A 43,756-nucleotide genomic window follows, 5' to 3' on the forward strand; every position below is an offset into this window, starting at 1 on the left:
TGAATCTCATTTGTATATGAGATTGTTCTCATTACCCTCGAAGCCGCGGCGGATGTTGCTGCGTCACAACGACCTGGCCCCGCCGGGCCGCCGGCGCCCTGCCCCCGCGCCGTCCCACCCGCCATTTGCATGAGTCCGGCGGGCCGGCGGCGGCCGCGCCGACCTTCGCGGATTTGCGACGGTCCTCATCCAACCCGGCGAGGCGCGCGTCATCCAGGCGGACGACGGCAACGCCATCATCGCAATGTTTTTCAAACAATCACTCCGATGTTTGCACTACGGATAACTCTGGCCGGTCGGACGAGGTTTGCATGAGCGGGACGGGGCGCCGGCTGTATTAGGCTGGCCCCGCAGTACTCCGACTCACCTTGACCGATTGGACGAAAGCAAATGAATCAACTCATTCATCCGGACTGCCATCCCTTTACCGCCGCAGGCAATATGAAGCAAGTCTCCGCGTTCTATGAAGAAGGACGACGTGTCATGTGGATGATGCTGCGCGCCCAGCCGCGCCCCTGCTTCAATCACGAACTGATCGACGAAATCATGACCCTGGCGCGCGCCGCCAAGGACTCCGGCCTGCCCATCGACTTCTGGGTCACGGGCTCGCTGGTGCCGCAGATCTACAACGTCGGCGGCGACCTGAACTTCTTCGCCGAGGCCATCCGCACCGGCCGCCGCGAGGCGCTGCGCGCCTACGCCCGGGCATGCGTCGATTGCGTGCACGCCGCCACCCGCGGCTTCGATACCGGCGCCGTGTCGCTGGCCATGATCGAAGGCACCGCGCTCGGCGGCGGCTTCGAGGCGGCGCTGGCGCACCACTTCGTGCTGGCGCAGAACAACGCCCGCATGGGCTTCCCCGAAATGGCCTTCAACCTGTTCCCCGGCATGGGCGGCTATTCGCTGGTGGCGCGGCGCTCGGGCATGAAACTGGCCGAGGAGCTGATCAGCAGCGGCGAATCCCACACGGCCGAGTGGTTCCAGGCGCGCGGCCTGGTGGACGTGGTGTTCGAGCCGGGCGACGCCTACAAGGCCACCCGCACCTTCATCGACGTGATGCGGCCCAAGCTCAATGGCATGCGCGCCATGCTGCGGGCGCGCCAGCGCGTGCTGCAGCTGACCCGCTCCGAGCTGATGGACATCACCGAGGACTGGGTCGACGCGGCCTTCTCGATCGACCCGAAGGACCGCGCCTACATGGAGCGCCTGGTGATGGCGCAGAACCGGCGCGCGCCGGCCGGCCCCGAGGGCCTGATGGACGCGACCATGCATTGAGCGCGGCGGGCGCCGGCGGTGTCAGGCAATCAGATGCAGCCGGCGCCGCTGCGCCAGCCAGGTGGTCAGTTCGGCCGCGGGCATGGGCTTGGCGTACAGGTAACCCTGCTTGGCGTCCACGCCCAGTGTGTCCAGGAAGGCGGTTTCTTCCTGGGTCTCGACGCCCTCGGCGATCACCTTTAGTTCGAGCGTGCGGGCCACCGCGACGATGGCCCGCGCCAGCGCCTGCGACACCGGGTTCTCGTTGACGCCGCGCACGAAGCTGGCGTCCAGCTTGATCGCGTCCAGCGGGATGCGGGCCAGTTGCGACAGCGATGAATAGCCGGTGCCGAAGTCGTCCAGATGGACGCGCGCGCCCAGCTGGCGGAACTGCTTCATCAGCTCGATCGCGGCGACTTCGTCCTCGATCAGGCAGCTTTCGGTGAGTTCGATGTCGAGCAGGCAGGGATCGAGGCCGGCATCGTTGACCGCGCGCATGAATTCGCTGACCACGCCCTTGTCGTCCAGCTGCCGCGCCGACATGTTGACGGCGACCCGCAGGTCCAGGCCCTCGCGCTTCCAGGCCGCGGCCTGGCGCGCCGCTTCGCGCATCACCCACACGCCCAGCTGCGAGATCAGGCCGGATTCCTCGGCGTACGGAATGAAGACGCTGGGGCAGATCATGCCGCGCTCGGGCGAGCGCCAGCGCAACAGCGCCTCGACGCCGTCGACCTCGCCGCCGCGGCCGGCCAGCTTGGGCTGGTAGTACAGCATCAGGTGGCCTTCGGCCAGCGCCTTGCGCAGGTTGGTGTCGAGCCAGACGTAGTCGGCGTTGCGCCGGTCCATCTCGGGCTGGAACACGCGGTAGGTATGGCGCCCCGCCTCCTTGGCCACGTACATGGCGATGTCGGCGCTGCGCACCACGCTGTCGAGGTCGTCGCCATGCTCGGGGTACATGGCGATGCCGATGGAGCAGCTGGTGTAGACCTCGATCAGTTCCTGGCGGAACGGCTCGCGCAGGCGCTCGATGATGCGCGCCGCGGTGGCTTCCAGCTGCCAGGCCTCGGCGCCTTCCTGCAGCACCAGGAATTCGTCGCCGCCCAGCCGCGCCAGCGTCTGGCCGGGCGACAGGCAGCTGGAGATCGCCACCGCCACCGACTTGAGCAGGCGGTCGCCGAAGCCGTGGCCGTAGTGATCGTTGATGCGCTTGAAGTTGTCCAGGTCCAGGAACAGCACGCCGCCGCTGGCGCCCTCGCCTTCGGCCAGCGCCGCCTTCAGGCGGGTGGTGATGGCGTGGCGGTTGGGCAGGTTGGTCAGCACGTCGGTGTTGGCCAGCACCCGCAGGCGTTCCTGCGCCTGGCGTTCCTCGGTGATGTCGGTGCCCGAGCAGATCAGGTAGACGCGCTTCTCGCCGCTGCCGCTGGTGACGAACTTGTTGCGGAACAGGAACAGCCGCGGACCCTTGACCGTGTTGATCAGGCGCTCGACCTCGTACGACTGCCCGCGCTTGTAGAACTCGGCGATGTTGCGGCGCGAGGCCGCGGCCTCTTCGCGCGTCATGAACATCTCGAACACGCTGCGCCCGACGATGTCCTGCTCGCGCTTGCCGGTGTATTCCTCGCTGACCTTGTTGAAGCGCTGCACGCGGCCGTGCTGGTCGACGATAACGATGACCGAGTTGGCCTCGGACACCACGGTCTCGGCGAACGACAGGCCTTCGACCAGGTCGCGCGCGACCGAGTCGGTGTCGGTGTGGGCCGACGCGGTGCCGGCCCATTCGGTGGGGTTGATCTTGCGGCCGACCAGCCGCAGCTGGATCGGGTCGCCATACAGCACGATGTCGATGCGCAGGCTGGCCGTGATGCCGGTCAGGGCGCGGATGGCCTGCGCCTGGTCAGGCTGCAGCGCCAAGGCAATGTTGGTGGCGCCCTTGACGGCGGCCAGTTCGATCGCGTTGCTGTCGGCTGCCAACCGCCAATAGGGGCTGGACGTACCGAAATGCAGGTACAGGATCGATTTTTCGTCCTGAGTCTCAGTCATTGGTGTCCCCCGCCATCCTAGGAAGGCCTGCGAGAAACATACGGCCTAGTCAGTTCGGGGTCAACCACCCGCGTGAACAGCGTTTCAGCTGTATTGCGGATTATTTCAACAGACTTGGCAACTGTCTCCCGCCACCCGGATCCGGCGCTACGGATCTTTCGCGGGAGGTATGCAGGCTTCGAGATTGTTGCGCATCTGGCGGCGCAGCATGCAAACAATAACGTCGAAAATTTGTGACCATTTCCTGCGTGTGGCGTAAAAGAAGCAACAAGGGGGGACATATGTCCCCCCTTGCCCGCATCGCTTACTCCGGTTTGACCCCGGCCTCGTCGATGACCTTGGTCCAGCGCGCCAGTTCGGCGGACACGCGGGCGCCGGCATCGGCGGGCGTGGTCCACTCGGCGATCGCGCCCTGGTTCAGCAGCGACGCCTTGACCGTCGGCTTGGCCAGGATCTTCTTGAGTTCGCCGTTCAGGCGCTCGACGACCGGGGCCGGCGTACCGGCCGGCGCGACGATGCCGAACATGGAGCTGACCTCGAAGCCCGGCAGGCCGGCCTCGGCCGCGGTCGGCACGTCCGGCAGCGCCTCGACGCGTTGCGCCGAGGTCACCGCCAGCGCGCGCAGCTTGCCCGCCTTGATGCTGGCCTGGGCCGCCGGCACGGTCTCGATCATGCTGAGCACCTGGCCGCCCATCAGGTCGGTCATGGCCGGGCCGCTGCCCTTGTACGGCACGTGCAGGATGTCCACGCCGGCGGCGCGCTTGAACATTTCGCCGGCCAGGTGCTGCGGCGAGCCGTTGCCGGCCGAGGCCATGGTGACGTAGCCCGGGCGCGACTTGGCCAGCGCGATCAGCTGCTTGAGGTCATTGGCCTGCACCGTGGGATTGACCACGAACACCAGCGGCACCGTGCCGACGATGGACACCGGCGCGAAGCTCTTTTCCACGTCATAGGTGACGCGGCCGCGGTACAGCGCCGCGTTGATCGAATGGCTGGTGAGCGCGCCCATCAGCAGCGTGTAGCCGTCGGGCTGGGCCTTGGCGACCTGGTCGGCGCCGATGTTGCCGGCGGCGCCGGCGCGGTTCTCGACGATCACCGACTGGCCCAGCGCGCCGGTCAGCTCCTGCGCCAGCACGCGGCCGATCACGTCGGTGGCGCCCCCGGGCGGATACGGCACGATCAGGCGGATGGGCTTGTCGGGATAGGCGTCGGCGGCCAGGGCGGGCGCGGCGGCGCCGGTACACAAGGCCAACAGGGAAAGCAGCAAGGCGCGGCGGGGCCGCAGACGCAGGTCTGACATGTAGGTCTCCTGCCGGGATGGGTATAGGAATGGAACGGACGCCCGGCTCGTCAACCGCGCCAGTGTAGGAGGCCATTCTTGATTGATGAATCAGAATTTTTCTATCGACTGATCTTTTTTCAAGATCAATAAAACTTTCGACGGAAATCGCTTGCCGGGCATTTCCAAGGGTGGATATGATCACAGCCCTGGATTATCAATAATATTATCGGGAAGAAAAATGGCAGACGAGACCAAGGGCGGCAAGCCCGCCAAGGGCCCCTTCGACAGCGATGGCGACCGCAGCACCGGCGTGGCGCGCGGACTCACCAACTACGGCGACACCGGCTTTTCGCTGTTCCTGCGCAAGGCCTTCATCAAGGGCGCCGGCCTGTCCGACGACGCGCTGGCGCGTCCCATCATCGGCATCGTCAACACCGGCAGCAGCTACAACCCGTGCCACGGCAACGCGCCGCAGCTGATCGAGGCGGTCAAGCGCGGCGTGATGCTGGCCGGCGGCCTGCCGATGGACTTCCCCACCATCTCGGTGCACGAGAGCTTCTCGCAGCCCACCAGCATGTACCTGCGCAACCTCATGTCGATGGACACCGAGGAAATGATCCGCGCCCAGCCGATGGACGCGGTGGTGCTGATCGGCGGCTGCGACAAGACCGTGCCGGCGCAGCTGATGGGCGCCTCGTCCGCCGGCGTGCCCGCGATCCAACTGGTGACCGGCTCGATGCTGACCGGCTCGCACCGCGGCGAACGCGTCGGCGCCTGCACCGACTGCCGCCGCTACTGGGGCCGCTACCGCGCCGAGGAGATCGACGCGCCCGAGATCGCCGACGTCAACAACCAGCTGGTGGCCAGCGTCGGCACCTGTTCGGTGATGGGCACCGCCAGCACCATGGCCTGCCTGACCGAGGCGATGGGCATGATGGTGTCGGGCGGCGCGTCCGCCCCGGCCGTCACCGCCGACCGCGTGCGCGTGGCCGAGCGCACCGGCGCCACCGCCGTCGCCATGGCGGCCGCGCGCCTGACGCCCGACCGCATCATCACCGGCAAATCCATCGAGAACGCCCTGCGCGTGCTGCTGGCGATCGGCGGCTCGACCAACGGCATCGTGCACCTGACCGCCATCGCCGGCCGCCTGGGCATCGGCATCGACCTGGCCGGGCTCGACCGCATGAGCCGCGAGACCCCGGTGCTGGTCGACCTGAAGCCCTCCGGCCAGCACTACATGGAAGACTTCCACCACGCCGGCGGCATGCTGGCGCTGCTGCGCGAGCTGCGGCCGCTGCTGCACCTGGACGCGCTGACCGTCTCGGGCCGCACCCTGGGCGAAGAGCTGGACGACGCCCCCGCCCCGTTCAAGCAGGACGTGATCCGCAGCGTCGCCGCGCCGATCTATCCGGTGGGCGGCCTGGCCGTGCTGCGCGGCAACCTGGCGCCCGGCGGCGCCATCATCAAGCAGTCGGCCGCCAATCCCAAGCTGATGGAGCATGAAGGCCGCGCCGTGGTGTTCGAGGACGCCGAGGACATGGCCCGCCGCATCGACGACGAGGCGCTGGACGTGACCGCCGACGACGTGCTGGTGCTCAAGCGCATCGGCCCCACCGGCGCGCCCGGCATGCCCGAGGCCGGCTACATGCCGATCCCCAAGAAGCTGGCGCGCGCCGGGGTCAAGGACATGGTGCGGATTTCCGACGGCCGCATGAGCGGCACGGCGGCCGGCACCATCGTGCTGCACGTCACCCCCGAGGCCGCGATTGGCGGACCGCTCGCCTACGTGCAAAATGGCGACCGGATCCGCCTGTCGGTGGCGCGGCGCGAAATCGCCCTGCTGGTCGAGGATGCCGAGCTGGCGCGCCGCATGGCGGCCGGCCCGGTCGAGCGTCCGGCCGCCGAGCGCGGCTACCGCAAGCTGTTCCTGCAGACCGTGACGCAGGCCGACCAGGGCGTCGACTTCGACTTCCTGCGCGCCAGCGCCACCCGCGACACCGTGCCCAAGCAATAACGCTTCCCCTTGCCCATGAACGCCATCACCCCCGCCGCCCTCGAACCGCAAGCGCCCGACGCCCTGGCGGCGGCGGTCGCCGCGCTAGAGGAAGACATCGTCTTCGGCCGGCTGCATCCGCGCGAGCGGCTGACCGAGGACGAGCTGATGGCGCGCTTCGACATGAAGCGCCACGCGGTGCGCCAGGTGCTGGTGGAGCTGGAGCTGCTGGGCGTGGTCGAGCGCAAGCGCAACATCGGCGCGGTGGTGCGGGCTTTCTCGGCGCGCGAGGTGATGGAGCTGTACGCGCTGCGCGAAGTGCTGGAGGTGCACGCCGCCAGCCTGATGCCGCTGCCGGTGCCGCCGGCGCGGCTGGCGGCGCTGACCGCGGTGCAGCGCGAGCATGACGCCGCGGTGGCCGATGGCGACGCGCGCCGCGTGTTCCGCAGCAACCAGCGTTTTCACCGCGAGTTCTTCGGCCTGCTCGACAACGCGGTGCTGGGCCAGGCCATCGAGGAATACGCGCGCCGCACCCACCCGATCCGCTTCGGCTCGCTGGCCGCCGCCAATTACCGCGAACGCGCCCGCCAGGAACACTGGGCCATGATCCACGCGCTGCGCGACGGCGATCGCGCTACGCTGATGACGCTGTGCCGCGAGCACCTGCTGCCGTCGCGCGACGCCTACCTGGCGTCGGAACAGGCGCGCCGCGGCGCCTGAACGGCGCACGACCTGGCGGCCGCCTTGCCTTGCCAAGGTCACGGCCTCAGCGGGCCTCTTCGGCCAGGTACTGCCGCAACATCGCCACCAGCGCCGCGGCGGCCGGCGGCAGGCTGCGGTTGCGCGCCGTCACCAGCCCGATCGAGCGTTCGGCCACCGGGCCGATCAGCGGCCGCTGCACGATGCCGTTCTGCGCCACGGCGCCCGCCGCGATCTCGGGCAGCGCCGCCACCCCGAAGCCGCATTCCACCATGGCCACGATGGTGGTCAGGTGCTCGGCCTCGAAGGCCGGCGTGAAGCGGATGCGGTTCTGCAGAAAGGCCCATTCGGTGTACTGGCGCACGCTGCTCGGGTGCACCATCGACACATGCGCTGCGCTGGCCGTGTCGGCCCAGCGCAGCGGCCCCCCTGGCGCGCGCCAGCGAGTGCGCCTCGGGAATCAGCAGCAGGAAACTGTCCGACATCAAGGGCTGGTAATGCAGGTCGGCGTGCTGCGGGTCGGCGGCGGTCAGCGCGAAGTCCACGTCGCCGGCGCGCACCAGGTCGAAGGCCGGTCCCGACAGCGTGTCGCGCACCTTCAGGGCCACCTGCGGGTGCGCCTGGCGATAGGCCATCAACACCCGCGGCAACAGGCGCGCGGCCAGCGACGGCAGCGCCGCCACCGACACCTGGCCATGCTCGGCGCTGGCGATGCCGCTGACCGCGGCGATGGCGTCGCGAAAGGCCACCTGCAGGGCCGCGGCCTGCTGCATGAAGACCTCTCCCGCCGCCGTCAGCCGCACGGTGCGGGTGGTGCGGTCGAACAGCCGCACGCCCAGCGCGTCCTCGATGCGCTGGATCTGCGTCGACAGCGCCGATTGCGACAGGTGCAGCTGCGCCGCCGCCTGGCGGAAGTTGAGGGTGCGGCCCAGCACCAGGGTGGTGTCGATATCGCGCATCGAGAGATTGATCTGCATACCGCCCCGCGCCTTGTCCATTGATCCGATTTGTCGATCATTCTATCCAAAAAATCTGATTCATCAATCAAACAAGCTTCTCTACACTCGGCGCCGAATTGGACACAAGCGCGGACACGAGCGCGGACACACGCGCAGATACAGGCGCAAACACAGACGCAGATGCAACAGCGGTTTCAGAACAAGGAGCAAACCATGCAGACGGACGCGAAGGCCCTGCCCAATCCGGGCGCGGCGCATGCGGTGGTGGTGGGCGGCGGCACCATGGGCGCCGACGTGGCGGTGGTGCTGACGCGCGCCGCCTGCCGCACGACGGCGATCGAGCCGGACGCGGCGCGCGCGGCCGCCCTGCCGGCGCGCGTGGCCGACAATCTCAAGACCATCGGCCGCGAGGCCCAGGTGGCGCAACTGGCCACGGCCGCCAGCCTGGATCAGGTGGACTGGGCCAGCGTCGACCTGGTGATCGAGTGCGTGCCGGAACGGCTCGACATCAAGCAGGCGCTGTTTGCGGAACTGGTGCAACGCGCGCGGCCCGACGCCATCCTGGCGAGCAACAGTTCCAGTTTCCCGATCAGCGCCATTGGCCAGGGGCTGGCCACGCGCGAACGCATGCTGGGCCTGCACTTCTTCATGCCGGCTCACCTGGTGCCGCTGGTCGAGGTGGTGATGGCCGAGACCAGCGACGAGGCCCGCGCCGACGCGCTGATCGCCTTCATGCGCCGCTGCGGCAGCGTGCCGGTGAAGGTGCGCCAGGACCTGCCGGGTTTCCTGGCCAACCGCCTGCAGCACGCGCTGTCGCGCGAGGCCTTCAACCTGATCGACCGCGGCATCGCCTCGCCCGAGGACGTGGACGCGGCGGTGCGCTTCGGTTTCGGTTTCCGCTTCCTGGCGGCCGGGCCGGTGATGCAGCGCGACCACGCCGGCATCGACGTGCACGCGGCGGCGGGCGCGACCATGTACCCGACGTTCTGCAATGACGACCATCCGGCGCGCTGCCTGACCGAGCGCGCCGCCGACGGCCGCTACGGCATGAAGGCGGGCGAAGGCTTCTATGCCTGGACGCCGGAAACCATCGCCGCCGAGCGCGCGCGCTATGACCGCCTGTTGCGCGCGGGCCTGGACCTGATCGCGCCGGAACTGCCGGAGATCCAGCCATGAACGCCGTGAACATTCCCCGTCCGGCCCTGGCCGAGTCGCCCGTCATCGTGACGGTGGCGCCCAACGGCGCCTACAAGAAAGCCGCCGACCACCCGGCCGTGCCGCTGACAGCCGAGGCCCTGGCGCTGGAGGCCCGCGCCTGCCTGGACGCGGGCGCGGCGATGATGCACATGCACGTGCGCAAGCCGGACGGCAGCCATCTGCTGGACGCGCAGGCCTACCGCGACGCGCTGGCGGCGGTGCGGCGCGCGGTGGGCGACGAGCTGCTGGTGCAGGTGACGAGCGAAGCGGCGGGCGTGTACCAGGCGGCCGAGCAGATGGCGCTGGTGCGCGAGCTGCAGCCGGAGGCGGTGTCGATCGGGCTGCGCGAGATCGCGGTGCCGGAGATCGCGGAGGCCGAGCTGGCGGCGTTCCTGGCCTGGGTGGCCGAGCGCCGCATCATGACGCAGATCATCCTGTACGACGAGGGCGATGTGCGGCGCTGGCTGTCACTGCGCGCGCGCGGGCTGGTGCCGCCGGGCGCGTGGTCGGTGCTGTTCGTGCTGGGGCGCTACAGCGTGGGGCAGACGTCGTCGGCCTATGACCTGCTGCCGTTCCTGGCGGCCTATGACCATTCGCTGCCCTGGGCGGTGTGCGCGTTCGGGGCGCAGGAGAATGCCTGCGTGACGACGGCGGCGGCGTTCGGGGGGCATATGCGGGTGGGGTTCGAGAATAATCTGAAGCTGCGGGATGGTTCGGTGGCTTCGGGGAATGGGGAGCTGGTGCGGCAGGCGGTGGAAGGGGCGATTGCTTTGGGGCGGCCGCTGGCGGATGCTGCGCAGGCGCGGCGGATCTATGGGGCGGTTGCCTAACGGCTGGGTTTGCGCTCGATGTGTCGAGGCCTGGTTGCGGGTAGGTGATCCGATCGGCCTAGTCTTTGATTGCACGTCTTTGATTGTCTTTCTTTGATTGCCCGTTTTTGATTGCTCGCTCAGGGCAATTTGCTTGGGCCGCCAGGGGCGTCGGCCCCCCGGCGGGCGCGGCCTCCGGGGGTGGTCCGGCCCGCGGGGGCCGGACTGCCCCGTGCTCATCCTCGTTGGCGCCTGCGGCGCCTGCCTTCGGATTCCGCCGGGCACCCCCTGGACGGCCGCGCCCGCCGGGGGGCCGACGCCCCTGGCTACAGTTCTTGCTGGCCTTGGGGAGCTGGGACGACGGGGGATCCTGGCGTTCTTTTGGCGGGATTTTTTTGTTGGAAGACTTTGTATTGCCCGTCATCGAGGGCCGCCCTGCGCGGCCCTCGATGACTTACACGCTGACTTACACGCTGACTTACACGCTGACTTACACGCTGACTTACGCGGTGACTTGCGCGGTGGCTTGTGCTGGGGTGTTTTTAGGGGGGTGTTTCTTTCTGGGTTGGGTTGCGCAATATATATAAGTACATAGCGGCGGCGCGGGGTTTTGCGCTGTGCTGCAACATTGCGTGTTGAAAAGGCATCTGCTAAAAACTTCGACATCCGCACGTTAAACGCAATACCCCGACTGTCTGGTGAGGTGGTGTGTGTCAAACGAGTCTGATGGCTACACGAAGCCGCAGGAGCTGCGCAGTTTTCTGTTCCTGACGGCGGTCATGGCCCCCGTTCTTACGGTGATCATCGTCGCGGGCTACGGTTTCATTGTCTGGTTCTATCAGTTGTTTGCCGGTCCTCCGGGCAGCTGATGCGTACCGACGGAACCGCCCCCATGTCCGCGCATCCTTTCCCCCCGGCCGCTGCGCCGGTTTCCCCTGAATTGCATATCGCCAGCCTGGTCGTGCATGCGACGCCGCGTCGGCTGGACGAGGTGCGCCGCGCGGTGCTCGCGATCGCGGGCGCCGAGATCCATGGCGCGTCCGAGACCGGCAAGCTGGTGGTGACGCTGGAAGCCCCCTCCACTGACGACATGATGGCGCGGATCTCGCAGATCCAGCGCCTGGATGGCGTGCTGGCATCGGCGCTGGTGTACCAGCACGCCGACACGCTGGCCGCGATGAACGAGGAGATCGACGATGGCAATGGCCCGTAGGGAGTTCATCAAGCAGTCCGCCGCCGCCGCGGCCGCCACGGTGGCGGGGATTCCGGTGGTGGGCTACACGCAGAACATCGTGACGGAGTCGGAGGCGGCCAAGCTCAAGTGGTCGAAGGCGCCCTGTAGGTTCTGCGGGACCGGTTGCGGCGTGAACGTCGCGGTCAAGGACAACCAGGTGGTGGCCACGCATGGCGACTTCAATGCCGAGGTCAACAAGGGGCTGAACTGCGTCAAGGGCTATTTCCTGTCGAAGATCATGTATGGCAACGACCGGCTGACGACGCCGCTGTTGCGCATGAAGGACGGCAAGTACGCCAAGGATGGCGAGTTCGCGCCGGTGTCGTGGGACCAGGCCTTCGACGTGATGGCCGAGCAGTTCAAGCGCGTGCTCAAGGACAAGGGGCCGGAGGCGGTCGGCATGTTCGGCTCGGGCCAGTGGACGGTGTGGGAAGGCTACGCCGCGCTCAAGCTGATGAAGGCGGGGTTCCGCTCCAACAACCTGGACCCGAACGCGCGCCACTGCATGGCGTCGGCGGCGGTGGGGTTCATGCGCACTTTCGGCGCCGATGAGCCGATGGGCTGTTATGACGACATCGAGAGCGCCGACGTGTTCGTGCTGTGGGGCTCGAACATGGCGGAGATGCATCCGATCCTGTGGACCCGCGTCACCGACCGGCGCCTGTCGGCGCCCAAAACGAAGGTGGCGGTGCTGTCGACCTTCGAGCACCGCTCGTACGAGCTGGCCGACCTGACGCTGACCTTCACGCCGCAGACCGACCTGGCGATCCTGAACTACATCGCCAACCACATCATCCAGACCAAGCGCGTGAACCGCGAGTTCGTCGACAAGCACACGGTGTTCCGCGAGGGCAACACCGACATCGGCTATGGCCTGCGGCCCGACCATCCGCTGCAGAAGGCGGCCAAGAACGCCGGCGATGCCGGCGGCTCCAAGCCGATGACGTTCGACGAATTCGCCAGGTTCGTGTCGCGCTACGACCTGGACTACACCGCCAAGCTGACGGGCGTGCCGAAGAAACAGCTGGAAGACCTGGCCGAGCTGTACGCCGACCCCAAGCTGCGGGTGACCTCGTTCTGGACCATGGGCTTCAACCAGCACACGCGCGGGGTGTGGGCCAACAACATGGTCTACAACATCCACCTGCTGACGGGCAAGATCTCGACGCCGGGCAACAGCCCGTTCTCGCTGACCGGGCAGCCCTCGGCCTGTGGCACGGCGCGCGAAGTCGGCACGTTCTCGCACCGGCTGCCGGCCGACCTGGTGGTGACCAATCCCAAGCACCGCGCCCACGCCGAGGACATCTGGCAGTTGCCGGCCGGCACCATCCCCGAGAAGGTCGGCGCGCACGCGGTGCTGCAGAACCGCATGCTGAAAGACGGCAAGATCAACGCCTACTGGGTGATGGTCAACAACAACATGCAGGCGGCCGCCAACCTGATGAACGAGGGGCTGCCGGGCTACCGCAATCCGGACAACTTCATCGTCGTGTCCGACGCCTACCCGACCGTCACCACCATCTCGGCCGACCTGATCCTGCCGGCGGCGATGTGGGTGGAGAAGGAAGGCGCCTACGGTAACGCCGAGCGCCGCACGCAGTTCTGGCACCAGCTGGTCAACGCGCCGGGCCAGGCGCGCTCGGACCTGTGGCAGCTGATGGAGTTCTCCAAGCGCTTCAAGGTCGAGGAAGTGTGGCCGGCCGACCTCCTGGCCAAGAAGCCCGAGTACCGCGGCAAGACGCTGTTCGACGTGCTGTTCGCCAACGGCAAGGTCAACCGCTATCCGAATACCGACCGCGACAAGGACTACGCCAACCAGGAGGCCGAGGCCTTCGGCTTCTATGCGCAGAAGGGCCTGTTCGAGGAATACGCCGAGTTTGGCCGCGGCCACGGCCATGACCTGGCGCCGTTCGACACCTATCACGAAGTGCGCGGCCTGCGCTGGCCGGTGGTCAAGGGCAAGGAAACGCTGTGGCGCTATCGCGAGGGCAGCGACCCGTACGTGAAGCCGGGCGCCGGCTTCGAGTTCTACGGCAACCCGGACGGCCGCGCCATCATCTACGCCCTGCCCTACGAGCCGCCGCCGGAGTCGCCGGACCAGGAGTATCCGTTCTGGCTGTCGACCGGACGGATTCTGGAGCACTGGCATTCCGGCTCCATGACGCGGCGGGTGCCGGAGCTGTACCGGGCCTTTCCCAACGCGGTCTGTTTCATGCACCCCGATGACGCGCAGGCCATGGGCCTGCGGCGCGGGGTCGAGGTCGAGATCATCTCGCGGCGCGGCAGGATGCGCACCCGGCTGGAGACCCGCGGGCGCGACAAGCCGCCGCGCGGGCTGGTGTTCGTGCCGTGGTTCGATGCCGGCCAGCTGATCAACAAGGTCACGCTGGACGCCACCGACCCGATCTCGTTCCAGACCGACTTCAAGAAGTGCGCGGTCAAGATCGTCAAGGTCTGACGCGCGCACCGGAGACAGCCATGAACCGACGCGCTCTCGCTTTCGTATTGTGCGCAGCCTGTAGCATCGCGGCCTGGGCCGCGCCGCCGTTCGAGGTGCAGGACCCGATGCGCGGCCCCACGCCCATCGCCGACGAGACCGACCCGCCGCTGATCAGTCCGATCGAGAACAAGGACATCAAGCGGATGCGCACCTATTCGATGCAGCCGCCCACCATCCCGCACAGCATCGACGGCTACCAGATCGACAAGAACTTCAACCGCTGCCTGGCCTGCCACGCCCGCGTCAACACCGAGGAGACCCAGGCGCCGCCGCTGAGCGTGACCCACTACATGGACCGCGACAGCAACGTGCTGGCCGAGGTCTCGCCACGGCGCTATTTCTGCGTGCAATGCCATGTGCCGCAGGCCGAGGCCAAGCCGCTGGTGTCCAACACCTACCAGGACATCGACGTGATCCTCAAGCGCCTCTCCGCCCCGGCGGCCGACAAGAAGTAAGGCACGGGGAACCGCCATGGTCAAACTCATCAAGCGCTACTGGAACATCATCCGCCGGCCCAGCGTGCACTTCAGCCTGGGTTTCCTGACGGTGGGCGGCTTCATCGGCGGCATCCTGTTCTGGGGCGCCTTCAACACCGCCATGGAGTTCACCAACACCGAGAAGTTCTGCACCGGCTGCCACGAGATGCGCGACAACGTCTACGCCGAACTGAAAGGCACCATCCACTTCACAAACCGTTCCGGCGTGCGCGCGCTGTGCTCGGACTGCCACGTGCCACACAACTGGACCGACAAGATCGCCCGCAAGATGCAGGCCTCCAAGGAGGTCTGGGGCAAGATCTTCGGCACCATCGACACGCGCGAGAAGTTCGTCGACAAGCGGCTGGAACTGGCCAGGCACGAATGGGCCCGCTTCAAGGCCAACGATTCGCTGGAATGCCGCAATTGCCACAACTACGACTACATGGACTTCACGCGCCAGAGCGTGCGCGCGCAGAACATGCACTCGACCTACCTGGCCGACAAGAGCAAGACCTGCATCGACTGCCACAAGGGCATCGCCCACAAGCTGCCCAACATTCCGCCCGGCGAGCTGTCGTCGGTGCCCGGCCTGAACGGCCCGGACGGCCCGCATGCGGCCCGTTGAGCCGCCCTTCGCCGCCCTGGCCGACGCCGCGGCGGACAGCGCCGGCGCCGCGGCAGACAGCGCCAACGCCATGGCGGACGCCGGCCTGCGCGCGGTCGGCCTGGTCGGCCGGCGCGGCGCGGCGGCCCCGATCGACCTGGCGCTGGCCCCGGGCCAGCTGCTGCGGGTGCGCGGCGCCAACGGCAGCGGCAAGACCAGCCTGCTGCGCATGCTAGCCGGCCTGCTGCGGCCGCTGGCCGGCGGCGTGCAATGGCGCGGCCGCGACATCCGCCGCGACCCGGCCTCCTATCACGCGCATATGGCCTTCCTGTCGCACGGCAACGGCCTGTGCGGCGAGCTGAGCGCGGCCGACAACCTGCGCTATGCGCTGGCGATAGCCGGCGCGCCCGCCGTCGACACCGGGCCGGCCCTGCGCGCCTGGCGCCTGGAAGCCTGCGCCGACCAGCCGGCGGCGCGGCTGTCGCAGGGCCAGGGCCGGCGGCTGGCGCTGGCGGCCACGGTGCTGGCGGGCAAGCCGCTGTGGCTGCTGGATGAACCCGACGCGGGGCTCGATGCCGCCAGCCTCGACCTGCTGGACCAGGCGCTGGCCGCGCACCTGGCCGGCGGCGGCCTGGCCGTGGTGGCCTCGCACCGCCCGCCCGGCCTGGCCTTCGCCGATATGCAAACCCTGGACATGGATGACTACGCCGATGCTGGCAACGCTGTGGCAGTTGGCGCGCCGTGAACTGCGGCTGGCCTGGCGACGGCCGGCGGAAACGCTGGGCGCGACGCTGTTCTTCGTGGTGGCGGGCTCGCTGTTCCCGCTGGCCATCGGCCCCGACCCGGCGCTGCTGGCCGCCATCGGCCCCGGCGTGCTGTGGGTCTGCGCCCTGCTCGGCATCCTGCTGACGCTGCAACGCCCCTTCGCCCAGGACTACGACAACGGCGCGCTGGAACAGTTGCTGGTGTCGCCCCATCCCCTGCCCCTGCTGGTGGCCACCAAGCTGGCCGCGCACTGGTTCAGCAGCTGCCTGCCGCTGATCCTGGCCAGCCCGGTGCTGGCGCTGCAGTTCGGCCTGACGCCGGGCGCCATCGGCGTGCTGGCGCTGTCGCTGCTGCTGGGCACGCCGACGCTGGCGCTGGTCGGCGGATTGGGCGCGGCGCTGACCCTGGGCCTGCGCGGCGGCGCGCTGCTGCCGCTGCTGGTGCTGCCGCTGTACGTGCCGGTGCTGATCTTCGGCAGTGGCGCGGTGGCGGCGGTGCATGCCGGCCTGGGCGCCGGCCCGCAATTGTCGCTGCTGGGCGCCGGCCTGTGCCTGGCGCTGCTGCTCTGCCCGTGGAGCGCCTCGGCCGCGCTGCGCGTGGCGCTGGACTGAGGACCGGCCATCATGCACTCGCCCCCGCATCTCACCCTGCTGCCGACCCCGCCCGCGCGCCCGGGCTGGCTGCGCTACGCCGCGCCGCAACGCTTCTATCCGCTGGCCGGCCGGCTGATCCCGTGGCTGGCGCTGGCCGCGGCGCTGTTCGCCGCCGCCGGACTCTATGTGGGCCTGGTCAAGGCCCCGGTCGACAGCCAGCAGGGCGAGGTCTACCGCATCCTCTTCATCCACGTGGCGGCGGCCTGGATGTCGATGTTCCTGTACCTGGTGATGGCGCTGTACGCCGCGCTCGGGCTGATCCTGCAGACGCGGCTGTCGTTCATGATGATGCGGGCGTTGGCGCCCACTGGCGCGCTGTTCACCTTCCTGACGCTGTGGACCGGCGCGCTGTGGGGCAAGCCGACCTGGGGCGCCTGGTGGGTGTGGGACGCGCGCCTGACCTCGGAGCTGATCCTGCTGTTCCTGTACCTGGGCTTCATGGCGCTGCAGGCGGCCAGCGACGATCCGCGCCGCGGCGACCGCGGCGGCGCCATCCTGCTGCTGGCCGGCGTGGTCAACGTGCCCATTATCTATTTCTCGGTGCGCTGGTGGAGCACGCTGCACCAGGGCGCCTCGATCAACCTGACCACCGCGCCCAGCATGGCGCGCGTCATGCTGGCGGCGATGCTGCTGATGGTGATCGCGTTCTGGCTGTACAGCGCGGCCGCGTCGCTGGCGCGGGTGCGCGGCATCATCGCCGAACGCGAACCGGCCGCCACCGAACCCGCCCGGGAGCGCCGATGAGCTGGGACACGCTGTTCTCGCTGCAGGGCCACGGCCCCTATCTGCTGGGCGCCTATGGCGTGACGCTGGCGCTGATCGGCTGGGAGGCCGGCTCGCTGTGGCGCCGGGCGCGGGCCCGCCGCCGCGCCGCCCGGCTGCGCGCCGGGGACGGCCGATGAGCCCGCGCCGGCGCCGCGTCCTGGCGCTGCTGGGCGGCCTGGGCCTGCTGGCCGCGGCCGTCGCGCTGGTGCTCAACGCGCTGCAATCGAACCTGGTGTTCTTCTTCACGCCGACCCAGGTGGCGGCGCGCGAGGCGCCGACCCATGGCAGCTTTCGCGTCGGCGGCCTGGTGCAGGAAGGCTCGGTGCAGCGCGACGGCCTGAAGCTGCGCTTCATCGTCACCGACACCGCGCACGCCGTGCCCGTGACCTACCAGGGCCTGCTGCCCGACCTGTTCCGCGAGGGCAAGGGCGTGGTGGCCGCCGGCAAGCTCGACGCCGACGGCGTGTTCCATGCCTCCGAGGTGCTGGCCAAGCACGACGAGAACTACATGCCGCCCGAAGCCGCCGATGCGCTCAAGCGCGCCGCCGCCGGCGCCACCGCCAACACGGCGCGGGCGGACGCGCGATGATCCCGGAGATCGGCCTCTTCAGCCTGATCCTGGCGCTGCTGGCGGCGCTGGCGCAGGGCACGCTGCCGCTGGTCGGCGCCGCCACCGGCTGGCGGCCGGGCATGGCGGTGGCGCGGCCCGCCGCCGTGGCGCAGTTCGGCCTGGCCACGGTGGCCATCGGCTGCCTGGCCTGGTCATTCCTGCAGAACGACTATTCGGTGCTGTACGTGGCCGCCAATTCGCATGCCGACCTGCCCGCCGCCTACCGCTTCGCCGCCGTCTGGGGCGGCCACGAAGGCTCGCTGCTGCTGTGGCTGTACCTGCTCAGCGCCTGGACCCTGGCGGTGGCGCTGCGCAGCGGGCGCCTGCCGCTGGCCTTCGTCGCCCGGGTGCTGGCGGTGATGGGCTGGATCAGCGCCGGCTTCCTGCTATTCCTGCTGTTCCTGTCCAACCCCTTCGAGCGCCTGATGCCGCCGGCCATGGCCGGCCGCGACCTCAACCCGCTGCTGCAGGACCCGGGCATGATCGTGCATCCGCCCATGCTGTACATGGGCTACGTCGGCTTCTCGGTCGCCTTCGCCTTCGCCATCGCGGCGCTGCTGTCCGGCGAACTGGACGCGCTGTGGGCGCGCTGGGTGCGGCCGTGGACGCTGGCGGCCTGGACCTTCCTGACCCTCGGCATCCTGCTCGGCAGCGCCTGGGCCTACTACGTGCTGGGCTGGGGCGGCTGGTGGTTCTGGGACCCGGTCGAGAACGCGTCCTTCATGCCGTGGCTGGCGGGCACCGCGCTGATCCATTCGCTCATCGTCACCGAACGGCGCGGCGCGTTCCGCAGCTGGACCGTGCTGCTGGCCCTGTGCGCGTTCTCGCTCAGCCTGCTGGGGACTTTCCTGGTGCGCTCGGGCGTGCTGACCTCGGTCCACGCCTTCGCGGTCGATCCGGGACGCGGCCTGTACATCCTGGGCTTCATGACGCTGGTGGTGGGCGGCTCGCTCACGCTGTACGCCTGGCGCGCGCCCAAGGTCGGCCTGGGCGGCGGCTTCGCGCTGCTGTCGCGCGAATCGCTGCTGCTGGCCAACAACGTGGTGCTGACCGTGGCGGCCGCCTCGGTGCTGCTGGGCACGCTGTACCCGGTGGTGCTGGACGTGCTGGACTGGGGCAAGATCTCCATCGGTCCGCCCTACTTCGAGGCCGTCTTCGTGCCGCTGATGACGCCGGCCATTTTCCTGATGGGAGTCGGCCCGGTGGCGCGCTGGAAGCAGGCGCAGGCGCCCGACCTGGGCCGCCGGCTGCGCGTCGCCTTCGGCGTCAGCGTGGCCACGGCGGTGCTGCTGCCGCTGGCCATGCCGGGTCCGGCGCGGCTGGGCTCGCCGCTGGTGATCCTGGGCCTGTGGCTGGCGGCCTGGTCGATCGCCAGCGCGGCCGCCCATGCCTGGCAGCGCCTGACCGACGGCGACGGCCACTGGCTGCGGCGCCTGGGGCGCCAGCCGCGCGCCTGGTACGGCATGCTGCTGGCGCACGCCGGCATCGGCGTCTTCATCGCCGGCGCCACCCTGGCCAACGGCTACGAGGTCAAGCAGGAACTGCGGCTGGACCTGGGCGCGGTGCAGGAGGCCGGCGGCTACCGCTTCACCTTCGCCGCGCTGGCGCCGGCCACCGGCCCCAACTACAGCGCGCAGCGCGCCGAATTCCGCGTCACCCGCGCCGACGGCCGGCCCGTCACCACGCTGTATCCGGAGAAGCGCCTCTACACGGTGCAGGACATGCCGCTGAGCCAGGCCGCGATCGACAGCGGCTTCACCCGCGACCTGTTCGTGGCCCTGGGCGAACCGGCCGGCGGCAGCGCCTGGACGGTGCGCATCCAGGTCAAGCCGTTCATGGCGTGGATCTGGTCCGGCTGCCTGCTGATGGCGCTGGGCGGCCTGCTGGCGGCGGGCGACAGGCGCTACCGCCAGCAAGCGGCGCGGGCCGCCCACCCCCGCGCCGGCGCCGTGCCGGCCACGCCGCGCGAGGGCTACTGATGCTGCGATACCTGGTGCCGCTCGCGGTCTTTCTCGCCATGGCGGTGTTCCTGGCCATGGGGCTGTCGCGCGATCCGCGCGCCGTGCCCTCGGCCATGATCGACAAGCCCGCCCCCGCCATCGGCCTGCCGCTGCTGCACGCGCCCGGCGAGCGGCTGGACGTGCAGGCGATGCGCGGCAAGGTCTGGCTGCTGAACGTGTGGGCCTCGTGGTGCGCGCCCTGCCGCGAGGAACTGCCGGTGCTGCGCGAGGTGGCGCGGCGGCACAACGTGCCGCTGTACGGCCTGAACTACAAGGACAAGCCGGAGGACGCGCTGGCCTGGCTGGGCCGTCATGGCGATCCGTACATTGCGTCCGCCAGCGACGTCGACGGCCGCGTCGGCATCGAATACGGCGTCTACGGCGTGCCCGAGACCTTCGTCATCGACGGCGCCGGCCGCATCCGCTACCGCCAGCTGGGCCTGATCACGCCGGATATCTGGCGCACCCGGCTGCAACCGATGATCGAGGCGCTGCAATGATGACGCGGTCCCGCCATCCCGCGCCCGCCCCGGCCTGGCGCCCGGCGCAATCGCCGGGCATCCAGGAGGGGCGCGGCGGCCAGCCGCCGCGGCGCCGCCCGGGCCATGGCCTGGCCGCGCCGCTGCTGGCATTGCTGCTGGCGCTGGGGTCGCTGGCGCCGGCCCGGGCCCAGGCGCCGTCGCCCCCGCTGCCGCCAGCGCTGGAGCAGCGCGCCGAGCACCTGGCCCATGGCCTGCGCTGCCTGGTGTGCCAGAACCAGTCGCTGGCCGAATCCAACGCGCCGCTGGCGCACGACATGCGCAACTTGATCCGGAGCCAGCTGGCCGAGGGCCGCAGCGACGCGCAGATCATGCGCTTCTTCGAAGACCGCTACGGCGATTTCGTGCGCTATGAGCCGCCCTTCAAGCCCATCACCTGGCTGCTGTGGCTGGGCCCGTTCGCGCTGCTGGCGCTGGGCTTCGCGGTGCTGTGGCGCACCGTGGCGCGGCGGCCCCGCAGCCGGCCGCCGCTGACCGCCGACGAACGCGCCCGCGCGGCGCGCTACCTGGATAGCGGCCCATGACCGCGCTCTGGCTATCCGTACTGGCGCTGTTGCTGGCCACCCTGCTGTGCCTGGTGCCGCCGCTGCTGCGCCGTCCGCCGCCGGCCGAGGACAACGCGGCCGATGCCGGCCTGCGCGCCTTCTACCTGGCGCAGCGCGAGCAGCTGCGGCGCGACCAGCGCGATGGCGCCCTGAGCGCCGACGCGGCCATGCGCGCCGACGAGGAACTGCAACGCGACCTGCTGCAGGACCTGGCCCGGCGCGGCGCGGCGGCGCCGTCGGCCGCGGGCCAGCGCGCCGGCATCGCCGTCGCCTGCCTGTTGAGTCTGGCGGTGCCGCTGGCGGCGGCCCTGCTCTATCAGCACCTGGGCAACCCGCGCGCCGCCGCCACCGTGGCCACGGCCGGCGCCGCCGAACCGCATGCCGGCGACGACGGCGACGCCATGGCGCTGGCCATCAACGCGCTGGCCCAGCGCCTGCGCGCCGCGCCGGATGACGCCGATGGCTGGTACACGCTGGCGCGCTCCTACGAAACCCTGGGCCGCTACACCGACGCGGCCGCCGCCTACCGCGAAGTGCTGCGGCTGGCGCCGGCGCAGCCGCAGGTGCTGGCCGACCTGGCTGACGCGCTGCTGTCCGCCAACCAGGGCGCGCCGGACGCGGCCTCGATCGCGGCGGTGGCGCAGGCGCTGGCGGTCAACCCCGACCAGCCCAAGGCCCTGGCGCTGGCCGGCATGATGGCCCTGCGGCGCGGCGACGCCGCCCAGGCGCTGGAATACTGGCAGCGCCTGCAAAGCTTGCTGCCGCCGGATTCCGAGGCCGCGCGCCAGATCGAATCCAACATCGCCCAGGCCCGCGCGGTCGCATCGGCTGGCGGCGCGCAGCCCGCGACGCCGGCCCAGGCTCCGGTGACCGCCCAATCCTCGCCTTCGCAAGCGTCCGCCGCCACGCCACCGGCGAGCCAGGCCGCCGCCCCGGGCCGCCTCAGCGGCCAGGCGCGGATCGCCCCCGCCCTGATGGCCCAGGTGCAACCGACCGACACCGTCTTCATCCTGGCGCGCCCCGCCTCGGGTTCGCGCATGCCGCTGGCCGTGTTGCGGCTGCGCGCCGCCGACCTGCCGCGCGCCTTCACGCTCGACGACAGCAACGCCATGTCGCCGCAGGCGCTGTTGTCCAGCGCCGGCCGCGTGCGCGTCGAAATCCGCGTCAGCCGCTCGGGCACGGCGATGCCGCAGCCCGGCGACGTGGGCGGCACGCCGGTGGAAACCGACGTGCCGGCCAGCGGGCTGGAACTGGTGGCCGACACCGTGCTGCGCTAGCGCCCCAGCGCCGTCGCCCATCGCGGCGCCGGCGCCACCCGACGCCGCGACGCAGCCTCAGGCCCGCTCGATGCGCGCCGGCAACCCCTGCCGCACCGCCGCGCCCGAGACCCAGTCGATCCAGACGTTGGCATGTTCGCCGCGCGTCGCATCGCCGAACCCCAGGTCGTTCAGGTTCACGCCCGCCGCCAGCGCCGGATCGTGCGGCATCGGCTGACCATCCACCAGATGGGCGCGCGCGCCCAGCTCGGTATGGCCGTAACCGTGCTCGATGCCGACCGCGCCCGGCTGGATGCCGTCGCGCAGCAACGCCAGGCCGGTCACCGCCCCGCCCGGCGTGACGATGCGCACCCGGTCGCCATTGCGCAAGCCCATCCGTTCGCCGTCCTGGCGGTTGATCGACACCGGGTTGTGCGGATGCACCTGGCGCAACCGGTCCACCCCGATCGACATCGAGCTCATCAGGTTGGACTTGAACGAACTCAAGAGGAACGGCCAGTCCGCCCGCGGATACTGCTGGCGCACGTCGCGCCCGTCGGCCAGCCGCGCCGGATACCAGGTCGGGCAGCCGCTATAGCGCTCGCCCGTCATCGCGTGGCGAAAGCCCGCCAGTTCCTCGCTCCAGACCTGCAGCGGCTTGGCCCAGGCCTGACGCGTCTGGCCGGCATCGTTCCAGGCATCCGGCATGCGGTCGAAGCGTCCGCCCCGGCTCATCACCATGGCCACGCGCCGCCATTCCTCGGGCTTGAGCTTGCCTTGCAGCGTATCGCGATAGCGCGCCACGCCGGTCAGTTCCAGGTCGTCATCGCTGGCCTCGGGCACCGGCCGCCCCGCGCCGAAGGCGATGTTGGCGATGCCGCGCAGGAAGAAGTCCTCGGCCGTGTCCAGCGGATAGCGGTTGCCATCCTGGTCGGCGATGGCGTTGGCGCCGAAGCCCGGCATGCCGATGCGCTTGGCGCAGGCGATCAGGAACGACTCCAGGCACACCGGCGCGCCGTCGGCGCTGCGCGCCACGCGCGGCTCGACCGCCGGCCAGCGCACCGTCGACGCCTTGGCCACCACGTCGGCCCACGGCGCCGACACGCCCCAGCTTTCATAGGTGACGGTGTCGGGCACGATGTAGTCGGCCAGCGCGTTGGTCTCGTTGATGAACGGATTGATCGACACCGACAGCGGCAGGAGCTTCGGATCCTTCAGCTTGTCCAGCAGCACGCTCTTCAGCCCGGCGATGCCGTAGACCGGGTTGCTCATGTGGTTGAACCAGACCTTGGCGCGGTACGGATAGCCCGCCAGCGCCGACGCCAGCATCTCGGAACTCAGCCCGCCGGTGGCCGGATACCAGGGCGCGGCGGCCGGATAGACCGGCTGGCCGGCGGCCTGCTTGCGCTTGAACTCGCTCGATTTCTCGTACGGGAAACGGTTGCGCGACAGGCCCACGCCCTTGGGCGTGGCGCGGTTGGCGAAGCCCGCGATGTTGTAGCGCGGCCCCGCGCCATACGGCGGGAACGGGCCGGCGTCCAGCACCAGGCCGCCCTCGACGTTGAGGTTGCCCACCAGCGTGTTGAGCATGGCGATGGCGTACGCGGTGTAGAAGCCCGCCCCGCTCATGGTGCCGCCGTGCGCATCCGCCACGGCGCGCTTGCCGTGGCTGGTGAAACGTTCGGCCAGCTCGGCGATCTTGGCCGCCGGCACGCCGCACAGCGCGGCGTATTCCGCCGGCGACTTGCGCCGCGCTTCATCGCGCAGCAGCGCCAGCGCGCTGCATACCCGCAGCGCGGCCGGCGCGCCCGCCAGGCCCGGCGCCGCCACCGCCTCGTCCACGAACAGCGTGGCCGGCAGCGCGCCGGTATGCGGCGCCAGCTTGCCGTCCTCCCGCCGCACCACGTACACGTCTTCCCATTTCTCGCCGGCATCGGCCGGCCTGGCCCAGCCCAGGTCGGCGCCGCGCAGGAAGCTGCCCAGGCGCGGATGGCCGGGTTCGGCGATCACCAGGTGCGTGGCATTGGTCCACGCCGCCTCGCCCGCCGCCTTCATGGCCGCGGGACCCGGCTGCGCCAGCGCCCGCGCATCGAAGCGCTCGTTGTCCAGGATCCAGCGGATCAAGCCCATCGCCAGCGCCAGGTCGCTGGCGGGATTGACCGGCACCCACTCATTGCCCGAGCCCGCCGACAGACTGGACGAGGCCGGCAGCATCGGCGACACCACCACGTAGGTGAAGCCGGTTTCCTGCGGCCGGGTGCGGGCCTCGGCCAGCTGGCGCGCCTGGCGCTGGAACGGGTTGCCGGCCTGCGCCGGCGCCGCGCCGATGAACAGGCCGAAGCGGGCGTTGTCCCAATCCGGCTTGCCGTGCGGCATGCCCTTCAGGTCGCCCAGCGCCGCGCCCGCGCCGACGCGGAAGCTCTGGCCGCAGTACGAGCCATGGTTGCTGAAGTTGACGGCGCCGAACGACTGGCCGGCAAAGCGCTGGATCAGCGGCGTGCGGCCTTCGTTGGACGCATCGGTGAACAGGAACTGGTTGACCTTGGCGCCGTACTCCGGGTTGGCCGGGTCCAGCGGCGTGTCGCGGTCGAAGATCGCGCGCAGGCCGTCCACGTGGCCCTCGCCGAACAGGTCGCCGCCCTCGCACACCTCCTGCACCAGCTGCTCGAACGAAATCGTCTGCCACTTGCCTTCGCCCCGGCCGCCGACGCGCTTGAGCGGCTGCAGCACGCGGTACGGACTGTGCATCTGCTCCAGCATGGCCGAGCCGCGCGCACAGGACGTGGCGCGCCCTTCCAGGCCATTGTCGCCGCCCAGTTGCGCGTAGGTCTCGCGCACCGGCGTCTCCATCGCCGCCGGCCGCGTGGTGGCCAGCGGGTGGTACGGGTTGCCGGCCACCCGCAGGATGCGGTTGGCCGCGGTATCGACGCGCAGGCGCACACCGCACTGCGTCCAGCAGCCCAGGCAGCTGGAAGGGCTGACGGTCTGGCCCGGCTGGGCCGACAGCAGCCCGCTGACCGGATCGATGCGGAATTCCGGCGTCAGCGAATTGCCGCGCACGGCGTGCGCGGTGGGCACGCCGGCCGTGCCCTGCGCCAGGCCTTTCACGGCCTTGGCGACGGTCTCGCCATAGCCGGCCGCGAACGCGGCCATGCCGCCGGCGACCACACCGCCGCGCGCGATCAGCTTGCGGCGCGCGGCGTTGTCGGGTTGATCGGGTCCGTCCGCGTGGGCGTCGGGCTTGTCGTCTTGGTGTCGCTTGTCCATGGTCATCTCGATGCGAATTCGTGTCGGGCCGGCGCCCTCAGGCGGCCAGGCCGCGGGTGCGGGCCGGGAACAGTTCCAGCGCGTAGGTCACGGCGGCGACCAGCGCGGCGCACAGGCCCAGCACGCCGATCATGCCGAGCAGGCCGTCGCTGCCCCAGGGCATGTCGTACAGGTACAGGCCGGCGCCATACTTGGGCACGCCCTGCACGCTCATGAACACCACCCAGCGGAAGATCCAGGCGGCGGCCAGCATGGTCAGCGCCAGCGCCGCCGACGGCAGCGGCGCCGCCAGCGCGCGCGGCGCGCGTTGCAGCAGCGCGATCATGCAGAACCCGGTGGCCACGGCGCCGGCCAGGCTGGCGCGCCATACCGGGAATTCGCCGAACAGGCGCAACGCGGCATCGAACGAAGGGTCCTGGCCGAGCAGGCCCAGCAGCACCCAGGCGCCCGCGCCGATCAGCATCATCACCACCGCCGTCACGCTCAGGCGGCGCAGCAGCTCGGCCGGCAGCGCCTTCAGGCCGCCCGGCAGCCAGCGCGCCACCAGGAACATCGCCCCCAGCGCCCCCAGCCACGCGGTCAGCGCGAAATTCAGCGGCAGGAACGGCGTGTGCCACAGCGGCCGCGCCCGCAGCACCATCACCTCGGCGCCGGTGTAGACCAGGATCGACACCGCCGACAGCGCCAGCGCGATGCCCAACAGCCGCACCCAGACCATGCGCCCCCACCACCGGGCGGCGCAGAACAGCACCGCCAGTCCGGTGAAGACCGGCAGCAGCAACGCCCCCAGCCACATCCACGACCACGGCGTCAGCCGGGTATAGAAATGCCAGAACCGGCCCGGCTGGTGCAGGTCGGCCAGCAGCGACACGGGCGCCGCGATGGCGCACACCAGCAACACGGTGACCGCGGCCGGCAGCAGGCGGCGCGCCGACGAGCCGGCCTCGCCAAAGGCGGCGCCGGCGGCGGTCAACGCCGCGGTCGCGGCGATGCCGATAAGGAAAAAGTACTGCACGGCCCACGGCAGCCAGGCGGCGTCGTAGACCGGCGTCAGCAATTCAGTGATCTGCATGGCGCTCCCCTTCTCAATGGCCACCGGCCAGCCGCACGCCGGCCTGGCCGTCGATCTGGTGTACGAAGGCATCGGGCAGGCCGATGTAATAGACGTGCGGATCGGTCTTCATCTCGGGCTTGAGCACCTTGATGTCGGCGCGGTGCTCAGCCAGCCGTTGCGAGATGGCGCTGTCGGGATCGTTCAGGTCGCCGATGACGCGGGCGCCGCCCACGCAGCTTTCGACGCAGGCCGGCAGCAGGCCGGCTTCGAGCCGGTGCTCGCAGAAGGTGCACTTGTCGGCGGTCTGGGTGTCGTGGTTGATGAAGCGGGCGTCATACGGACAGGCCTGCACGCAATAGCCGCAGCCGACGCAGCGCTGGTTGTCGACCAGCACGATGCCGTCCTCGCGCTGGAACGTGGCCTGCACCGGACAGACCGGCACGCAGGGCGGGTTGTCGCAGTGGTTGCACAGGCGCGGCAGCATCACCATGGCACAGGGGCTGCCGCTGTCGGGCTGGACTTCGTATTGCAGAACGGTGGTGCGGAACTGGCCGACCGGCGGCAGGTTCTCGAGCGAACAGCTGACCGTACAGGACTGGCAGCCGATGCATTTGCGCAGGTCGACGAGCATGCCGTAGCGCTTGCCGGGGATGCCGGGACGACGAGGGGGTTGCTGGTTGATGCCGGTGCCGGCTTCGGCACGGATGGGGATGATGGTGGCGGCGGCGCTCAGGCCGAGCAGGTTCTTCAGGAAACCGCGTTTGCCCGGGAGGGGGACTTCGGGTGGGGGGTGAGGCACAGACTTCTCCGCGAATTGTGTTGTTGTGGCATTAACTTATCGCTTTTGGTTATATAGAGAGTTGATACGGGTCAATGGGGGACGGGTTTATTTAGGAATTGTCTTAGCCTGCGCGGTCGTGACCATCGGGTCCGGGAGGCGGGCGATCTGCGCGCGGACCCATTCAAGGTCCTCGTCGTCCAGGCCGCCCTGGGTCAGGACGCGCTCCCAGGTGCGCCGGGCAAGTCCGAAGTCGCCTCGCTCGTAGGCCGAGGCACCCTTGAGCATCAGGGCGTTGGCGTGGGACGGGTCGGCCGCCAGGGCGCGCTGCAGGAGCTCATCGGGCTTGCCGGAAAAGCCGCCTCGGTAAATGGCGAGGGTGGCGGCGAACAGGGCCAGTTCGTCGGGGTCGTCCTGCACCAGGGGCCACGCCTTGCCGAAGGCGTGGACGGCGTCGGCATGGCGGCCCATGGCGCGATAGCCGTGCGCGAGCAGCCGCTGGGCGGCGTAGTCCTGCGGCGCCTGGGCGGTGCGTTGCTCCAGGCGAGTGACCGCGGCGATGAGCTGGGCGACGTCGCCGCTTTCACGGAAGGCGACGGCCGGGTCGCGGGATGACCAGAACTGCACCGCGCCATAGCAGGTCAACGCGCCGGCCACGAGCACGATGGCCACGCGGCGCGACGGCCGCGCCGCGCGCAGCATGCGCCGCGTCAGGCTCAGCGGAAGGTGTTCAGGCATTCCAGGTCCACGCGCACGAAGGCGGCCAGCAAGGCGCCCACGGCCGGGTAGAAACGGAAGGCCAGGCCATCGACCGCGTCCATCCGGGCCTGCCAGGCCGCCAGCCAGGACGTCAGGGCGGATTCGATGAATGCCGCCTGATCGCGCGCCTGCGCCGTGATGTCCGCGGCGCGGTCGCACGCCTTGGTCCACCACGACAGCAACGCCAGGATGACGGACAGGTGGTCTTCCGGTTCCTTGAACTGTTCATCGAGGCGCAACTGACTGGACGCCAGGAACGACCGCATCAACTGCGCCGGCTTGCCATAGAGCAGCCCCCCCCCGTCGCCCAGGTAGTACGAGGCATAGGGGATCGGGCAATGCCGCCCTTCCAGCAGGAACAGCGCGGCAAAGTCGGCGGCGTTCTCCAGCAAGGCATCACCGTGTTGCGCCCACTCCCGCAGCACGCCGTCCACCGCCTCGGCCTCCCGCGCCAGCCCCAGGTTCGAAAAGACGGACAGCAGTGGCTCGACGCCGCCCGCCAGGTAAAGCGCCATGGCTTCACGGCCCAGCTCCTTGGCGAAGACCGTCGAAAACCAGCCATAGATTTGCGACCGCGCATGGGAGATAGCGGCCCAATCCAGATCGATACGAGCGTTATCCAATTGATGCTCCAGGAAAACCGGGTGCCGGCCGGGCACGCGCGCGGATGGCGGCCCGGCGATTGCGTCAATGCCCCGCCAGGACCTTGCCGCCGATGTCCACCTCGATGGGGCCGCCGAACGCAGTCACCGCGGGCGCGGCTCCCTGGAACAGCTCGATTTCCACCAGGCAGGTATTGGCGCTCGGCGCCTGCGCCAGTTCGGAGGTGCCGATGTCCAGCGTCAGCGTGTTGGGATCCCCGTAGGTATCCAGCGCGCCGATCTCGGGGCCGGTGGGCCCGTACCAGGCCCCTTCCTGGATGCGGACGACGCCCGGCGGGAAGTTGGCGGAAATGGACGCCCCCCGCCAGCAACTGGCCCCGGCCGTTGAAGACGCGCACCAGGTCTCCGTGCCTGATGCCGCGCCGTTTGGCATCCTCGGGGCTGAGGTAGACCGGCTCGCGCCCCTGGATCGTGTAGGTCGCGCGTCGCGTCGGCGATTCGCAGGTCTGCGAATGCAGGCGGGTATCCGGGTGCGCCGATTGCAGCCAGAGCGGATACTTGTCCGAATGCGGCCCGTTGTGGGAACGCTCGGCCTTTTCCATCCAGACCGGATGCCCCTTGCAGTCGCGGTAACCGAACCCCGCGATCTTGCGGCTGTAGATCTCGATGAACCCGGACGGCGTGCCCAGCGCGTTGACCTCCGGGTCCTCGCGGAAATCGGCGTGCCGCACCCAGGGCTGGCCTTCGGGGAACAGCACATAGCCTGTCTCCCAGAATTCGGCGAACGGCGGCATCGCATACCCCTTGCCGGCGTTTTCCTTGCGGCAGTCTTCGTACAGCGATTCGACCCACTGCATCTCGCTCATGTTGCGGGTGTATTCGACGTCGCGCTGCATGCGCTTGCAGAAGTCCGTCCAGATGTCGAAATCCGAGCGCGAGTGATACAGCGGATCGACCAGCTTGTGCATGGCGATCACGCCGCGGTTCGAATATGAGCCATACGCGTCGATGTCATTGCGCTCGTACGGCGTGCAGGCCGGCAGCACGATATCGGCGAAACGGCAGGTGGCGGTCCAGTTGTAGTCGATGGCCACCACCGTCTCGAGCTTCTGGTAGGCCGCCTTCATCCGGTTGCGGTCCTGCTGCCGGTGCCACTGGTTGCACCCCGAGAACAGGGCCACCTTGTACGGCGGCAGTTTCACCTTGTGCCCGTTGAAGTTGATTTCCTTGCCCGGCTCCAGCAGTGCGTCGATGACGCGGGACACCGGCACGACGGCGCTGTATCCCTGGTAGTCGCCGTTCTCGTGGCGGGGCGTGCGCCCGGTATCCAGATTCAGGGGAAAGGCGCCAGGCATCGACGCGCCGGAGGACGACACGCCCACCGAACTGTAGTGATGCGAAAAGCTGATGCCGCCGCCGGGCAGGCCGATCTGGCCCAGCATCGCCGCCAGGATGGCGCCCATCCAGTAGGGTTGCTCGCCATGCTGCTGGCGCTGTATCGCCCAGCCGAACATCAGCTGGGTGCGATGGGCCGCCATCAGGCGCGCCAGTTCGCGTATCCGCGCCGCCGGCACGCCGCAGATGGACTCGGCCCATTCCGGCGTTCTTTCGATCTTGTCCTCGGTCTTGCCATCCAGGTAGGCGGTGAATTCGTCGAAGCCCACCGCATAGGTCTCGAGGAACTTCTTGTCGTGCAGACCTTCCTTCCACAGCGTATGGGCGATACCCAGCATGAAGGCCACGTCCGTCAGCGGGTTGACATACTGCTGCTCGCACTCCAGGTAATTGCGCGTCTTGCTTTTCACCGGATCGACGCAGATCACCTGGATCTCGTTGTTGGCCACCTTCTGCTTCAACTGCTCGAAGTACGCGTAGGCCTCGTGCGTCTCGGTGTTCCAACCCACCTGCAGGTTCTTGATCGGATCGCTCGCCCAGAAAACCAGTACCTGGGTTTCCTTGAGGATGATGTCCCAGGACGTGCCCTGCGAATACACCTCGGTCGACCCCAGCACGTAAGGCAATATGGTCTGCCCGGCGCCGGTCGAGTAATCGCCCGCCGTCCCCACGCTGTAGCTGTGCATCCCCATGGCCCGCAGCATATGGTTGCCGCAGCTGTGCATCAGCCCCACCGAACGCCAGCCCACGTTGCCCACGTGCAGCGCCCACGGTCCGTAGTCCTTCTGGACCCGCTCGACCTCGCTATAGACCAGGTCCAGCGCCTCGTCCCACCCCACCCGGATGAAGCGGTTGTCGCCGCGCAGGCCGCCGGACTGGCCGCGCTTGCGGTACCAGTCCAGCCGCACCATGGGATAGCGCACCCGCGAGGCGCTGTACAGCACGTCGAGCGTGCCATCGAGGATCGGCGTCGGGTGCTTGTCGAACTCGAACGGCTTGATTTCGACCACGCGGCCGGCCACGACGCGCGCCCGGAAGGCGCCCCAGTGGGCGCCGGAAAATCGCCAGCGCCCGGGGCCGGCATCGCCCGATGCCCCCTGCGCGGCGCGCACCACATTGCCATTGCGCAACAGCGGCGGGATGGCGAAAGAACCCAGCGAAGCGGCGATACCGCCCATGAACCGGCGACGGGAAATCTTCATGACTATCTCAGTGGGCCGAGGCCACACCGTCCTTTACAACGAAATCAGAGGAATGCAATTGCAGATACTTCAGGACCAGCTTCGCGGTCGGGTCGTCCATGTTGGTGAATCCGACCATGCCGCCAAACAGCCCGGGCCATTGGTTGGCGTCGTGCGAAGCCTCGTTCGGCTGGCGATGGCACACGCTGCAGCTTTGCGAATAGCTCTGCCGGGCCACACCCCAGATCGGCTCGACGTTGTCGACCAGCCCGCCGCCGCGCAGCCAGACCGTGGCGGAAATCTTCTGCCACTCCAGGCCGGTGACCTTGTCGACCTGGGTCTCGAGCACGTGGATCAGGTCATCGTCCCGCGAGACCTCCTTGGCCAGCACGGCGCTGGTGATGTTCAGGCCGAAGCGGCCGTACAACACGCGCGCATACCCCTTGTTCTTCCGCCAGAGCTGCAGCTCGACCTGCACCGCGTCGTTCTTTTTCTGCAGCACCTTGGCGTCGGTGGCGATCTCGATGGCGCCGATCTCCCGCGTCAGTTCCGGGTCCGCGTAGAGCGGCTGGGGCATGACGCTGTAATAGCGCTTGCCGGTCTCGATGGCCGCGCCGCGGGCCTCGGATGTGAGCGCCGCCAGCGCCGGATTGCCCTGCGACTTGACCTCGGGCAGGTGGTGCGCGATGCCCTTGTGGCAGTCGACGCAGCTGGCGTTGCGTTCCGCCGCGCCATGCATGATGGTCTGCGACGTCACGCGCATCTTGTCGAAGTCCATGCTGGCGTAGTCATGGCAGTTGCGGCATTCCTTGGAGTTGTTGGCCTTGAAGCGGGCCCACTCGCGCGTGGCGAGCACGATGCGGTGCTCCTTGAATTTCTCGGGCGTGCCGATGGTTCCCATCAGATGCCCCAGCACCTCGCGCGAGGCCTGCATCTTGCGCGCCACCTTGGACGTGAAGTCGTGCGGCACGTGGCAATCGGGACAATGGGCGCGCACCCCCGAGCGGTTCTTCCAGTGCACCGTCTGCTTCAGCTCGGGCAGCACCGTGTCGCTCATCGAGTGGCACGAGATACAGAAGGCCTCGGAATTGGTGGCGTTCATGCCGGTATTGAACAGCGCGAGGAACGTCACGCCGCCGATGAATCCACCGATGACCAGGACGCCCAGTCCGATTCTGGTGGAGGGGCGCAGCAACAACGCGAGCACCCAGTGAATTGCAGTCTTGACTGCCTTGAAGCGATTTTTCATGTGTAGGCCCAACCGGCTGGTTTCTCGGATTTCGTTTTCAGGCCGGCGGGCCCCAAAACAGAATCTGTCCGAACCACACGATGAATCCAAACACGCAGATCATCAGGAAGGCCACGACGGGACATGCGACGAAGGCCAGCGACAGGAATTTCGCCCACTCCGCGGCCATGCCGGTTTGATGCTTTGATTTGTTTTTCACTGGATACGACTTTGCAAATTTCATCTACGACCGGCCGCGCGCCGTGCGCTTGCACGACGCGGGACCGCTACAACCAGCGCGGCCTGTGGCCAGACCGTCGCCTTTTTTTATTTGACGCGACGGTGCGACATTCATGTTGATCTCGGTCAATCGTCGACCCCGCAACACGGCCTCAGCGGAACAACTCGGACCGATCCGAATCGGCCACCCGCCAGCAGTTGAATTCGCGCGAACCGCGGGCATTTTTGCCTACAGGTAAATCAGTCCGACAAAGTCGAAAAACGGCCTGAACGGGGCAAACCGGCGGCGCGGATTATTTAATATCCCACTCCGTTGTCGGCGTCGCGCCACCTTGGCCAAGCGGGGGTTGTTTACATGAATATCTGGATGGGCGCCGGCCATGCTTGAAGCACGCGATCTCACCTGTTCGAAAGGGGACCGCCTGCTGTTCCCGCCCCTGTCGTTCCAATTGCGGGCCGGGCAGATGCTGCGCGTGGTCGCGCCCAACGGCCATGGCAAGACCAGCCTGCTGCGCACCCTGTGCGGCCTGGCCCGCGCGGATAGCGGCGCGGTGTGGTGGCGCGGCACGGACATCCAGCGCCTGGGCGCCGGCTTCCGCCAGCATCTGCTCTACCTCGGCCATGCCGATGCGCTCAACGACCTGCTGACGCCGCTGGAAAACCTGCGCCTGCTCTGCCAGGCCCAGGCCCAGCCCGCGACGGCGGCGGCCTGTCGGGACGCGCTCTGCCGGATGGGCCTGGAAGCCGGGCTCGACCTGCCCGTGGGCGTCCTGTCGCAAGGCCAGCGGCGGCGCGCCGTGCTGGCGCGGCTGCTGCTGCATCCGGCGCGTGCACTGTGGTTGCTGGATGAACCCTTCACCGCGCTCGACGCCGCCACCGTGGCGCACCTTGCGCGCCTCCTGACGCGTCATTGCGATGACGGCGGACGGGTCGTCCTGACCACCCACCAGGACGTGCCGCTCGAGCGCGCGCCGCGCGTGCTCGACCTGGCCGGAGGCACGGCATGAAGCCGTCCGCCCAGCCCGCCTCCCAGGCCGCGCCCGCAACCGCCGCGTCCCGGTCCGCCGCATCGCTGTGGTCCACCCCCTTCTTCGCCGTTCTGCGGCGAGACCTGCTGCTCGCCTGCCGGGCGCGGGCCGACCTCGTCGTCTCCCTGCTTTTTTTCGTGCTGGTCGCCTGCCTGTTTCCCCTGGCCGTGGGCGCCGACGCCGCGCGCCTGCGGGCGATGGCGCCCGGGATACTGTGGGTCGCCGCCCTGCTGTCGGCCTTGTTGTCGCAACACCGGCTGTTCGCGCAGGACCACGCCGACGGCGCGCTCGAACAATGGCTGCTGTCGCCCGAGCCCGCCGCGCTATGGGTGCTGGCCAAGATCCTCGCGCACTGGATCGGAACCGGTCTGCCTTTGGTGCTGATGGCGCCGGCCATGGGCCTGCTGTTTGACCTGAGTCAGTGTTCCCGCTGGACCCTGTCGATATCGTTCGCGCTGGGAACGCCGGTACTGGCGCTGCTGGGCGCCCTCGGCGCCGCGCTGACATTGGGACTGCGCGGCGGCGGCGTGCTGCAGGCCCTGCTGCTGCTGCCCCTGTTCGCGCCGGTGCTGATCTTCGGCGCCGGATCGGTCACGGCGTGCGCGGCGGGCCAGGTCCCCGCAACGCCGTTCCTGCTGCTCGGCGCCGCGCTGCTGGCGGCGCTGGCCCTGGTTCCTCCCGCTTGTGCGCTGGCACTGCGGTTCGCCGTCGAATGATGAAGATGCACAGACCGTCCCCCGACCTTCCCGCCCCGCCGCGCCGACCCGCGCGCCTGCTGCGATTCGCCGCGCCGCAGGTCTTCTATCCGCTGGCGGGCAGGCTCATCCCCTGGTGCGCGGCCCTGGCCGCCCTGTTCGGCCTGGCGGCGTGCTGGACCGGCTTTTTCGTCGCGCCCACCGATGCGACCCAGGGCGAGGTCTACCGCATCATCTTCATCCATGTGGCCGCCGCCTGGATGTCCATGTTCGTCTATCTGTTGATGGCCTTCTGGTCGGCGCTCGGCCTGATCCTGCAGACCCGCCTGTCCTTCATCATGGCCCGCGCCCTGGCGCCCACCGGCGCGATGTTCTGCTTCGTCGCGCTCTGGAGCGGCGCGTTGTGGGGACGGCCGGCCTGGGGCGCCTACTGGGTCTGGGATGCCCGCCTGACCTCGCAACTGCTGCTGTTCTTCCTGTACCTGGGCTACCTGGCGCTCACCGCCCTGCATGCCGATCCGCGCCGCGGCGACCGCGCCGGGGCCCTGCTCGCCCTGGTCGGCGCCATCAACGTTCCCGTCATCTACTTCTCGGTGACGTGGTGGAACACGCTGCACCAGGGCGCTTCGGTCAGCCTGACCCGGGCGCCCTCGATGGCGACCACCATGCTGGTCGCCATGCTGCTCATGACGCTCGCCGCCTGGGCCTACACGGCGGCCATCGCGCTGATGCGCGCGCGCACCTTGATCCTGGAGCGGGACTGCCACGCCGGCTGGGTCCGGGACCTGATCGAGCCGCGCGGCATCCCGGACAGCAAGGACGCGCGCGCCCTCAAGCAAGGAGCGGCCTGATGCAATGGGAATCCTGGGCCGCGTTCTGGCACATGGGCGGCAGCGGCGCCTTCGTCTGGGGCAGCTACGGCGCGCTGGCCCTGCTGGCGCTGGCCGAGTGCGTGGCGCTGGCGCGCCGCCGCCGCCGCGCGATCCGCCGCATCGCCGCGCGCCATCGCGCCCGCCGCGCCCCCGGGGAACCGCTTTGATGCCCCCGCGCCGCAAACGCCTGTTCCTGCTGCTCGGGGCGCTGGCGCTGCTGGCGTCGGCCGTCGCCCTGATGCTGACGGCGATGCGCCAGAACCTGGTGTTCTTCCATACCCCCAGCGAGATCGCCCGCGGCGAGGCCCCGCGCGAACGGCTGCTGCGCATCGGCGGCCTGGTGCAGGCCGGATCGCTGCGGCGCCAGGCCGATGGCCTGACCGTCCGCTTCGTCATCACCGACACCGCCCGCAGCGTGCCCGTGACCTACCGCGGGTCCTTGCCCGACCTGTTCCAGGAAGGCAAGGGCGTGGTGGCCCAGGGCATGCTGGGCGGCGACGGGGTGTTCGTCGCCACCAGCGTGCTCGCCCGCCACGACGAAAACTACACCCCGGTCGAGGCGCAACATGCCCTCGACCGCGCCCACGACGCCGAAAAGACGCTACAGCGATGATTGCGGAACTGGGCCATTTCTCGCTGATGATCGCGTTCGCCCTGGCGCTGGTCCAGGCCATCCCGCCCCTGTATGGCGCCTGGCGCGGCCGCGCCGCGCTGATGACGGTCGGCCGCGCCGCCGCGCGCGGGCAGTTGCTCTTCATCCTGCTGTCCTATGCCTGCCTGAACCTGCTGTTCATCGGCAATGATTTCTCGGTGCGGCTGGTCGCCGCCAACTCGCACACCCAGACCCCGCTGATCTACCGCATCACCGGCGTCTGGGGCAACCACGAAGGGTCCATGCTGTTGTGGATCGTCTCGCTGTCGCTATGGACGGCGGCGGTCACGCGGTTCAGCCGCCACCTGCCCGAAGCCTTCATGGCGCGGGTGCTCGGCATCATGGGCTGCGTCAGCGCCGGCTTCATCGCCTTCACGCTGCTGACCTCCAACCCCTTCGAACGACTGCTGCCCGCGCCCGCCCAGGGCAACGACCTGAACCCGATGCTGCAGGACCCGGGCATGATCATCCACCCGCCCCTGCTGTACCTGGGCTACGTCGGCTTCAGCGTCGCCTTTGCCTTCGCCATCGCCGCCTTGCTCACGGGTCGCCTGGACGCGGCCTGGGCGCGCTGGTCGCGGCCCTGGACCGTGGCCGCCTGGGTCCTGCTGACGGCGGGGATCACGGTCGGATCGAGCTGGGCCTACTACGAACTGGGCTGGGGCGGCTGGTGGTTCTGGGACCCGGTGGAAAACGCCTCGTTCATGCCGTGGCTGCTGGGCACCGCCCTGATCCATTCACTCGCCGTGACCGAAAAGCGCGGGGCGTTCCGCAGCTGGACCGTGCTGCTGGCCATCGGCGCCTTCTCGCTGTCGTTGCTGGGCACCTTCCTGGTCCGTTCCGGCGTGGTCACCTCGGTGCACGCCTTTGCCACCGATCCGGCGCGCGGCCTGTTCATCCTGTGCCTGCTGGTCGCGGTGATCGGCGCGTCGCTGATCCTGTTCGCCTGGCGCGCGCCAAGGCTGCAGGGCGGCGGCAGCTTCCAGCTGATATCACGCGACGCCGCCTTGCTGGCCAACAACGCGCTGCTGGCGGTCGCCTGCGCCGCGGTGCTGCTGGGCACCCTGTATCCGCTGTTCCTGGACGCGCTCGACCTGGGCAAGATCTCGGTCGGTCCGCCCTACTTCGACTCGACGTTCGTGCCCTTGATGACGCCGGTGCTGGCGCTGGTCGTGCTGGGCACCTTCGTGCGCTGGAAGGCAGATACCGGGCAACGGCTGGCGCGGCGCCTGGGGCCCACACTGCTGGCGAGCGTCTTGATGGCGATGGGCCTGGCGGGCGGACTCGGGCATTTCACCTGGCGCACCTGCCTGGGCCTGTTCCTGGCGGCCTGGCTCGTCCTGGGCAGCGCGCAACTGCTCAGGGACCGCCTCGCCAGCGGCGCCCGAGCCGCGCTGGCGACGCGCCTGCGCGGCATTCCCGCGGCCTGGTGGGGCATGTGGCTGGCCCATCTCGGCCTGGGCATGTTCGTCATCGGCGTCACCATGGTCAACAGTTTCCAGTCCAGCCTGGACGTGAAGATGCTGCCCGGGCAGACCGCGCAATTGGCCGGATACACCTTTACTTTCGACGGCGTGCGGCAGGAACAAGGCCCCAACTGGGTCGCGGCGCGCGCCACGCTCGAGGTCGCGCGCAACGGCCGCCACGTCGCGACCCTGCGGCCCGAAACGCGCACCTACGTGGCGCACGCCATGCCGATGACGCAATCGGCCATCGACGTCGGCCCGCTGCGCGACGTGTACACCGCCCTGGGCGAACCGCTGCCCGACGGCAGCTGGATCGTCAATCTCTTCCACAAGCCGTTCATCAGCTGGATCTGGGCCGGCTGCGGCCTGATGATCCTGGGCGGCCTGTGCGCGGCCAGCGACCGGCGCTACCGCAAACTGGCGCAACGGGACGTTGGCGGCGCCGCCCGGGCGGTCCCGGACGCGGGCACGGCGGGCGCGCCATGAAGCTCAGGTTCCTCATCCCTTTCCTGCTGTTCCTGGGGCTGGCCGGTTTTCTCGCCGTGGGCCTGGGCCGCGATCCGCGTGAACTGCCATCGCCCCTCATCGCGCAGCCCGCGCCGCCCTTCCGCCTGCCGCGGCTGGACGCGCCGCAACGCCACTTCGGCCTGGACGACATGCGCGGCAAGGTCTGGCTGTTCAACGTCTGGGCCAGCTGGTGCGTCGCCTGCCGCGCCGAGCACGCCGTGCTGCTGCGCGCCGCCCGCGACGGCCGCATCCCCCTCATCGGCCTCGACTACAAGGACGACGCCGCCGACGCGCGCGCCTGGCTGGCGCGGCTGGGCAATCCCTACGACGTCTCGGTGGCCGACCCGGACGGCAGGCTCGGCATCGACTACGGCGTCTACGGCGTGCCCGAAACCTTCCTGATCGACGCTCGCGGCATCATCCGCTACAAGCATATCGGCCCCATCACCCAGGACGTGCTCGACAACATCCTGATGCCGCGGGCGCGGGAGGCGCGGAATGAACCCTGATCGCGCCGTTTCACTGCGCCCCGGCCTGCGCGCGGCACCGGCCCGCCAGCCCGGCCCGGCACGGCACCGCGCCCGCGCCTGGGCGGCCGCGCTGGCGTTGACCCTGGCCTGCGGCGCCCAGGCGGCCAACGAAGCCCCCGCCGCCGCGCCGGACCCGGCGCTGGAGGCTCGCGTCCAGGCCTTCACCCGGGACCTGCGCTGCCTGGTGTGCCAGAACGAATCCCTGGCCGACTCGCGCGCGCCGCTGGCGCGTGATCTACGCCGGGAAGTGCGCGCGCTTTTCGTGGCGGGCCGCGGCGAGGCGCAGGTGCGCCAGTTCCTGGTGTCGCGCTACGGCGACTTCGTGCTCTACGATCCGCCGCTCAAAGCCAGCACCGCGCTGCTCTGGACCGGCCCCGGGCTGTTGCTGGCCGCGGCGCTGGGCGGCCTGCTGTGGCGCTTGCGACGCCATGCGCGTCATGCCGAGGCCCCCTTGGGCGAGACCGACGCCGCCGAGGCCAGGATCCTGCTGGCCGACGAGGCCGCGCCACGGGCCGATCCCTGCCATCAGGAGCGCCAACCTTGACGCTGTTTGTCATCATGGCGGCCGCCCTGGTCCTGCTCGCCCTGCTCTTCGTCCTGCCGCCCCTGTTGGGATCGGGCGCCCCCTCCGCCTCCGAGACGCCACGCCAGGCGCAGGCATCATTGCGGGTCCTGCGGGAACAATGGGCGCAACTGCGCGCCGACCACGCCGGCGGCCGCATCGCGGCGGCCGACTACACCCTGGCCCGCGCCGAGCTGGAACGGCGCGCGCTGCGGGAAGGCCGCGCCACCGATGCCCCCGCCGATACACGGCCCGCGCGGCGCTGGGCCGCGGCCATCGCGCTGCTGCTGCCCCTGATCACCGCCGCCCTGTACGGCGCGCTGGGCACTCCCGCCGGCATCACGGCCGGCCGCGCCGGCGGCGATCGCATGGTCACCGCCAATGCGGACCATGACGCCCCCGGCCAGATGACCGATCTGCTGGCCGGCCTGATCCAGCGCCTCGAAGCTAACCCCGCCGACCCTGCCGGCTGGACCATGCTGGCCAACACCTACCTGACCCCGGAGGATTTTGCCGGCGGCGCGGCGACCTGGCGGCGCATCGGCGCCAAGGCGCCGGACGACCCCACGGTGCTGGCCGACTGGGCCGACATCCTGGCCACCGCCGCGAACGGCGATTTCACCGGCGAACCCGACCGGCTGATCGGCCGCGTGCTGGCGCGCGCGCCCGATGACGTGAAAGGCCTGGCCCTGGCCGGCACCAGCGCATTCTTCCGGCACGACTATCCGGCGGCCATCGGTTACTGGGAGCGCCTGCTGACCCGGGTCGACCCCGACGACCCGGTCCACGCGCAGGTCCAGGCCAGCCTGGACGAGGCCCGGCAACAGCTCGGCCCCTCGCTGGACACGGCAACACCCTCGAACGGCGTACGCGCTGCAGCACCCGCCGTCCGCTGAGCAAGAATCCCTCGTGGCCGCCGCCCGGCCCGCCGCCGGCCGCACCCCGTATCAATCGCCGCGCACTCACCCGGGCGGCGTCAACGCCTCGCGCCAGACGGCCAGCTTCTTCTCGAACGACGCGGCGGCATGCGCCGGGCTGGTGGAAGGCAGGTCGAGGTAATGCAGCGCCAGGCCCGACAGCCCCGGCAGGACATGGCGCCGAAACAGCGCGGCGGCCTTGGCGCCGTTGAAGCAAATGCGGATCAGGCGCGGGTGGGCCTGGAGAAAGGCGGCGAAGTCGTTGGGGACCAGGGTGTCGGCGCGGATGTCGGCGTCCAGGCTGCCTGGGCGCTCGCAGGCCTGCAGCACGTCCCAGAGGGCGACGCCGGCCTGTTGCAGGGCTCGCAGGCGCGCGGGGTAGTCGGCGGCGACGTCGAAGCCCAGGACCTGGGCGGCGATCGGCCAGAAGGCGTTGCGCGGATGGGCGTAATAGCGCGCCTGCCTGAGCGACGCGACGCCGGGCATGGAGCCCAGCACCAGGATGCGGGCGTCGGCGGCGGCGACCGGGGCGAAGCCCTGGACGCGGGCGGATCGGTCGGCTCCGGCGGTATCGGCTTGTCGTTGCATGGCGCAAGGATACCCCGGTCTTGCGCGCCCTCCTCCCCAGGCGGACGCGGCCGCTGGCGGCGATGCCGGTCCCCGCACTTGCCGCGAGTGTGCTTCAAATATTCCTCGGGTGCGCTTCAGATGTGCCTCGGGCGTGCCTCAGGTGTGCCTTGGGTGTGCCTCAGGCGTACATTGGGTGTGCCTCGCGACACTGGCATCAAAAAACACCTCAGAAATTTCCGCCGTCCTATTTGTAGAACAGTGCTTACCAATCGCGGGGACTACCGAAAGCGGCCCCGCGCCCTTATCTTGATAGGTATGACGAACGGCCCCGCAGGGGCCGCGCAACAGGAATGACGATCATGAAGAAGATTCTGGGTGTGCATGCCAGCCCGCGTCCCCACTGGGTCGGCGACGGCTTTCCGGTGCGCTCGATGTTCTCGTACAACGACAAGGGCAAGAACGTCAGCCCGTTCCTGCTCCTGGACTACGCCGGCCCGGCGCAATTCGCGCCGGCCACGCAACCGCGCGGCGTCGGCCAGCATCCGCACCGCGGCTTCGAGACCGTGACCATCGTCTACAGCGGCGAGGTCGAGCACCGTGACTCCACCGGCAACGGCGGCGTCATCGGGCCCGGCGACGTCCAGTGGATGACGGCCGCCTCGGGCATCCTGCATGAAGAGTTCCACTCCCCCGCGTTCACCCGCAAGGGCGGCGAGCTGGAGATGGTGCAGCTGTGGGTCAACCTGCCCGCCAAGGACAAGAAGGCGCCGGCCGGCTACCAGAGCCTGCTGAATGCGGAGATCCCGGTGGTGTCGTTGCCCGACGATGCCGGCTCGCTGCGCGTCATCGCCGGCAGCTACGGCGGCCAGACCGGCCCGGCCCGCACCTTCACGCCGATCGACGTGTGGGACGTGCGCCTGTCCGCCGGCAAGACCGCGACCTTCGCGATCCCGGCGGGCCGCAACAGCATGCTGGTGATGCTGCGCGGCACGGTGCTGGTCAACGGCGAAGCCGTCGCGCGCGACGCGCAGCTGACGCTGTTCGCGCAGGACGGTGACGAGATCACGGTCGAAGCCAACAACGACGCCGTGTTCCTGGTGTTGAGCGGTGAGCCGATCGACGAGCCCGTGGTGGGATATGGGCCGTTTGTGATGAATTCACAGGCGGAGATCGTCGAGGCGATCCAGGATTTCAATGCCGGGAAGTATGGGCAGATGCATTGAAGGGGCGGGACCGGCGGTGGTTCGCCGGTCCTGCTGAATGAGGCCGCGTTTCCTGGGTTGGGGAACGCGGCTTTTTTTTGGGGCGATGGCGTGGCGTGGGAGTCGCGTTACAACCCTTTGCAGCCACTCGTTGCGTAATTGCACGACAGGCAGAAATCGGAGCACAGCGGTCACCTGACATTGTTTTGCTGGTCCATGCTCACGACCATCAAGATTAGAGAATCGCAGGAGGGGCGACTGGGCCAGTTGTGGGAATCGCCCCAGCCAAGCCGTACTACGCCGATGGAGGTCGGTAGGACGGATCGGCCTCGAACAAGTTGAAGCGCGCGCAATCGAGGTCGTTCTTGTTGAACAGTGGGGCGAAACACGTTTCGAGCATGATGCTTTCGAATGACAGGTGCAGCGCCCCGTGCTTCGCGAGGCTTTTCAAGCCGCTCTTGATGTCCGAGTTGGGCTTCACTAGCCGCTTAGCCAGAATGACAGGCGGATACATCTTTAGCAGGCCCTCAATCGGTGTCTTCACGTACTTCTTCGAAAGCGAAATGTCCATCGCCTCACGGATGCGCGCGCCGAATTCCCGGACCAGCGCCTCAGCCGATTCGGCGGGGCGGGCGGCGGTGGCGGTATGCCGTGCGGCCTCGCTCATCGCACGCAGGAACGCGGGTAGGCGCGGCAGCGTGGGATCGACCGACCATGTTTTGTGATGGTCGAGAAATTCCGGGAATTCGCCCGAGTTCAGCACTGCATACAACGCATGCCTCGCCGCGTCGGTGATCTCGAACGGCGGAGGGAGCTCGGCCCGGCCGGTTCGCTCGACCGCGACCTTCGTGTAGGGCCCCTCCTGCGCGCCCCCCCCCTCGACCACCTCGTCGATATGCAGCCAGTAGGGGCGGTAGCGTTCGTCCGGGTGCCCGTTGCTGCTCGGCGTCCAGCAGAGAATCCAGCGGTCAGGCCGCACCATATCGGATTCGAGGAACGACAGTGAGTTGTTAACCGTCCCGGGCGAGACGATCTGATCGGTGTAAGCGATGTCGCCGAGCACCCAGCACACGTAAATTTCATCGGCGGACACCGGTCGGTAAGCGTCCAATGCCGTGGCCCGCGCATCGTTGCGAATTACGCCCTGCTTGATCGCGCGATCCCAAAGCGTGCGCAGTTCAGCGAGGCGCGCGAGTTTAGCCGAAGTGGTCGGATAGGCCATGGCTGCCTGCCGCCGGTAGTCATCCAGCCGCGCGCGCAACTCTACTAGCGCCCGCGCATCCTCGACGAGGAACCCTGCTTCCTGTAGCCCTTCGGCGCTCAGGCCGTTAGCCGTCAAGTTGAAGCTGCCGACCGCCGCACTGCGCTCTCCGAGGTAAATCTTGGCATGCAAGTTGTCGAGGAAATGGACGTGTTCCCAGCCGATCGCCTCGGCGAGCTCGACGATCGCGGCAGGGTTCGTACCGACAGTCGGAGATAGCACGATGTCTTGGAGCTTCTCGGGAAGGATATAGGTCTTCCAATCGATGCCGACGTAGGCAACTGCAATCTGGCTCGGCGAAATCTCACGCAGCCCGCACTGAATGTCGCTGCCGTGAATGAACTTCATAATTCGGGGACCTCTTATGGCTCAATATGTTGTCGTGGCGACCTCGACGGGCCTGTCACCGATCGGATTTAGCATGCGACACGCTCCGGGGGGAGGCGACCTCGCGAACTCGATGCCGTCAGCCACCCTGACAGCTGGGCTGACGACGTGCGATGCGGCTGACACGATACCTTACTAGTGTGTCATTCCCGATGGCAGCGAGAGACTGCAACTTGAGATGTTGAATGGATGGCCGCTTTGGGATTGCTGCTGACATTCAAATGTCGGAGCGGGTCGTCCAGTGGACGACTCAAGATGGCCGTAAGCAGTCCTTGCTAGATAACATCAGCACCCCACATCAAACCAGTCTAGCGCTTTCCCAGCAGCCACCGCGGGCCACCTCAGACAAACCCGATTTCCCCCACCCCCCGCCCATCCCCCCCACCCCATCGACTATAAAAACAAACCAATTCCCATTCG

At 69.0% G+C, this 43,756-nt stretch carries 40 protein-coding genes and 2 pseudogenes; 29 read left to right on the plus strand and 13 right to left on the minus strand.

From position 1 onward, the window contains the following. Window positions 1-390: 390 nt before the first annotated feature. Complete coding sequence (locus AOZ49_RS13720; RefSeq protein ID WP_054475887.1) at window positions 391-1,275, plus strand: crotonase/enoyl-CoA hydratase family protein; 885 nt, start codon at window positions 391-393, stop codon at window positions 1,273-1,275. 21 nt (window positions 1,276-1,296) lie between these two features. On the opposite strand, the gene pdeR is transcribed toward AOZ49_RS13720, so the two are convergent. After that, window positions 1,297-3,294, minus strand: coding sequence for a cyclic di-GMP phosphodiesterase (gene pdeR / locus AOZ49_RS13725; protein ID WP_054432190.1), 1,998 nt, complete (start codon window positions 3,292-3,294; stop codon window positions 1,297-1,299). A gap of 304 nt (window positions 3,295-3,598) precedes the next feature. Continuing rightward, window positions 3,599-4,594, minus strand: coding sequence for a tripartite tricarboxylate transporter substrate binding protein (locus AOZ49_RS13730; protein ID WP_054432191.1), 996 nt, complete (start codon window positions 4,592-4,594; stop codon window positions 3,599-3,601). Between the two features lie 220 nt (window positions 4,595-4,814). Here AOZ49_RS13730 and AOZ49_RS13735 point away from each other — a divergent pair, with 220 nt between their 5' ends. Both AOZ49_RS13735 and AOZ49_RS13740 read left to right on the plus strand, forming a co-directional pair. Further along, the gene (locus tag AOZ49_RS13735; protein ID WP_054475890.1) at window positions 4,815-6,590 is read left to right on the plus strand and encodes an IlvD/Edd family dehydratase; all 1,776 of its coding nucleotides are present in this window, start codon (window positions 4,815-4,817) and stop codon (window positions 6,588-6,590) included. Window positions 6,591-6,605: 15 nt separating this feature from the next. Continuing rightward, window positions 6,606-7,289 (plus strand): GntR family transcriptional regulator, encoded by a 684-nt coding sequence (locus AOZ49_RS13740; RefSeq protein ID WP_054475892.1) that lies wholly within the window; start codon window positions 6,606-6,608, stop codon window positions 7,287-7,289. Between the two features lie 46 nt (window positions 7,290-7,335). On the opposite strand, the pseudogene AOZ49_RS13745 reads toward AOZ49_RS13740, so the two are convergent. Then, a pseudogene (locus AOZ49_RS13745) lies at window positions 7,336-8,245 on the minus strand (LysR family transcriptional regulator). A gap of 195 nt (window positions 8,246-8,440) precedes the next feature. On the opposite strand from AOZ49_RS13745, the gene AOZ49_RS13750 reads away from it, so the two are divergent. From AOZ49_RS13750 to ccmI (AOZ49_RS13830), 16 genes are all read left to right on the plus strand, one after another. Next, window positions 8,441-9,403, plus strand: a complete 963-nt coding sequence (locus tag AOZ49_RS13750; RefSeq protein ID WP_054475941.1) for a 3-hydroxyacyl-CoA dehydrogenase family protein — start codon at window positions 8,441-8,443, stop codon at window positions 9,401-9,403. After that, a complete protein-coding gene (locus AOZ49_RS13755; RefSeq protein ID WP_054475894.1) occupies window positions 9,400-10,254 on the plus strand; it encodes a beta-keto acid cleavage family enzyme in 855 nt (284 codons plus the stop codon). The genes AOZ49_RS13750 and AOZ49_RS13755 overlap by 4 nt, the downstream gene beginning before the upstream one ends. A 689-nt stretch (window positions 10,255-10,943) precedes the next feature. Next, the gene (gene napE, locus AOZ49_RS13765; RefSeq protein WP_054432195.1) at window positions 10,944-11,102 is read left to right on the plus strand and encodes a periplasmic nitrate reductase, NapE protein; all 159 of its coding nucleotides are present in this window, start codon (window positions 10,944-10,946) and stop codon (window positions 11,100-11,102) included. 23 nt (window positions 11,103-11,125) lie between these two features. Further along, window positions 11,126-11,446, plus strand: a complete 321-nt coding sequence (locus AOZ49_RS13770; RefSeq protein ID WP_054475898.1) for a chaperone NapD — start codon at window positions 11,126-11,128, stop codon at window positions 11,444-11,446. Beyond that, window positions 11,430-13,925, plus strand: a complete 2,496-nt coding sequence (napA, locus tag AOZ49_RS13775; RefSeq protein ID WP_054475900.1) for a periplasmic nitrate reductase subunit alpha — start codon at window positions 11,430-11,432, stop codon at window positions 13,923-13,925. The genes AOZ49_RS13770 and napA overlap by 17 nt, the downstream gene beginning before the upstream one ends. Window positions 13,926-13,945: 20 nt before the next feature. Next, window positions 13,946-14,422 (plus strand): nitrate reductase cytochrome c-type subunit, encoded by a 477-nt coding sequence (locus AOZ49_RS13780; protein ID WP_054432197.1) that lies wholly within the window; start codon window positions 13,946-13,948, stop codon window positions 14,420-14,422. Between the two features lie 16 nt (window positions 14,423-14,438). Further along, window positions 14,439-15,071, plus strand: a complete 633-nt coding sequence (locus tag AOZ49_RS13785) for a cytochrome c3 family protein (protein WP_054432198.1) — start codon at window positions 14,439-14,441, stop codon at window positions 15,069-15,071. 70 nt (window positions 15,072-15,141) lie between these two features. After that, window positions 15,142-15,795: a heme ABC exporter ATP-binding protein CcmA gene (gene ccmA / locus AOZ49_RS13790; RefSeq protein WP_054475950.1), complete on the plus strand. Its 654-nt coding sequence runs from the start codon at window positions 15,142-15,144 to the stop codon at window positions 15,793-15,795. Beyond that, on the plus strand, window positions 15,761-16,426 hold the full coding sequence (gene ccmB, locus AOZ49_RS13795; protein ID WP_054475902.1) for a heme exporter protein CcmB: 666 nt from the start codon (window positions 15,761-15,763) through the stop codon (window positions 16,424-16,426). Before ccmA (AOZ49_RS13790) ends, ccmB (AOZ49_RS13795) begins: the two co-directional genes overlap by 35 nt. Before the next feature lie 12 nt (window positions 16,427-16,438). Beyond that, the gene (ccmC, locus tag AOZ49_RS13800) at window positions 16,439-17,212 is read left to right on the plus strand and encodes a heme ABC transporter permease CcmC (protein ID WP_054432200.1); all 774 of its coding nucleotides are present in this window, start codon (window positions 16,439-16,441) and stop codon (window positions 17,210-17,212) included. Then, window positions 17,209-17,370, plus strand: a complete 162-nt coding sequence (gene ccmD / locus AOZ49_RS13805) for a heme exporter protein CcmD (RefSeq protein ID WP_054432201.1) — start codon at window positions 17,209-17,211, stop codon at window positions 17,368-17,370. Before ccmC (AOZ49_RS13800) ends, ccmD (AOZ49_RS13805) begins: the two co-directional genes overlap by 4 nt. Continuing rightward, entirely contained in the window at window positions 17,367-17,822 is a 456-nt protein-coding gene (gene ccmE / locus AOZ49_RS13810; RefSeq protein WP_054432202.1) for a cytochrome c maturation protein CcmE, read from the plus strand. The genes ccmD (AOZ49_RS13805) and ccmE (AOZ49_RS13810) overlap by 4 nt, the downstream gene beginning before the upstream one ends. Beyond that, entirely contained in the window at window positions 17,819-19,822 is a 2,004-nt protein-coding gene (locus AOZ49_RS13815) for a heme lyase CcmF/NrfE family subunit (RefSeq protein WP_054475904.1), read from the plus strand. The genes ccmE (AOZ49_RS13810) and AOZ49_RS13815 overlap by 4 nt, the downstream gene beginning before the upstream one ends. After that, window positions 19,822-20,343 (plus strand): DsbE family thiol:disulfide interchange protein, encoded by a 522-nt coding sequence (locus AOZ49_RS13820; RefSeq protein ID WP_054475906.1) that lies wholly within the window; start codon window positions 19,822-19,824, stop codon window positions 20,341-20,343. Before AOZ49_RS13815 ends, AOZ49_RS13820 begins: the two co-directional genes overlap by 1 nt. Further along, window positions 20,340-20,906: a cytochrome c-type biogenesis protein gene (locus AOZ49_RS13825; protein WP_231690341.1), complete on the plus strand. Its 567-nt coding sequence runs from the start codon at window positions 20,340-20,342 to the stop codon at window positions 20,904-20,906. Before AOZ49_RS13820 ends, AOZ49_RS13825 begins: the two co-directional genes overlap by 4 nt. Beyond that, the gene (gene ccmI, locus AOZ49_RS13830; RefSeq protein WP_054475908.1) at window positions 20,903-22,204 is read left to right on the plus strand and encodes a c-type cytochrome biogenesis protein CcmI; all 1,302 of its coding nucleotides are present in this window, start codon (window positions 20,903-20,905) and stop codon (window positions 22,202-22,204) included. Before AOZ49_RS13825 ends, ccmI (AOZ49_RS13830) begins: the two co-directional genes overlap by 4 nt. Window positions 22,205-22,261: 57 nt before the next feature. Here the strand turns inward: ccmI (AOZ49_RS13830) and AOZ49_RS13835 are convergent, their stop codons facing one another. The 8 genes and pseudogenes from AOZ49_RS13835 to AOZ49_RS13870 form a co-directional block, all read right to left on the minus strand. After that, on the minus strand, window positions 22,262-25,450 hold the full coding sequence (locus AOZ49_RS13835; RefSeq protein WP_156355656.1) for a tetrathionate reductase subunit A: 3,189 nt from the start codon (window positions 25,448-25,450) through the stop codon (window positions 22,262-22,264). 37 nt (window positions 25,451-25,487) lie between these two features. Next, window positions 25,488-26,522, minus strand: coding sequence for an NrfD/PsrC family molybdoenzyme membrane anchor subunit (gene nrfD, locus AOZ49_RS13840; RefSeq protein WP_054475913.1), 1,035 nt, complete (start codon window positions 26,520-26,522; stop codon window positions 25,488-25,490). A 13-nt stretch (window positions 26,523-26,535) separates the two neighbouring features. Then, entirely contained in the window at window positions 26,536-27,303 is a 768-nt protein-coding gene (gene dsrO, locus AOZ49_RS13845; protein ID WP_054475915.1) for a sulfate reduction electron transfer complex DsrMKJOP subunit DsrO, read from the minus strand. An 87-nt stretch (window positions 27,304-27,390) separates the two neighbouring features. Further along, window positions 27,391-28,020 carry a tetratricopeptide repeat protein gene (locus AOZ49_RS13850; protein WP_156350144.1) on the minus strand — a complete coding sequence of 210 codons (630 nt, stop codon included), beginning with the start codon at window positions 28,018-28,020 and terminating at the stop codon, window positions 27,391-27,393. Then, on the minus strand, window positions 27,999-28,700 hold the full coding sequence (torD, locus tag AOZ49_RS13855) for a molecular chaperone TorD (RefSeq protein ID WP_231690342.1): 702 nt from the start codon (window positions 28,698-28,700) through the stop codon (window positions 27,999-28,001). The genes AOZ49_RS13850 and torD overlap by 22 nt, the downstream gene beginning before the upstream one ends. Before the next feature lie 338 nt (window positions 28,701-29,038). Beyond that, window positions 29,039-31,240, minus strand: a pseudogene (gene torA, locus AOZ49_RS13860) (trimethylamine-N-oxide reductase TorA); the annotation flags it as partial. A 7-nt stretch (window positions 31,241-31,247) separates the two neighbouring features. After that, the gene (gene torC / locus AOZ49_RS13865) at window positions 31,248-32,468 is read right to left on the minus strand and encodes a pentaheme c-type cytochrome TorC (protein ID WP_054432211.1); all 1,221 of its coding nucleotides are present in this window, start codon (window positions 32,466-32,468) and stop codon (window positions 31,248-31,250) included. A gap of 37 nt (window positions 32,469-32,505) precedes the next feature. After that, window positions 32,506-32,691 (minus strand): hypothetical protein, encoded by a 186-nt coding sequence (locus tag AOZ49_RS13870; protein WP_054432212.1) that lies wholly within the window; start codon window positions 32,689-32,691, stop codon window positions 32,506-32,508. A gap of 376 nt (window positions 32,692-33,067) precedes the next feature. On the opposite strand from AOZ49_RS13870, the gene ccmA (AOZ49_RS13875) reads away from it, so the two are divergent. The 9 genes from ccmA (AOZ49_RS13875) to ccmI (AOZ49_RS13915) are packed head-to-tail and all read left to right on the plus strand — an operon-like array spanning window position 33,068 to window position 39,895. Further along, window positions 33,068-33,694 (plus strand): cytochrome c biogenesis heme-transporting ATPase CcmA, encoded by a 627-nt coding sequence (ccmA, locus tag AOZ49_RS13875; RefSeq protein ID WP_054475918.1) that lies wholly within the window; start codon window positions 33,068-33,070, stop codon window positions 33,692-33,694. Then, entirely contained in the window at window positions 33,691-34,431 is a 741-nt protein-coding gene (gene ccmB, locus AOZ49_RS13880) for a heme exporter protein CcmB (protein WP_082380440.1), read from the plus strand. Before ccmA (AOZ49_RS13875) ends, ccmB (AOZ49_RS13880) begins: the two co-directional genes overlap by 4 nt. Window positions 34,432-34,436: 5 nt before the next feature. Beyond that, on the plus strand, window positions 34,437-35,261 hold the full coding sequence (gene ccmC / locus AOZ49_RS13885; protein WP_054475957.1) for a heme ABC transporter permease CcmC: 825 nt from the start codon (window positions 34,437-34,439) through the stop codon (window positions 35,259-35,261). After that, window positions 35,261-35,449, plus strand: coding sequence for a heme exporter protein CcmD (gene ccmD, locus AOZ49_RS13890; RefSeq protein ID WP_054432214.1), 189 nt, complete (start codon window positions 35,261-35,263; stop codon window positions 35,447-35,449). Before ccmC (AOZ49_RS13885) ends, ccmD (AOZ49_RS13890) begins: the two co-directional genes overlap by 1 nt. Next, window positions 35,449-35,895: a cytochrome c maturation protein CcmE gene (gene ccmE / locus AOZ49_RS13895; RefSeq protein WP_054475920.1), complete on the plus strand. Its 447-nt coding sequence runs from the start codon at window positions 35,449-35,451 to the stop codon at window positions 35,893-35,895. Before ccmD (AOZ49_RS13890) ends, ccmE (AOZ49_RS13895) begins: the two co-directional genes overlap by 1 nt. After that, on the plus strand, window positions 35,892-37,886 hold the full coding sequence (locus tag AOZ49_RS13900; RefSeq protein ID WP_054475922.1) for a heme lyase CcmF/NrfE family subunit: 1,995 nt from the start codon (window positions 35,892-35,894) through the stop codon (window positions 37,884-37,886). Before ccmE (AOZ49_RS13895) ends, AOZ49_RS13900 begins: the two co-directional genes overlap by 4 nt. After that, window positions 37,883-38,416 (plus strand): DsbE family thiol:disulfide interchange protein, encoded by a 534-nt coding sequence (locus AOZ49_RS13905; RefSeq protein WP_054475924.1) that lies wholly within the window; start codon window positions 37,883-37,885, stop codon window positions 38,414-38,416. The genes AOZ49_RS13900 and AOZ49_RS13905 overlap by 4 nt, the downstream gene beginning before the upstream one ends. Next, window positions 38,406-38,981, plus strand: coding sequence for a cytochrome c-type biogenesis protein (locus tag AOZ49_RS13910; RefSeq protein WP_082380441.1), 576 nt, complete (start codon window positions 38,406-38,408; stop codon window positions 38,979-38,981). The genes AOZ49_RS13905 and AOZ49_RS13910 overlap by 11 nt, the downstream gene beginning before the upstream one ends. After that, window positions 38,978-39,895, plus strand: a complete 918-nt coding sequence (gene ccmI, locus AOZ49_RS13915) for a c-type cytochrome biogenesis protein CcmI (protein WP_054475926.1) — start codon at window positions 38,978-38,980, stop codon at window positions 39,893-39,895. Before AOZ49_RS13910 ends, ccmI (AOZ49_RS13915) begins: the two co-directional genes overlap by 4 nt. A gap of 66 nt (window positions 39,896-39,961) precedes the next feature. Here the strand turns inward: ccmI (AOZ49_RS13915) and AOZ49_RS13920 are convergent, their stop codons facing one another. Further along, window positions 39,962-40,504: a DNA-deoxyinosine glycosylase gene (locus tag AOZ49_RS13920; protein ID WP_082380442.1), complete on the minus strand. Its 543-nt coding sequence runs from the start codon at window positions 40,502-40,504 to the stop codon at window positions 39,962-39,964. 341 nt (window positions 40,505-40,845) lie between these two features. On the opposite strand from AOZ49_RS13920, the gene AOZ49_RS13925 reads away from it, so the two are divergent. Then, on the plus strand, window positions 40,846-41,709 hold the full coding sequence (locus AOZ49_RS13925) for a pirin family protein (protein ID WP_054475928.1): 864 nt from the start codon (window positions 40,846-40,848) through the stop codon (window positions 41,707-41,709). A gap of 274 nt (window positions 41,710-41,983) precedes the next feature. Here the strand turns inward: AOZ49_RS13925 and AOZ49_RS13930 are convergent, their stop codons facing one another. Further along, on the minus strand, window positions 41,984-43,297 hold the full coding sequence (locus tag AOZ49_RS13930) for a phospholipase D family protein (RefSeq protein WP_054475930.1): 1,314 nt from the start codon (window positions 43,295-43,297) through the stop codon (window positions 41,984-41,986). Window positions 43,298-43,756 lie beyond the last annotated feature (459 nt).

The organism is Achromobacter sp. 2789STDY5608615 (assembly GCF_001298995.1).
GTDB lineage: Bacteria > Pseudomonadota > Gammaproteobacteria > Burkholderiales > Burkholderiaceae_B > Achromobacter > Achromobacter insuavis.

Coding starts and splice junctions, on each gene's coding strand:
- AOZ49_RS13870 (WP_054432212.1), bottom strand. CDS start 32,691: ATGAAATTTGCAAAGTCGTATCCAGTGAAAAACAAATCAAAGCATCAA.
- ccmB (WP_054475902.1), top strand. CDS start 15,761: ATGCTGGCAACGCTGTGGCAGTTGGCGCGCCGTGAACTGCGGCTGGCC.
- AOZ49_RS13905 (WP_054475924.1), top strand. CDS start 37,883: ATGAAGCTCAGGTTCCTCATCCCTTTCCTGCTGTTCCTGGGGCTGGCC.
- AOZ49_RS13910 (WP_082380441.1), top strand. CDS start 38,406: ATGAACCCTGATCGCGCCGTTTCACTGCGCCCCGGCCTGCGCGCGGCA.
- AOZ49_RS13730 (WP_054432191.1), bottom strand. CDS start 4,594: ATGTCAGACCTGCGTCTGCGGCCCCGCCGCGCCTTGCTGCTTTCCCTG.
- AOZ49_RS13750 (WP_054475941.1), top strand. CDS start 8,441: ATGCAGACGGACGCGAAGGCCCTGCCCAATCCGGGCGCGGCGCATGCG.
- AOZ49_RS13925 (WP_054475928.1), top strand. CDS start 40,846: ATGAAGAAGATTCTGGGTGTGCATGCCAGCCCGCGTCCCCACTGGGTC.
- AOZ49_RS13785 (WP_054432198.1), top strand. CDS start 14,439: ATGGTCAAACTCATCAAGCGCTACTGGAACATCATCCGCCGGCCCAGC.
- ccmD (WP_054432214.1), top strand. CDS start 35,261: ATGCAATGGGAATCCTGGGCCGCGTTCTGGCACATGGGCGGCAGCGGC.
- AOZ49_RS13825 (WP_231690341.1), top strand. CDS start 20,340: ATGATGACGCGGTCCCGCCATCCCGCGCCCGCCCCGGCCTGGCGCCCG.
- AOZ49_RS13735 (WP_054475890.1), top strand. CDS start 4,815: ATGGCAGACGAGACCAAGGGCGGCAAGCCCGCCAAGGGCCCCTTCGAC.
- ccmA (WP_054475918.1), top strand. CDS start 33,068: ATGCTTGAAGCACGCGATCTCACCTGTTCGAAAGGGGACCGCCTGCTG.
- ccmI (WP_054475908.1), top strand. CDS start 20,903: ATGACCGCGCTCTGGCTATCCGTACTGGCGCTGTTGCTGGCCACCCTG.
- ccmE (WP_054475920.1), top strand. CDS start 35,449: ATGCCCCCGCGCCGCAAACGCCTGTTCCTGCTGCTCGGGGCGCTGGCG.
- AOZ49_RS13755 (WP_054475894.1), top strand. CDS start 9,400: ATGAACGCCGTGAACATTCCCCGTCCGGCCCTGGCCGAGTCGCCCGTC.
- AOZ49_RS13820 (WP_054475906.1), top strand. CDS start 19,822: ATGCTGCGATACCTGGTGCCGCTCGCGGTCTTTCTCGCCATGGCGGTG.
- AOZ49_RS13835 (WP_156355656.1), bottom strand. CDS start 25,450: ATGGACAAGCGACACCAAGACGACAAGCCCGACGCCCACGCGGACGGA.
- AOZ49_RS13920 (WP_082380442.1), bottom strand. CDS start 40,504: ATGCAACGACAAGCCGATACCGCCGGAGCCGACCGATCCGCCCGCGTC.
- napA (WP_054475900.1), top strand. CDS start 11,430: ATGGCAATGGCCCGTAGGGAGTTCATCAAGCAGTCCGCCGCCGCCGCG.
- torC (WP_054432211.1), bottom strand. CDS start 32,468: ATGAAAAATCGCTTCAAGGCAGTCAAGACTGCAATTCACTGGGTGCTC.
- ccmA (WP_054475950.1), top strand. CDS start 15,142: ATGGCGGACGCCGGCCTGCGCGCGGTCGGCCTGGTCGGCCGGCGCGGC.
- AOZ49_RS13740 (WP_054475892.1), top strand. CDS start 6,606: ATGAACGCCATCACCCCCGCCGCCCTCGAACCGCAAGCGCCCGACGCC.
- ccmC (WP_054475957.1), top strand. CDS start 34,437: ATGCACAGACCGTCCCCCGACCTTCCCGCCCCGCCGCGCCGACCCGCG.
- AOZ49_RS13900 (WP_054475922.1), top strand. CDS start 35,892: ATGATTGCGGAACTGGGCCATTTCTCGCTGATGATCGCGTTCGCCCTG.
- AOZ49_RS13930 (WP_054475930.1), bottom strand. CDS start 43,297: ATGAAGTTCATTCACGGCAGCGACATTCAGTGCGGGCTGCGTGAGATT.
- AOZ49_RS13780 (WP_054432197.1), top strand. CDS start 13,946: ATGAACCGACGCGCTCTCGCTTTCGTATTGTGCGCAGCCTGTAGCATC.
- ccmE (WP_054432202.1), top strand. CDS start 17,367: ATGAGCCCGCGCCGGCGCCGCGTCCTGGCGCTGCTGGGCGGCCTGGGC.
- pdeR (WP_054432190.1), bottom strand. CDS start 3,294: ATGACTGAGACTCAGGACGAAAAATCGATCCTGTACCTGCATTTCGGT.
- AOZ49_RS13770 (WP_054475898.1), top strand. CDS start 11,126: ATGTCCGCGCATCCTTTCCCCCCGGCCGCTGCGCCGGTTTCCCCTGAA.
- ccmB (WP_082380440.1), top strand. CDS start 33,691: ATGAAGCCGTCCGCCCAGCCCGCCTCCCAGGCCGCGCCCGCAACCGCC.
- ccmD (WP_054432201.1), top strand. CDS start 17,209: ATGAGCTGGGACACGCTGTTCTCGCTGCAGGGCCACGGCCCCTATCTG.
- nrfD (WP_054475913.1), bottom strand. CDS start 26,522: ATGCAGATCACTGAATTGCTGACGCCGGTCTACGACGCCGCCTGGCTG.
- ccmC (WP_054432200.1), top strand. CDS start 16,439: ATGCACTCGCCCCCGCATCTCACCCTGCTGCCGACCCCGCCCGCGCGC.
- AOZ49_RS13850 (WP_156350144.1), bottom strand. CDS start 28,020: ATGCCTGAACACCTTCCGCTGAGCCTGACGCGGCGCATGCTGCGCGCG.
- AOZ49_RS13815 (WP_054475904.1), top strand. CDS start 17,819: ATGATCCCGGAGATCGGCCTCTTCAGCCTGATCCTGGCGCTGCTGGCG.
- AOZ49_RS13720 (WP_054475887.1), top strand. CDS start 391: ATGAATCAACTCATTCATCCGGACTGCCATCCCTTTACCGCCGCAGGC.